Annotated in this window: 46 protein-coding genes (1 of these 46 cut by a window edge); 24 read left to right on the top strand and 22 right to left on the bottom strand. The window is 64.7% G+C overall.

Annotated elements, in window-relative coordinates:
• Positions 1 to 280: 280 nt before the first annotated feature.
• The 6 genes from ACIGKL_RS18120 (at position 281) to ACIGKL_RS18095 (ending at position 9,641) form a co-directional block, all read left to right on the top strand.
• Positions 281 to 847 (top strand): RBBP9/YdeN family alpha/beta hydrolase, encoded by a 567-nt coding sequence (locus ACIGKL_RS18120; RefSeq protein WP_397487850.1) that lies wholly within the window; start codon positions 281 to 283, stop codon positions 845 to 847.
• Positions 848 to 985: 138 nt separating this feature from the next.
• A complete protein-coding gene (locus ACIGKL_RS18115; protein ID WP_397487849.1) occupies positions 986 to 2,965 on the top strand; it encodes a DUF1302 domain-containing protein in 1,980 nt (659 codons plus the stop codon).
• A gap of 38 nt (positions 2,966 to 3,003) precedes the next feature.
• Complete coding sequence (locus ACIGKL_RS18110; protein ID WP_397487848.1) at positions 3,004 to 4,359, top strand: DUF1329 domain-containing protein; 1,356 nt, start codon at positions 3,004 to 3,006, stop codon at positions 4,357 to 4,359.
• Between the two features lie 133 nt (positions 4,360 to 4,492).
• A complete protein-coding gene (locus ACIGKL_RS18105; protein ID WP_397487847.1) occupies positions 4,493 to 5,560 on the top strand; it encodes a WD40/YVTN/BNR-like repeat-containing protein in 1,068 nt (355 codons plus the stop codon).
• Between the two features lie 28 nt (positions 5,561 to 5,588).
• Complete coding sequence (locus tag ACIGKL_RS18100; RefSeq protein WP_397487846.1) at positions 5,589 to 8,069, top strand: RND family transporter; 2,481 nt, start codon at positions 5,589 to 5,591, stop codon at positions 8,067 to 8,069.
• 594 nt (positions 8,070 to 8,663) lie between these two features.
• Positions 8,664 to 9,641: a GntR family transcriptional regulator gene (locus ACIGKL_RS18095; RefSeq protein WP_397487845.1), complete on the top strand. Its 978-nt coding sequence runs from the start codon at positions 8,664 to 8,666 to the stop codon at positions 9,639 to 9,641.
• Positions 9,642 to 9,648: 7 nt separating this feature from the next.
• On the opposite strand, the gene ACIGKL_RS18090 is transcribed toward ACIGKL_RS18095, so the two are convergent.
• Positions 9,649 to 11,184 (bottom strand): UxaA family hydrolase, encoded by a 1,536-nt coding sequence (locus ACIGKL_RS18090; protein ID WP_397487844.1) that lies wholly within the window; start codon positions 11,182 to 11,184, stop codon positions 9,649 to 9,651.
• 227 nt (positions 11,185 to 11,411) lie between these two features.
• Between ACIGKL_RS18090 and ACIGKL_RS18085 the strand changes: the two genes are divergently transcribed.
• From ACIGKL_RS18085 to ACIGKL_RS18060, 6 genes are all read left to right on the top strand, one after another.
• Positions 11,412 to 11,915 (top strand): TRAP transporter small permease, encoded by a 504-nt coding sequence (locus ACIGKL_RS18085; RefSeq protein ID WP_397487843.1) that lies wholly within the window; start codon positions 11,412 to 11,414, stop codon positions 11,913 to 11,915.
• Positions 11,916 to 11,982: 67 nt separating this feature from the next.
• Positions 11,983 to 13,260 (top strand): TRAP transporter large permease subunit, encoded by a 1,278-nt coding sequence (locus ACIGKL_RS18080; protein ID WP_026041926.1) that lies wholly within the window; start codon positions 11,983 to 11,985, stop codon positions 13,258 to 13,260.
• A 103-nt stretch (positions 13,261 to 13,363) separates the two neighbouring features.
• Complete coding sequence (locus ACIGKL_RS18075; RefSeq protein ID WP_397487842.1) at positions 13,364 to 14,386, top strand: TRAP transporter substrate-binding protein; 1,023 nt, start codon at positions 13,364 to 13,366, stop codon at positions 14,384 to 14,386.
• A 66-nt stretch (positions 14,387 to 14,452) separates the two neighbouring features.
• Positions 14,453 to 15,370: an NAD(P)-dependent oxidoreductase gene (locus tag ACIGKL_RS18070; protein ID WP_397487841.1), complete on the top strand. Its 918-nt coding sequence runs from the start codon at positions 14,453 to 14,455 to the stop codon at positions 15,368 to 15,370.
• Positions 15,367 to 16,215, top strand: a complete 849-nt coding sequence (locus ACIGKL_RS18065; RefSeq protein ID WP_397487840.1) for a fumarylacetoacetate hydrolase family protein — start codon at positions 15,367 to 15,369, stop codon at positions 16,213 to 16,215. The genes ACIGKL_RS18070 and ACIGKL_RS18065 overlap by 4 nt, the downstream gene beginning before the upstream one ends.
• Before the next feature lie 50 nt (positions 16,216 to 16,265).
• On the top strand, positions 16,266 to 17,471 hold the full coding sequence (locus tag ACIGKL_RS18060) for an alpha-hydroxy acid oxidase (RefSeq protein WP_397487839.1): 1,206 nt from the start codon (positions 16,266 to 16,268) through the stop codon (positions 17,469 to 17,471).
• Positions 17,472 to 17,844: 373 nt separating this feature from the next.
• Here the strand turns inward: ACIGKL_RS18060 and ACIGKL_RS18055 are convergent, their stop codons facing one another.
• The 5 genes from ACIGKL_RS18055 to ACIGKL_RS18035 all read right to left on the bottom strand — a co-directional run bounded on the left by ACIGKL_RS18055 (position 17,845) and on the right by ACIGKL_RS18035 (position 23,048).
• Entirely contained in the window at positions 17,845 to 18,891 is a 1,047-nt protein-coding gene (locus ACIGKL_RS18055) for an Ldh family oxidoreductase (RefSeq protein WP_397487838.1), read from the bottom strand.
• Complete coding sequence (locus ACIGKL_RS18050) at positions 18,888 to 20,423, bottom strand: tripartite tricarboxylate transporter permease (RefSeq protein ID WP_397487837.1); 1,536 nt, start codon at positions 20,421 to 20,423, stop codon at positions 18,888 to 18,890. Before ACIGKL_RS18050 ends, ACIGKL_RS18055 begins: the two co-directional genes overlap by 4 nt.
• Before the next feature lie 10 nt (positions 20,424 to 20,433).
• The gene (locus ACIGKL_RS18045) at positions 20,434 to 20,886 is read right to left on the bottom strand and encodes a tripartite tricarboxylate transporter TctB family protein (protein WP_013713421.1); all 453 of its coding nucleotides are present in this window, start codon (positions 20,884 to 20,886) and stop codon (positions 20,434 to 20,436) included.
• A 66-nt stretch (positions 20,887 to 20,952) separates the two neighbouring features.
• Positions 20,953 to 21,936, bottom strand: coding sequence for a tripartite tricarboxylate transporter substrate binding protein (locus ACIGKL_RS18040; protein WP_013713422.1), 984 nt, complete (start codon positions 21,934 to 21,936; stop codon positions 20,953 to 20,955).
• Between the two features lie 155 nt (positions 21,937 to 22,091).
• Entirely contained in the window at positions 22,092 to 23,048 is a 957-nt protein-coding gene (locus ACIGKL_RS18035) for a LysR family transcriptional regulator (protein ID WP_397487836.1), read from the bottom strand.
• 159 nt (positions 23,049 to 23,207) lie between these two features.
• Between ACIGKL_RS18035 and ACIGKL_RS18030 the strand changes: the two genes are divergently transcribed.
• Positions 23,208 to 24,389 carry a fumarylacetoacetate hydrolase family protein gene (locus tag ACIGKL_RS18030; RefSeq protein ID WP_397487835.1) on the top strand — a complete coding sequence of 394 codons (1,182 nt, stop codon included), beginning with the start codon at positions 23,208 to 23,210 and terminating at the stop codon, positions 24,387 to 24,389.
• Between the two features lie 170 nt (positions 24,390 to 24,559).
• On the opposite strand, the gene ACIGKL_RS18025 is transcribed toward ACIGKL_RS18030, so the two are convergent.
• A complete protein-coding gene (locus ACIGKL_RS18025) occupies positions 24,560 to 25,492 on the bottom strand; it encodes a LysR substrate-binding domain-containing protein (protein ID WP_397487834.1) in 933 nt (310 codons plus the stop codon).
• A gap of 162 nt (positions 25,493 to 25,654) precedes the next feature.
• Between ACIGKL_RS18025 and ACIGKL_RS18020 the strand changes: the two genes are divergently transcribed.
• A complete protein-coding gene (locus tag ACIGKL_RS18020) occupies positions 25,655 to 26,794 on the top strand; it encodes an iron-containing alcohol dehydrogenase (RefSeq protein WP_397487833.1) in 1,140 nt (379 codons plus the stop codon).
• A gap of 188 nt (positions 26,795 to 26,982) precedes the next feature.
• On the opposite strand, the gene ACIGKL_RS18015 is transcribed toward ACIGKL_RS18020, so the two are convergent.
• Positions 26,983 to 27,927, bottom strand: a complete 945-nt coding sequence (locus ACIGKL_RS18015; protein WP_209450909.1) for a LysR family transcriptional regulator — start codon at positions 27,925 to 27,927, stop codon at positions 26,983 to 26,985.
• 136 nt (positions 27,928 to 28,063) lie between these two features.
• Between ACIGKL_RS18015 and araD1 the strand changes: the two genes are divergently transcribed.
• From araD1 to ACIGKL_RS18000, 3 genes are all read left to right on the top strand, one after another.
• Entirely contained in the window at positions 28,064 to 29,065 is a 1,002-nt protein-coding gene (gene araD1 / locus ACIGKL_RS18010) for an AraD1 family protein (RefSeq protein ID WP_397487832.1), read from the top strand.
• Between the two features lie 217 nt (positions 29,066 to 29,282).
• On the top strand, positions 29,283 to 30,866 hold the full coding sequence (locus tag ACIGKL_RS18005; protein ID WP_397487831.1) for an aldehyde dehydrogenase (NADP(+)): 1,584 nt from the start codon (positions 29,283 to 29,285) through the stop codon (positions 30,864 to 30,866).
• A 113-nt stretch (positions 30,867 to 30,979) separates the two neighbouring features.
• Positions 30,980 to 32,248 (top strand): OprD family porin, encoded by a 1,269-nt coding sequence (locus ACIGKL_RS18000; protein WP_397487830.1) that lies wholly within the window; start codon positions 30,980 to 30,982, stop codon positions 32,246 to 32,248.
• 144 nt (positions 32,249 to 32,392) lie between these two features.
• Here the strand turns inward: ACIGKL_RS18000 and ACIGKL_RS17995 are convergent, their stop codons facing one another.
• On the bottom strand, positions 32,393 to 33,187 hold the full coding sequence (locus ACIGKL_RS17995) for a c-type cytochrome (protein ID WP_397487829.1): 795 nt from the start codon (positions 33,185 to 33,187) through the stop codon (positions 32,393 to 32,395).
• A 110-nt stretch (positions 33,188 to 33,297) separates the two neighbouring features.
• Between ACIGKL_RS17995 and ACIGKL_RS17990 the strand changes: the two genes are divergently transcribed.
• From ACIGKL_RS17990 to ACIGKL_RS17980, 3 genes are all read left to right on the top strand, one after another.
• Entirely contained in the window at positions 33,298 to 34,185 is an 888-nt protein-coding gene (locus ACIGKL_RS17990; protein WP_021441968.1) for an AEC family transporter, read from the top strand.
• 576 nt (positions 34,186 to 34,761) lie between these two features.
• A complete protein-coding gene (locus ACIGKL_RS17985; protein ID WP_397487828.1) occupies positions 34,762 to 35,967 on the top strand; it encodes an acetyl-CoA C-acetyltransferase in 1,206 nt (401 codons plus the stop codon).
• A 16-nt stretch (positions 35,968 to 35,983) separates the two neighbouring features.
• The gene (locus ACIGKL_RS17980) at positions 35,984 to 38,128 is read left to right on the top strand and encodes a 3-hydroxyacyl-CoA dehydrogenase NAD-binding domain-containing protein (protein WP_397487827.1); all 2,145 of its coding nucleotides are present in this window, start codon (positions 35,984 to 35,986) and stop codon (positions 38,126 to 38,128) included.
• A 228-nt stretch (positions 38,129 to 38,356) separates the two neighbouring features.
• On the opposite strand, the gene ACIGKL_RS17975 is transcribed toward ACIGKL_RS17980, so the two are convergent.
• From ACIGKL_RS17975 to ACIGKL_RS17965, 3 genes are all read right to left on the bottom strand, one after another.
• Entirely contained in the window at positions 38,357 to 38,623 is a 267-nt protein-coding gene (locus tag ACIGKL_RS17975; protein ID WP_397487826.1) for a PepSY domain-containing protein, read from the bottom strand.
• A 73-nt stretch (positions 38,624 to 38,696) separates the two neighbouring features.
• On the bottom strand, positions 38,697 to 38,888 hold the full coding sequence (gene ptrC, locus ACIGKL_RS17970; protein ID WP_397487825.1) for a type III secretion system co-regulatory protein PtrC: 192 nt from the start codon (positions 38,886 to 38,888) through the stop codon (positions 38,697 to 38,699).
• 357 nt (positions 38,889 to 39,245) lie between these two features.
• Positions 39,246 to 39,905 carry a hypothetical protein gene (locus ACIGKL_RS17965; protein WP_397487824.1) on the bottom strand — a complete coding sequence of 220 codons (660 nt, stop codon included), beginning with the start codon at positions 39,903 to 39,905 and terminating at the stop codon, positions 39,246 to 39,248.
• A 607-nt stretch (positions 39,906 to 40,512) separates the two neighbouring features.
• Between ACIGKL_RS17965 and ACIGKL_RS17960 the strand changes: the two genes are divergently transcribed.
• Entirely contained in the window at positions 40,513 to 41,238 is a 726-nt protein-coding gene (locus ACIGKL_RS17960; protein WP_397487823.1) for an amidotransferase, read from the top strand.
• A gap of 70 nt (positions 41,239 to 41,308) precedes the next feature.
• Here the strand turns inward: ACIGKL_RS17960 and ACIGKL_RS17955 are convergent, their stop codons facing one another.
• Entirely contained in the window at positions 41,309 to 42,649 is a 1,341-nt protein-coding gene (locus ACIGKL_RS17955) for an NCS2 family permease (protein WP_397487822.1), read from the bottom strand.
• A gap of 594 nt (positions 42,650 to 43,243) precedes the next feature.
• On the opposite strand from ACIGKL_RS17955, the gene ACIGKL_RS17950 reads away from it, so the two are divergent.
• The gene (locus tag ACIGKL_RS17950) at positions 43,244 to 44,011 is read left to right on the top strand and encodes a GntR family transcriptional regulator (RefSeq protein ID WP_397487821.1); all 768 of its coding nucleotides are present in this window, start codon (positions 43,244 to 43,246) and stop codon (positions 44,009 to 44,011) included.
• 190 nt (positions 44,012 to 44,201) lie between these two features.
• Here ACIGKL_RS17950 and guaD read toward each other — a convergent pair whose 3' ends face one another.
• The 5 genes from guaD to ACIGKL_RS17925 all read right to left on the bottom strand — a co-directional run bounded on the left by guaD (position 44,202) and on the right by ACIGKL_RS17925 (position 51,372).
• Positions 44,202 to 45,503 (bottom strand): guanine deaminase, encoded by a 1,302-nt coding sequence (gene guaD / locus ACIGKL_RS17945; protein WP_397487820.1) that lies wholly within the window; start codon positions 45,501 to 45,503, stop codon positions 44,202 to 44,204.
• A gap of 184 nt (positions 45,504 to 45,687) precedes the next feature.
• Positions 45,688 to 46,518 carry a xanthine dehydrogenase accessory protein XdhC gene (xdhC, locus tag ACIGKL_RS17940; protein WP_397487819.1) on the bottom strand — a complete coding sequence of 277 codons (831 nt, stop codon included), beginning with the start codon at positions 46,516 to 46,518 and terminating at the stop codon, positions 45,688 to 45,690.
• A 238-nt stretch (positions 46,519 to 46,756) separates the two neighbouring features.
• A complete protein-coding gene (xdhB, locus tag ACIGKL_RS17935) occupies positions 46,757 to 49,153 on the bottom strand; it encodes a xanthine dehydrogenase molybdopterin binding subunit (RefSeq protein ID WP_397487818.1) in 2,397 nt (798 codons plus the stop codon).
• Positions 49,154 to 49,215: 62 nt separating this feature from the next.
• Positions 49,216 to 50,655: a xanthine dehydrogenase small subunit gene (xdhA, locus tag ACIGKL_RS17930; RefSeq protein ID WP_397487817.1), complete on the bottom strand. Its 1,440-nt coding sequence runs from the start codon at positions 50,653 to 50,655 to the stop codon at positions 49,216 to 49,218.
• A gap of 282 nt (positions 50,656 to 50,937) precedes the next feature.
• Positions 50,938 to 51,372: a MarR family winged helix-turn-helix transcriptional regulator gene (locus tag ACIGKL_RS17925; RefSeq protein WP_397487816.1), complete on the bottom strand. Its 435-nt coding sequence runs from the start codon at positions 51,370 to 51,372 to the stop codon at positions 50,938 to 50,940.
• An 83-nt stretch (positions 51,373 to 51,455) separates the two neighbouring features.
• On the opposite strand from ACIGKL_RS17925, the gene ACIGKL_RS17920 reads away from it, so the two are divergent.
• Together ACIGKL_RS17920 and ACIGKL_RS17915 are read left to right on the top strand one after the other, a co-directional pair.
• A complete protein-coding gene (locus ACIGKL_RS17920; RefSeq protein WP_397487815.1) occupies positions 51,456 to 52,613 on the top strand; it encodes a PLP-dependent aminotransferase family protein in 1,158 nt (385 codons plus the stop codon).
• A 107-nt stretch (positions 52,614 to 52,720) separates the two neighbouring features.
• On the top strand, positions 52,721 to 53,323 hold the full coding sequence (locus ACIGKL_RS17915) for a glutathione S-transferase family protein (RefSeq protein WP_397487814.1): 603 nt from the start codon (positions 52,721 to 52,723) through the stop codon (positions 53,321 to 53,323).
• Here ACIGKL_RS17915 and ACIGKL_RS17910 read toward each other — a convergent pair whose 3' ends face one another.
• The 4 genes from ACIGKL_RS17910 to ACIGKL_RS17895 all read right to left on the bottom strand — a co-directional run.
• Positions 53,324 to 53,893 (bottom strand): helix-turn-helix domain-containing protein, encoded by a 570-nt coding sequence (locus ACIGKL_RS17910; RefSeq protein ID WP_397487884.1) that lies wholly within the window; start codon positions 53,891 to 53,893, stop codon positions 53,324 to 53,326.
• An 84-nt stretch (positions 53,894 to 53,977) separates the two neighbouring features.
• Positions 53,978 to 54,619 (bottom strand): response regulator, encoded by a 642-nt coding sequence (locus ACIGKL_RS17905; protein WP_397487813.1) that lies wholly within the window; start codon positions 54,617 to 54,619, stop codon positions 53,978 to 53,980.
• Positions 54,616 to 57,669 (bottom strand): two-component regulator propeller domain-containing protein, encoded by a 3,054-nt coding sequence (locus ACIGKL_RS17900; RefSeq protein ID WP_397487812.1) that lies wholly within the window; start codon positions 57,667 to 57,669, stop codon positions 54,616 to 54,618. The genes ACIGKL_RS17905 and ACIGKL_RS17900 overlap by 4 nt, the downstream gene beginning before the upstream one ends.
• On the bottom strand, positions 57,656 to 57,671 hold the end of the coding sequence (locus tag ACIGKL_RS17895; RefSeq protein ID WP_397487811.1) for an alpha/beta fold hydrolase. The gene runs 755 nt beyond the window's last position; 16 of the gene's 771 nt are visible here — the last part of the coding sequence; the start codon falls outside the window, past its right edge; the stop codon is at positions 57,656 to 57,658. Before ACIGKL_RS17895 ends, ACIGKL_RS17900 begins: the two co-directional genes overlap by 14 nt.

Here is a 57,671-nt window from a genome sequence, read left to right as displayed (position 1 = left end):
CCGGCGATCTGAAACCCCTTCGTGAGGCTGGCGCGCGCCCGGTCAAGCTGCGCGGCGCCGTTGCCGGCCTGGGCGCGTCGCCGCTGGCCCGAGTACGGCCGCCGGGAAACGGCTTTTCGGGAGGCTGTGCGGCGTCATTCGGAGGGGCATTTCGCCCCTGTCATCAAATGAGAAATGGCTGACGCCAAATGTGAAGCGGGGTAGGTGGGGGCTCTTTACTGTTATCTCCAACGACTCTCCGGCTACCTGTAAAGCCGGAGCCAACTGCAAAGGTGTCGATGTGGACAAGCTGCAAACCCATGCCACGGTGCTGATCGTTCCCGGTCTGCGCGAACACGTGCCGCAACACTGGCAAACCCTGCTGCAAGCCAAGCTGAGCAAGGTGCGTTCGGTGCCCCCGCTGCAGGCTGACAAGCTCAGCTGCGCGGCCCGGGTCGAGGCCATCCAGCGCGAGCTGGAGCAGATCGACGGGCCGGTGATCCTGGTCGCCCACAGCGCCGGCGTGCTGATGGTGGCGCACTGGGCGGCCCGCTACAGCCGGCCGATCCAGGGCGCCCTGCTGGCCACCCCGCCGGACCTGCAGGCCAGCTGGCCGCAGGGCTATCCGACGCCGGACAGCCTGCGCGCCCATGGCTGGGACCCGCTGCCGAATGGTCGCCTGCCCTTTCCCAGCATCGTCGCGGCGAGCAGCAACGACTACCTGGCCAGCCTGGAAGCCGCCTGCCACCTGGCCGAAGGCTGGGGCAGCCAGCTGGTCAATCTCGGCGCGGTCGGCCACCTCAACCCGGCTTCGGGCTACGGCGAGTGGCCGCGGGCCGAGGAATTCATTCGCGAACTGGATTGTTGAGGCGCGCGGCTCTTGGGAGCCGCGTCGCCCAACGCTGCGAACAGCCGCCGGCTGAGCCGCAGCATGAGAACTCGCACCCTTGCTATACCGGATGTGAGCCGTTGTTAGAGCCACAAACACAACAAGCGGAGACAACGCATGTACAACAATAAGAATCACGCTACTCGGCCCTTGCGGCGCAGCCTGCTGGCCACGGCGATCCTCGCCGCTTCCATGCCGGCCGCCCATGCCGTCGAAGTCGACCTGGGCAGCGAGGACTGGGCCGTACGCTTCGACAACACGGTCAAGTACAACTACGGCGTACGCACCGAGAGTGCCGATAAGCGCATGCTGGCCACGCCGAACAACAACGACGGCGACTACAACTTCCGCAAGGCCGGCACCAATATCACCAACCGCGTCGACCTGCTCACCGAGCTCGACGTGGTCTACCAGAACCGCATGGGTTTCCGCGTCAGCGCCGCGTCCTGGTACGACAAGGCCTACGACAACACCGGCTCCAACTCCAACCCCTTCGTCAACGGCAACGACGCGGCCAGCGGCATGACCACCCAGCACCCGCTGGTCGGCCCCTTTGCCAGCGCCGACGGCCTGGGCAACGGCAATCCGCACCTGAGCCGCTACGCCAAGCGCTACTACAGCGGCCCGTCCGGCGAGATCCTCGACGCCTTCGTGTTCTACAGCACCGAGGTCGGCGAGGAGTCGCTGCTGAGCCTCAAGGCCGGCCAGCACAACGTGTTCTGGGGCGAGACCATTCTCAACCCGGTGCACTCGCTGAGCTACGGCCAGTCCGGCCTGGACCTGGCCAAGCTCGCCGCCTCGCCGGGCACCGAGGCCAAGGAGCTGTTCATGCCGCGCAACCAGCTCTCCACCAGCTTCACCCTGAATTCCGAGTGGACCTTCGGCGCCCAGTACTTCTTCGACTGGGACGCCGCCCGCCTGCCCGAGGCCGGCACCTACTACGGCACCTCCGACCTGCTCGGCGAGGGTGCGCAGTCCTTCCTGCTCGGCCACACCGCCACCCCGCCGGGCTTCCTCGGCCAGGACGCGCTGACCAACGTGCGCCGCGGCGACGACAACACGCCGAACGACAGCGGCGACTGGGGCCTGATGGCCAAGTGGGCGCCGGAGTGGCTCGACGGTACCCTGGGTTTCTACTACCGCCGCACCTCCGACATCCTGCCGCAGGCGGTGCTGGATGCGCGCTCGTTGTCGCTGACCCAGGGTAGCTGCGTGGTGGCGCCGGGCGGCGTGGTCAGCGTGCAGGGCACCGGCGTCTGCCGCCTGGTCGATTCCCTGGCCGGCACCAGCTACAACCTGTCCTACGGCGACGACATCGACATCTACGGCCTGAGCCTGTCCAAGGAGTTCGCCGGGGTCAGCGTCGGCAGCGACCTGAACATCCGCAAGAACATGCCGCTGTCCAGCATCCCGGCCATCGTCAGCGCCACCGGCCCGGGCGGGCTGGCCGCCGGTCTGGGGGCGCTGCCGCCGCGCAGCGCCGGTTCCGGCGTGGTCACCGACCTGCCGGGCGAGGGCGACAGCATGGCCGCCACCGGCGACACCCTGCACTGGACCCTCAACGGCCTGCTGGCCATCGCCGAGACGCCGCTGTTCGACTCCGCGACGCTGCTGGGCGAGCTGTACTACAGCAACCTGCTGTCGCTCGATAGCAAGAACGAGGCGCTGTACAAGGGCAAGGACACCTATCGCGGCATCGACAAGCCGACCCGCGACAACTGGGGCCTGGCGGTCAACTTCACGCCGACCTGGTACCAGGTGTTCCCGGGCGTGGATCTCAGCGCGCCGATGTCGATCAACGTCGGCCTCGACGGCGTCTCGCCGGTGGTCGCCGGCGGCGCCGAGGACACCGGCAACTACGCGGTGGGCGTGAGCGCGGCCATCTACAACCAGTACTACGTCGACCTCAAGTACGTCGATTCCTTCGGCGATTCGGCCAAGTGCGAGGACGGCGCGACCGATGGCGCGACCCCCAACGCCCTGGACGGTACCGAGCGTTACACCTGCTACGCCGGCGGCTATGCCTCCTTCTCCGGCGGTGGGGCCACCGGCGAAGACCGGGGTGCGCTCTATCTGACTTTCAAGACCACCTTCTGATCTATGAATTGCCCAGCTTACGAGCAGGAGTACACCCAATGAAATTCGTGAAAACCCTACTGGCTGCCTCCCTGGCACTGGTCGTTGCGCAGGCCCAGGCCGCGGTATCCGCCGACGAGGCCGCCAAGCTCGGCCAGAGCCTGACCCTGGTCGGTGCCGAAAAGGCCGGCAACGCCGACGGCTCCATCCCGGCTTTCGAGGGCGGCCTGAGCACCGCCCCGGCAGGCTTCAAGAATGGCGACACCGTGCGCCCCGATCCCTTCGCCGGCGAACAGCCGCTGCTGGTGATCGACGGCAAGAACGCCGATCAGTACAAGGACCAGCTGACCGCCGTGACCTACGAACTGGCCAAGCGCTACCCGAGCTTCCGCGCCGAGGTCTACCCCAGCCACCGTACCGCGACCATGCCCCAGGCGCTGCTGGACAACACGCTGAAGAACGCTACCGGGGCCAAGTCGCTGGAAGGCGGCAACGCCATCGAGAACGTGCTGCCGGGCATTCCCTTCCCGATTCCGCAGTCCGGCGCCGAGGCCATGTGGAACCACCTGCTGCGCTTCCAGGGCGCCGGTTACACCACCAAGTACGACTCCTGGAACGTCGATGCCGCCGGCGTCGCCACCCTGGCTACCACCGGCACCGCGTTCAACGCCTTCCCCATCTATGAAGACGCGAACAAGGTGATCGACGCCAAGGACACCTACTTCCAGACCAAGCTGTACTACAGCGGCCCGGCCCGCCGCGCCGGCGAGTCGCTGATGCTCAAGGACGCCGCCAACCCGCTGGAGCAACCGCGCCGCGCCTGGCAGTACCTGCCGGGCGTACGCCGGGTCAAGCTGGCACCGAACCTGGCCTACGACACGCCGAACCCGGGTACCGCCGGCTCCGGCACCTACGACGACATCTATGTGTTCAACGGTGCGCTGGATCGCTACGACTGGAAGCTGGTCGGCAAGCAGGAAATGTTCGTGCCCTACAACACCTACAAGCTCACCTATATCAAGGACCCCAAGCAGCTGACCACGCCCAATCACCTGGCGCCGGAGTTCGTGCGCTGGGAGAAGCATCGCGTGTGGGTGGTCGAGGGCACGCTGAAGGCCGGCGCTCGCCACATCTATGCCAAACGCCGCTTCTACCTCGACGAGGACAGCTGGAACGCCCTGGCCTCCGACCAGTACGACGCCGGCGGTCAGCTGTACCGCGGCTCCTTCAGCTTCCTGACCCAGAGCTACGACGTCGCTACGCCCAACACCGCGCCCCACGTCATCTATGACCTGGTCGGCGGCAGCTACAACATCAACGGCGTGGTCGGCCCGTACGGCGGCATCAAGTACATCGAGCCCCTGTCCAAGGCCCAGTGGTCGCCCGAGGCGCTGGCCGGCGCCGGTATCCGCTGAGGGTCGCCGACCGGGCAGTGCCCGGCCGGCGCTGAGCGCCCGCGGTCGGCGACGACTGCGGGCTGGTTTTTCCGGCCCTGCTAGCCGCTGCGGTGCAGCCAGGCGGGGCCTTCTTTCTCACGAGGAACGCGCTATGCGTGCAATCCGACGCTACCTGCAGTTGGCGCTGGGCGCCTGGCTGGCGCTGCAGAGCAGTGCCTGGGCCAGCGACTACGTCGACGTGCTGGACCTGCCGGCCAAGCCCAGTGCGCTGGCCGTGCACAGCCCGCTGCTGGACGTCGCCCGCGCCGGCGACCGACTGGTGACGGTCGGCCAGCGTGGCCACATTCTCTATTCCGACGACGACGGCCAGCACTGGCAGCAGGCCCAGGTGCCGGTCAGCGTCGATCTCAATGCCGTGCATTTCGCCAGCCCGAGCCTGGGCTGGGCGGCGGGCAACGACGGCGTGATCCTGCACAGCGCCGACGGCGGCCTGACCTGGCGCAAGCAGCTCGATGGCCGGCAGATCGGTGCCCTGGTGCACGACCACTACAGCACCCTGGCCGCCGCCGAGCCCGAGAACGAAGAGTGGGCTGCACTGGCGGCCGAAGGCGAGCGTCTGATCGAGCAGGGGGCCGACAAGCCCTTTCTCGACCTCTGGTTCGCCGACGCCCGCAACGGCTTCGCCGTGGGCGTGTTCAACCTGATTCTCGCCACCCGCGACGGCGGCCAGACCTGGCTGCCGCTGCAGGATCGCAGCGACAACCCCATGGGCCTGCATCTGACCGCCCTGGGCTACACCGGCGATGCGCTGTACCTGGTCGGCGAGCAGGGCCTGCTGCGCCGCTGGGACGCCGCCGGCCAGCGCTTCGTCGCCCTGGACAGCCCCTACGAGGGCACCTACTTCGGCGTCATCGGCAAGCCCGGCGAGGTGCTGGTCTATGGCCTGCGCGGCCACGTGTTCCGCAGTCGCGACGCTGGCCAGAACTGGCGCGAGCTCGACAGCGGACTGCAGGTCAGCATCACCGCCGCCGCCCGCGACCGCGCCGGGCGCTACCAGCTGTTCACCCAGGCCGGGCACCGTCTGCAGGTCGAGGAGGGCCGCGAGCTGCGCCTGATCCCGCAGCAGAGCCAGTCGCCGGTGGCCGGCGCCGCGCTGTCCGCCCAGCACGATCTGGTGCTGGTGGGCAGCCGCGGCGTACGCAGCCTGTCCGGCGAATAACCCCCCACATCCGAGCGAGTACCCTGTCATGGGCAATATCAAGCAAGACACCATGCCGGTGATCCGCGATGTTCGCGATTTCGACACGAACACTGGCAACCTGCTGGAACGCATGGTGTTCAACCATCGCGTGCCGTTCATCCTGCTCATGGCGCTGGTCACCCTGGTGCTGGGCTACATGGCGGTGACCCGCCTGGAGCTGCGGCCCAGCTTCGAGAAGATGATTCCGCAGAGCCAGCCCTACATCCAGAACTTCCTGGAGAACCGCGCCTCGCTGCGCGGCCTGGGCAACTCGGTGCGGGTGGTGGTGGAGAACAGCGAAGGCGACATCTTCGACCCCGAATACCTGGAGACGCTCAAGCAGGTCGGCGACAAGCTGTTCCTCACCCCGGGCGTCGACCGCGCCTGGATGAAATCGCTGTGGAGCCCGGCGGTGCGCTGGACCGAGGTCACCGAGGAAGGCTTCCAGGGCGGCCCGGTGATGCCCGACAACTACGCCGGCAAGCCCGAGGACATCGAGCAGCTGCGGCAGAACATTGTCCGCGCCGGCATAGTCGGCAGCCTGGTGGCCAACGACTTCAAGTCGAGCATGATCGTGGTGCCGCTGCTCGACCGCGACACCGCCACCGGCCAGGGCATCGACTACCACCAGTTCTCCAAGGTGCTCGAGGAGCAGCTGCGCGACCAGATCGAGTTCGCCGGCGACAGCGCCGCGCGCCAGGCCGGCGAGGAGGGCAGCGGCAAGTACAAGGTCCGCGTGATCGGCTTCGCCAAGCTGGTGGGCGACCTGATCGACGGCCTGATCCAGGTGATGCTGTTCTTCGCCCTGGCGGTGGCCAGCGCGCTGCTCATCATCCTGCTCTACACCCGCTGCATCCGCAGCACCCTGCTGGTGATCCTGTCCTCGCTGGTGGCGGTGGTCTGGCTGCTGGGCATCATCGCCTGGCTGGGCTATGCCATCGACCCCTACACCGTGCTGGTGCCCTTCCTGGTGTTCGCCATCGGCGTGTCGCATGCCTCGCAGAAGATGAACGGCATCATGCAGGACATCGCCCGCGGCACCCACAAGCTGGTGGCGGCGCGCTACACCTTCCGCCGCCTGTTCGTCGCCGGGGTCGCCGCGCTGCTCTCCGATGCGGTGGGCTTCGCCGTGCTGATGCTGATCGACATCCCGGTGATCCAAGACCTGGCGATCACCGCCAGCATCGGCGTGGCCGTGCTGATCTTCAGCGCGCTGCTGCTGATGCCGGTGGCACTGTCCTACGTCGGCGTCGGCGAGAAGGCCGCCGCGCGGGCCCTGCGCATCGATACCCGCGCCTCCCAGCACCGCGGCTTCGGCCGCCTGTGGGACCTGCTCGACCGTTTCACCAGCCGCAAGTGGGCCACCGGCGCGGTGCTGGTAGCGGCCCTGCTGGGCATCGGCGGCTTTATGGTCAGCCAGCAACTGAAGATCGGCGACCTCGACAGCGGCGCCCCGGAGCTGCACCAGGACTCGCGCTACAACCGCGACAACGCCTACATCACCAGCCACTACGCGCTGTCCAGCGACCTGTTCGCGGTGATGATCAAGACCGCGCCGGAAGGCTGCCTGAACTACCAGACCCTGGTCCTGGCCGACCGCCTGGCCTGGGAGCTGCAGCAGCACCCGTCGGTGCAGACCACGGTGTCGCTGGTCAATGCGGTGCGCCAGATCACCGCCGGCAGCTTCGAGGGCAACCCCAAGCTGGCCAGCGTCCAGCGCAACCAGGACATGCTCAACTACGCGGCGCAGCAGGCCTCGGTCAACGCCCCGGAGCTGTTCAACACCGACTGCTCGCTGATGCCGGTGATCGCCTTCCTCAAGGATCACAAGGCCGAGACCCTGGACGAGGTGGTGGCCATCGCCGACCAGTTCGCCCGCGACAACAGCACGCCCGAGCGCCAGTTCCTGCTCGCCGCGGGCAGCGCCGGCATCGAGGCGGCGACCAACATCGTGGTGCGCGAGGCCAACCGCACCATGCTGCTGTACGTCTACCTGGCGGTGGCGCTGTTCTGCCTGTTCACCTTCCGCAGCTGGCGCGCGACCCTGGTGGCGCTGCTGCCGCTGATGCTCACCTCGATCCTCTGCGAGGCGCTGATGGTGGCCATGGGCATAGGGGTGAAAGTGGCGACCCTGCCGGTGATCGCCCTCGGCGTGGGCATCGGCGTGGACTACGCGCTGTACCTGCTCAGCGTGCAGCTGCATTACCAGCGCCAGGGCATGTCGCTGGCCGATGCCTACCAGAACGCCGTGGCCTTCACCGGCCGGGTGGTGGGGCTGGTCGGCATCACCCTGGCTGCCGGGGTGATTACCTGGGCCTGGTCGCCGATCAAGTTCCAGGCCGACATGGGCATCCTGCTGGCCTTCATGTTCCTGTGGAACATGCTGGGCGCGTTGATTCTGATCCCGGCGCTGTCGCACTTTTTGCTCTCGGGCAAGGGCGTGGCGCAGCCCGTCGCGCAGCCCGAGCCCAGCGCCAGCGGAGCCTAGCGATGGGCGGCGCAGCCTGGTGGCCAGGGCTGCGCCCACGCGGAGTCGCAGGCTAGGCGCGGAGTTGCCCGCGATGCTTGCGGCTGAAGTCGCTCCTGCAGCGGTCGGGGGGCGCATCGACAGTTCGCCTGCACGGAGCTTTTTCGTGGCAGGCGGGGGTGGGCGGCTTGCGCCAATATCTGCAGCCTGGCCCTGGCCGGGGGATCCGCTTACCCCTGCGTCGCTCGCGTCGTTCCTGTCCCGGTACCTGTCGGCGGCTGTCTCAGCGACATGCTGCTTCCTCCTTTTATGCAACCTGCAATGAGAGCGAGGGCAGGGTGGCTGCACGTCGCTGTGGCGGGGGCCGGCTGCCACAGGTTTCTGACATTTCCCAATGGTGCGCAGCTCTTTCGGCGTCGCCGCGGTCGTGCTGTATGGTCGGATGGTATGGCAGCGCTGGCGGGCGGGGTTTACGGTGGCGGGCAGGACATAATAAAGTACTTTGCATGCAAAGTTATCAGGGGTGTTCTGCACAAGGTTATGAGCGCAGCGGTGCGGCTTGCTAAAGTTGCAGGCCGCGCAGGCTTGAGCCAATAACAGTGAAAACAACAACGAATGAAAAAGCATCTGAATGATCAGCTGTACGAAATCATCGCCTCGAGCATCAAGAAGGGCAGGCTGAAGAAGGGCACGCTGCTGCTCGAGGGGCCCCTGGCCGAACTGTTTGGCGTCAGTCGTTCGCCCGTGCGGCAGGCGTTGCTGAGCCTGCATCAGGGTGGCCTGATCTGTACGTTCGAGGGGCGTGGCTATCTGGTCGGCAAGGAGCCGGGCGCAGTGCTCAAGCGCAAGCTCGACAGCAGCGATTTCAAGCTCAGCGAAGGTAGCACGACGACCCCCAGGAAGACGGAAACCTGGAAGTCGGTCTACGACCGTATCGAGCGCGATCTGCTGCATCAATCGCTGTTCGGCAGCTACCGCATCAACGAGCTGGAGTTGTCGCGCCACTACTCGATCAGTCGCACGGTCTCCAGCCAGGTGCTGACGCGCTTGTCGCTGATGGGGCTGGTGGAGCGGGACGAGCGTTCGCGCTGGCAGCTGACCCAGTGGGACGAGGCGCGGCTGGGCGAACTCTACGAGGTGCGTCGCCGTCTCGAACCCTACGTGCTGATGCGCGCCGCCGAGTTTCTCCGGCAGGAGCAACTGGAGGGCTACATTGATCGCCTGCACCAGGCGATGAGCGCCTATCCGAACATGGACAGTCGCCAGTTCGACGATCTGGAAAGCGACCTGCACATCGAAACTCTCGGCTGCTGCCCCAACCGGCAGATGTTGCAGATCCTGCGGCGTACCCACTCGTTGCTGCTGTCGGGTAAGCACATCCTGCTGGACAAGAGCTACTTCCCCGATGAAGAACCCTTCTTCCGTGAGCACCTGAGCATCTTCGAGAATCTGCACGCCGGGCGGGCCGACCTGGCGGCGCGGAGCATGGAGGAGCACCTGGTTACCGCCGAGCGCAAGGTCAAGCAACGCGTGGCGTTCTTCCGCGAGCACAACCGCATCGCGGCCGTGCCCTACCTGGAGTTGCAGGACTGAGGGGCGGTCAGGTGATCGCACCCACCTGCCACGGCACGAACTCGTTGTCACCGTAGTTGTACAGCTCGCTCTTGGACGGCTCGCCCGAGGCGATCTCGATGAGGATGTCGAAGATCTTCTGCCCGGCTTCGGCGATGCTCAGTTCGCCGTCGACGATACCGCCGCAGTTGATGTCCATGTCCTCTTCGAGCTTGCGGAACATCTCGGTGTTGGTGGCCAGCTTGATGCACGGCGCGGGTTTGAAGCCGGATACCGAACCGCGCCCGGTGGTGAAGCAGATCATGTTGGCGCCGGAGGCCACCTGGCCGGTCACCGACACCGGATCGTAGCCGGGGCTGTCCATGAACACGAAGCCGCGCTCGGTGATCGGCTCGCCCCACTCGTACACGCCGTTGAGCGAACTGGTGCCACCCTTGGCCGCCGCGCCGAGGGATTTTTCCAGGATGGTGGTCAGGCCGCCGGCCTTGTTGCCCGGCGAGGGGTTGTTGTTCAGCTCGGCACCGTTGATGCGCGTGTATTCCTCCCACCAGGTCAGGCGGTCGAGCAGCTTCTGGCCGACTTCATGGCTGATCGCACGGGCAATCAGCAAGTGCTCGGCGCCGTAGATTTCTGGCGTTTCGCTGAGGATTGCGGTGCCGCCGTGCTGCGCCAGCAGGTCTGCTGCGTAGCCCAGCGCTGGATTGGCGGTGATACCGGAATAACCGTCGGAGCCGCCGCACTGCATGCCGACCATGATGTGCTCGACACTCTCCGACGTGCGTTCCAGGCGGCCGATGGCGTCAAGCATCTCAGTCACCTGCTCGATGGCGCGGGCGATGCTGGCGCGGGTACCGCCGGCATTCTGGATGTTGAAGACGCGGAAGTTCGGGCCTTCGCTGATGTTGTAGCGCTTCATCAGCGAGCTGATCTGGTTGGTCTCACAACCCAGGCCGATGACCAGCGCACCCGCGATATTCGGGTTGCAGGCGTAGCCCCAGATGCTGCGTTCGAGGAACTTGAAGCCTTCCGATTCGGTATTGATCGCACAGCCGCTGCCATGGGTCAGCGCCACCACGCCGTCGATGTTGTAGCGCTTGAGCAACTCCGAGCCGTTGAAGTGCGCGGCGACTGCGCGCGACACGGTTGCCGAGCAGTTCACCGTGGACAGGATGCCGATGTAATTGCGCGTGCCGACGCGGCCATCCGGGCGGCGGTAGCCCATGAAGCGGCGACGCTGCTCCGGCGGCAGTACCGGGGTGCGAGCGATGGGGGGCGGCAGCGTGCTGTTGGTGTGGCTTTCCGGCATCGACACGTTGTGGGTATGTACGTGGGCGCCGGCGGCGATGGCCTGGCTGGCCAGGCCGATGACCTGACCGTACTTGAGCACGGCTTCGCCGGCGGCGATGGCGCGGCGGGCAATCTTGTGCCCGGCGGGGATGTCGTCCTGGGCCTCCAGGCCAAGGCTCTCGACACGACTGCCGCGAGCCAGGGCGCGGCGTGCGACGGCCACGGAATCTTGATCGCTGAGGATAACCACGGTCGGGCTATTGGTGATGAGTTGCATGGCGCGTTCTCGTTGTTGTTGTGATCGTCTGGCCAAGATACTGACAAAAATGAACATTGCACGCAATAATTTACGGTGTTAGTGTCATTGCCACACAGCTGCTCGGCAGCCACAAAAACAACAATGTGAGGCCTTCCTGATGGACCGTTGCCATCTCTCGGGGCACGTCGGCAATCAGCCGTTTCCCTGTCCGGTTTTCCCCGCCTTCCGTCGCTGGGGCGCGCGTCATGCATAAGCTCATCGAGGGTTACTTCACCCTGCTCAAGGTGCTCGGAATCATCTGCCTGATCACCATGGTGGTGCTGGTATTCGGCAACGTCGTGCTGCGCTACGCCTTTAACGACAGCATCCTGGTGTCCGAGGAAGTCTCGCGCTGGGCCTTCGTCTGGCTGACTTTTCTGGGCGCGGTGATCCTGCTGCGCGACCGTGGCCACATGGGTGTCGACCTGGCCCTGCGAGCCCTGCCGCGTTGGGGTGAGAGAGGCTGCCTGATCCTTTCGCAGCTGCTGATGCTGGCCTGTTCGGGGTTGTTCTTCTGGGGCAGCTGGCAGCAGGTGCAGATCAACTGGAGCATGCCGTCACCGGTCACCGGCTGGTCGATGGGCCTGTTCTACGGCACGGGCGTGTTCTTCGGCTTGTCGGCCTGCGCCATTCACATCTACGAGATCGCGCGGTTGGCCATGGGCGGTGAAATCCATCGTCCGGAAATCGCCACCGAGATTCATCAGTAATACGCCCGCTGGCCTGCACCTGCCACGGGCGGTGCGCTCCACATAACAAGAACGGAGTGATGAGATGATCATCATCGCGATTTTCGTATTTTCCCTGCTGGGCGCCATGGCGATTGGCGTACCGATTTCCTATGCGCTGATCCTCTGTGCACTGGCCATGATGTATCACCTGGACCTGTTCGATGCGCAGATCGTCGCCCAGGGGCTGGTCAACGGAGCGGACAGCTTTCCGCTGATGGCCGTGCCCTTCTTCATGCTGGCCGGCGAGCTGATGAACGCCGGCGGCCTGTCCAAACGCATCGTCAACATGGCTGTGGCGCTGGTCGGGCACATCAAGGGTGGCCTCGGTTACGTGACTATCCTGGCGGCCTGTGTGCTGGCCAGCCTCTCGGGTTCGGCTGCCGCCGATGCGGCTGCGCTGGCCGCGCTGCTGGTGCCGATGATGGTCAAGGTCGGACATGACCGCGCCACTTCGGCCGGCCTGGTAGCCGCTTCGGGGATCATCGCACCGGTGTTGCCGCCGTCCATCGGCCTGATCCTGTTCGGCGTGGCCGCCAACGTCTCGATCACCAAGCTGTTCCTGGCCGGTATCGCGCCGGGTCTGATGATGGGGCTGTCGCTGTGCGTCGCCTGGTACCTGGTCTCGAATCGCGAAACCCTGATCACCCGCCCGCGCGCGCCGCTGAAGGAGATCCTCAAGGCCTTCTATGAAGGCGTATGGGCGCTGCTGCTGCCGGTGATCATTCTGGTCGGGCTGCGTGCCGGCATCTTCACCCCGACCGAGGCCGGCGTGGTGGCGGCTGTGTATGCGCTGTTCGTATCGCTGGCGATCTATCGCGAGCTGACCTGGAAGAGCATGTATCAGGTGCTGCTGTCCTCGGTGCTGACCACCTCGATGGTGATGTTCCTGGTGGCCTCGGCGATGGTCGCGGCCTGGATGATCACGGTCGCCGACCTGCCGAGCTCGGTGGTCGAGGTGCTGGAGCCGCTGATGGACAGCCCGCGCCTGCTGATGCTGCTGATCGTGGCGATCATCGTGGTGATCGGCATGGCCATGGACATGTCGCCGATCATCCTGATCCTGGCGCCGGTGATGATGCCAGTTGCGGTCGAGGCGGGCATCGATCCGGTGTACTTCGGCGTGATCTTCGTCATGACCTGCGCCATCGGCCTCATCACCCCGCCAGTCGGCCTGGTGCTGAACGTGGTGGCCGGCGTTTCCAAGATCGACTTCCTGGCCACGGCGCGCGGCGTGTTGCCGTTCCTGCTGGCAGAGCTGGTGATCATCGGCCTGCTGCTGCTGTTCCCGCAGCTACTGCTGGTCCCTGCGCAGTGGCTGTACTGATCGACAACGTCGCATTCGCCGTGTTCTGACGGCGAATGCGGAGCGGGCTGTTTCGCCCATTTCCCCGCCATTGCTGGCGGTAATAACAACAAGAGGAAACCTTATGAAATTCATCCCCAACGCCCTCGCCGCACTGCTCTGCTCTTCGGCCCTGCTGTTGTCTGCCGCCAGTCAGGCTGCAGAGGAGATCAACCGTCACAACTTCAAGGTCGCCTTTGTCATGGCCAAGGATCACCCGCACGGGCTGGGGGCGAACAAGTTCGCCGAGATCCTCAAGGAAAAGAGCGACGGCAAGATGAAGGTGATGGTGTTTGCCAGCGGCACCCTGGGTGGCGATGCGCAGGTGATTTCCTCGGTGCAGGGCGGTACCGTCGACATGACCCTGGTGACCCCCGGCCTGCTCACGGGCATCGAGAAGAGCTTCGGTCTGTACGGTATGCCGTTCCTCTTCAAGAACTCTGCCGAAGTCGACGCGGTACTCGACAGCCCGGTCGGGCAGAGCCTGCTGACCAAGCTGGAGCCGCATGGCCTGGTCGGCCTGGGCTACTGGGATCACGGTTTCCGCCATGTCACCAACAGCAGGCGTCCGGTGCAGACAGTGGAAGACATCAAGGGCCTGAAGCTGCGCCTGATGCAGATTCCCTCCGCCATCGAGTCGTTCAGGGCCTTGGGCGCCAACGTGGTGCCGCTGCCGTACACCGAGCTGTACACGGCGATGGAAACCCGCACCGTCGACGGCCAGGAAAACCCGCTGGCGGCCATCGAGACCTCGAAGTTCTATGAAGTGCAGAAGTACCTGTCGCTGACCGGCCACTTCTACGACCCGCTGGTCGTAATCTTCAGCAAGCGTACCTGGGACAAGCTCAACGAAACCGAGCGTGAGCTGGTTCGCAGCGCGTCGCTGGAAGCCCAGGCTTACGAGCGCAAGGTATCCCGCGACATGGCGGTGAGCTCCCTTGAAGCACTGGCCAAGCATGGTATGCAGATCAACGAAGTCGCCCCGGCAGAAATCGAGCGCATGCGTGAAGTGGTGCGTCCGACCGTCGAGAAGCTGGTGGCCGAATATGGCCCAGAGCTGATGGCGGAAATGAATGCCGAGATCGCCAAGGTTCGCGAAGCCCAGTAATCCCTCCCCGCAGTTGGCCGTCGCACAAGTGGCGGCCGCTGCATTCGCACGCAAGGTGGAATTCTCATGACAGCTATCACTGTCGGCTTCATCGGCCTGGGGCTGATGGGCCACGCCATGGCCGCCAATATCCAGAAGCAGGGCTTCACCCTCGGGGTGATGGCGCACCGCAACCGCCAGCCGGTCGAGGATCTGGTGAGCAAGGGCGCCCGCGAATACGCCACTGCCGCCGAGCTGACTCGCGCTGTCGACATGGTGTTGCTATGCCTGCCGGGTACGGCGCAGGTCAGCCAGATCCTGGTGGGCGAGACCGGTATTCTTGCCGGCCTGCGTCCGGGACAGATCGTCGTCGACTGCAGCACCGGTGACCCGAATCGCACCGCCGAGCTGGCAGCGCAGGTGGTGGCGCACGGCGGTCATTACCTCGATACGCCAGTCAATCGCACGCCCAAGGATGCCTTGGCCGGGCGCCTCAACGTGCTCGCCGGCGGTGATGCCGAGGTGCTCGACAAGGTGCGTCCGGTGCTCGAATGCTTCTCCGAGACCATCCATCACCTCGGCCCGTTGGGCTCGGGCCACAAGGCCAAGGTAATCCACAACTTCATCTCTCAGGGCAACGCCACCATCCTCGCCGAGGCATTCTGCACGGCGGCGAAGAATGGCATCGACCTGGCCGCATTCGCCGAGATCTGCAGCATGAGCGGCGGCTACAGCCGCACCTTCGAGCGGATCATCCCCTACGTCCTGCACGGTGACGACTCCGGGCAGCAGTTCGCCCTGGCCAACTGTGAGAAGGACATGCGCTATTACACCGAGCTGACCAAGCTGACGCCTACCACCGGCATTGTCTCCGATGCGGTGTACCAGACTTTCATGCTGGCCAAGGTGCTCGGTCATGGCGACAAGTACGTCCCCCGTCTGTTCGACGTGTTGGGCGAAATCAATGGTGTGCGGGTCAGCGCCCGTCAGGAGGACAAGGCATGAAACTGCTGCGCTACGGCCCACCGGGCCAGGAAAAACCGGCACTGGTTGCCGCCGATGGCAGCCTGCGCGACCTGTCGGTGCATGTGCCCGATATCAGTCCGTGGGTGCTCGATCCCAAGGCGCTCGACGAACTGCGCGCGCTCGATCCAGCCAGCCTGCCGAAGGTCGAGGACGGCGTGCGCATCGGTACGCCTATCGCCAATATCGGCAAGCTGATCTGCGTCGGGCTGAACTACGCCGACCACGCCAAGGAATCCAACCTGCCGGTGCCCAGTGAGCCGGTGCTGTTCATGAAGGCTACCAGCGCCATCTGTGGCCCCAACGACACCGTGATCATTCCGCGTGGCTCGGAAAAGACCGACTGGGAAGTGGAGCTGGGCATCGTCATCGGGCGCAAGGCGCAGTACGTCGAGCGTGAGCAGGCGCTGGAGCATGTCGCCGGCTACTGCATCGTCAACGACGTGTCCGAGCGTGCCTATCAGCTCGAAAGGGGCGGCACATGGGACAAGGGCAAAAGCTGCGACACCTTCGCGCCCATCGGCCCCTGGTTGGTGACGCCTGACGAAATCGCCGACCTGCGCAATCTCGATATGCACCTGAGTGTGAACGGCGAGACCCGGCAGAACGGCAACACCCGCACGATGATCTTCTCCATCGACGAGATCGTCAGCTACATCAGCCAGTTCATGACGCTCAACCCGGGTGACGTGATCTGCACCGGCACGCCTCCGGGCGTGGGCGCGGGCATGCAGCCGCCGCAGTTCCTCAAGCCCGGCGACCGCATGTGCTTGAGCATCAGTGGCCTGGGTGAGCAGCGCCAGAACGTGGTGGCCTGGCAGCGTTGAACATTGGGCGGCATCTGTCGCCCTGTACCTGAACGAGATGAGGTTTGAATATGAAACGACGCCTGTATCCAGGGCGCGATTTTCGCCGTGCGCAGAGTATTGACGAGTTGCGCGAGATGGCTCGTCGCCGGTTGCCGAACTTTTCCTTCGAGTATGTCGAGGGCGGCGCCGACGATGAGGTGACGCTCAGGCGTAACCGCAGCGTATTCGAGGGCATCACCCTGCAGCCGCGCACACTGGTCGATGTTGGCCAGCGCGATCTGGGGTGTCATTTCTTCGAGCGTCCATCAAGCATGCCTTGTTTGATCGGCCCGACTGGTTTCAACGGCCTGCTGACCGATCGTGGTGATTGGCACCTGGCCCAGGCGGCCACCCGTGCCGGTATTCCCTTCGTGCTGAGCAATGCTTCCACCGTCGCCATCGAAGAGATCGCTGCCATCGACGGGGTGCGTGCCTGGATGCAAATTTACCTGTACCGCACCCGTCAGCACGTTGCCGATCTGGTGGCGCGATGCAAAGCGCTGGAACTGGAGGCCATAGTGGTCACCACCGACAGTGCGATCCTCGGCAATCGTGAGTGGGACCGGCGCAATTACAGCCGGCCGCTTAAGCTCGACCTGCGCAATACCTTGGACGTTGCGGCCCATCCTGGCTGGGTCTGGGATGTGCTGGTACCCCATGGCGTGCCGCGCTTCAAGAACCTGGGCAATCTGTTGAAGCCAGGGCAGGACTCGGTGAAAGGCGCGGCCAGTGCCATCGGCCAGGAGCTGGACGCCACCCTGAGCTGGCAGGACATCGCCTGGTTGCGCGACCTGTGGCCCGGAAAGCTCATTATCAAGGGTCTGATGCATCCGGACGATGCGCCCCAGGCACTCAAGTACGGCGTCGATGGCGTGGTGCTGTCCAATCACGGCGGTCGCCAGCTCGATGGCGCAGTGTCGGCCATGGAGGTGCTGCCCGGTATCGTACGGCAGCTCAAGGGGCGCGTTAGCGTGTTCCTAGATGGTGGTTTCCGTCGTGGCACGGACATTCTCAAGGCCCGTCTGTTGGGCGCCGATGGGGTGTTCCTGGGGCGTGCGGGTCTGTATGGCCTGGCCGCGGGCAAAGGCCCGGGGGCCAGCCACGCGATCGAGATCCTGCGTAGCGAGATGGATCGTTCCCTGGGGCTGTTGGGCTGCAGCAGCCTGGAGGAGCTGACACCCGATCTGATCCACGATCCCGTCTGGCGCGGCTTGGCCGAAGCCATTCGTCGCTAGTTTTCCAACTGCCTCGCACCCACCCACGAATCTGCAGGTGCGAGGCAGTTTTTTATGACCTGCCATCCTTGGTAGCCACCCTTTCGGGGGCGTCGCACACTACGTTGAAAATGGCTCCCGGCTTTTTTATTCCACTGACCTTCATGTTTTCGTAGCCCGGATGCAATCCGGGGCAAACCATCGCCCGACAAGCCACTCCCGGAGTGCATCCGGCTACGCATTAGGTGTCGATGCGCCGATCAAGCTTGCGTAGGAACGGTCGGACGGAGAACCGAATTCGCGGATAAATCCGCTGCTACAGGGGGCACAAGTCCATAAAAAACGCCGCGACCCGGCAAGGGCATCGCGGCGTTTGTTTAACCGATCAGAGCAATCAGAGCGGCCAATCGCTGCCGGCCTCGCTGGCTGCACCGCGCAGCGCTGCCAGCACATCGTCCGGCAACTCCAGCCCTTGCTCGAAGGCTTTGGCGCGGCGCGCGATGCCGGTGTGGCCCGGCATGCGCACCGGGTTTTGTGCCACCCGCGGACGACTTTCAAGGCATGCACCGACGAAGTGATCCATCTCTGCTTTCAGTTCATCGACGCCACCGAAGAACGCTGGGTCGAAGGTCAGCACGGTCACCGCAGCGCCCCATTGCTTGACCCCGTCCTTGCGCCCGAAACCGCCCAAACCGGCAGTCAGCGCCTCGACCATGGTGCCGAGGGCGAAGCCCTTGTGGCCGAACTCCAGGCTGCCCAGTGGCAAGATCGCGCCCGGCGGCGTGCTGAAGTAGGCCGCTGTGTCGCGGGTCGGCTGGCCGTCCTGGCCGATCAGCGCGGCATGCTCGAGCTGCCCGCCGGCCTGGTGGGTCTTGTTCACCAGGCCATTGGTGATGGTCGACATGCTGACGTCGATGAGAATCGGCTTCTCGCCGGTGGGAATGCCGATGCCCAAGGGGTTGGGCGTGTACACCGGGTCGAGGCCGCCATGCGGTGCCACCGAGGCCACGGCCGGGTCGGAAGTGAGTACCAGCGGAATCAGGTTCTGCTCGGTGTAGCGCTGCAGGTAGGCCGCCAGGCAGGCGATATGGTGCGAGCGACGGATGGTCGCCACACCGATACCGAAGGTGCGGGCGGCTTGGGCGGTGAAGTCCAGTGCTTGCTCGACGCAGTAGGGGCCGAGCAGGTAGTCAGCGTCGTAGAGCCGCGCTGCCGGCGTCTGGCGCATGATCTGCAGGCTGTCGGCGTTACCTTTGGCCTGGCCGCTGCGCAAATCCTTGAGGTAGCCCTGGGCCAGTTTCACACCGTGGGTGTGATGACCGAGCAGGTCACCTTCGACCAGTACACGGCTGACCACGCTAGCGACCTCGGGGCTGACGTCAGCGCCGAGAAAGAGTTGCTGGATGAAATGTTCCAGTTGTTCAGGGGCGATGCGGCTCATTCGATAGCTTCCTTGGACGAGGGCAGGGCACGTGGGTAGCGCATGCGCCAGTACTTGGCGAGCAACGGGAACAGGGCCACCAGCAGTACGAGCGAGGCCAGGCCGATGCTGATCGGGCGCTCGACGAAGGCCAGCAGATTGCCGTTGGCCTTGATCATCGAGGTCATGAAATTGCTTTCCAGAATATTGCCCAGCACCAGACCCAGGATCGCCGGGGCGATGGGGAAGTCGGCGCTGGCGATCAGGTAGGCGACCACGCCGCAGATCAACATGATCCACACGTCGGTGATGCTGTTGTTGATGGCGAAGGCGCCGACGATGCAGAAGCACAGGATGATCGGCATCAGCACGCGGGTTGGCGTGACGGCAAAGACGTGGGCGCTGCGAATCGCCAGGTAGCCAATGGGGATCAGGATCAGGTTGGCTACGAAGAAGGCGGTGAACAGACCGTAGGCCATGGCGCTGTTGTCCATGAAGATGGTCGGGCCGGGGTTCATGCCCTTCATGTACAGCACGCCAATCACGATGGCGGTGATCGAGTCGCCGGGAATGCCGAACACCAGAGCCGGTACCCAGGCACCCGCTACCGCAGCGTTGTTCGCCGAGCCGGCGTCGACCAGACCCTCGATATGACCTTTGCCATAGGCTTCGGGCGTCTTCGAGCGTTTCTTGCTGACGGCGTAGCAGATCCAGGCGGCGATGTCCGCGCCGGCACCCGGCAGTGCGCCGATGAAGGCGCCCAGGCTGCTGCCGCGGAGCACGTTCTTCCAGTAGCGCTTGAGGTGCATCGGCACCAGGCCGAAGACGCTGCCGCTCTGGGGGGCGATGTCCTGGGCCGAGCCGTTGTCATTGGCCTTGTCCCACGGTTGAGCGTAGAGCTTCATGACCTCGTACATGGCGAAGAAGCCGATCATCACCGGAATGAAGTTGATCCCGGCCATCAGGTCCGGCACGTCGAAGGTGAAGCGCGGCGCACCGGTGACCAGGTCCAGGCCGACGGTGGCCAGCAGCAATCCAACCAGCAGTGACAGAAATCCCTTGATCGCCGAACCGGTGGAGATGAACACCGCGCTGCCGAGGCCGAGCACGGCCAGCCAGAAGTATTCGAAGGAGCTGAAGTTCAGCGCAAACTCGGCCAGCGAAGGCGCAATCATCACCAGCACCAGGGTGCCGGTCAGACCGCCGATCACCGAGCAGGTGACGTTTACCCCCAATGCTTCGCGGGCACGACCCATGCGCCCGAGCGCGGCTGAGTCGGCGACGTAGGCCGCTGATGCCGGTGTGCCGGGGATGTTCAGGTAGGTGCCGGGGATGTCGCCGGCGAAGATCGCCATGGCCGCAGTGGTGATGATCGCGGCGATGGCGGCAGTGGGCTCCATGGCGAAGGTGATGGGCACCAGCAACGCAACGGCCATGGTGGCCGAAAGGCCTGGAATGGCGCCGACGAAAACGCCGAACAGCGCTGCAATGATGATCACAAACAGCGTCTGAAAATTGAAAACGAGCAAGATGCCGTCGAGTAGTTCGTTCATGCGTGTTTCCTCAGAAACCCAGAGGGCCGACGGGCAAAGGGACCTTGAGCAGGTGGCCGAAGGACAGGCTGATCACCGCCGTGGCCAGCGCAGCGATGACGATGGCGGGCAGTACGCGAACACCGCGTTGCACAAGCAGCACCAGCATGATCAGCAGCATCATCGTGGCCGCGCCCAGCACGTCGCTGAGGTAGATGTAGGCCACCACCAGGATGCCCGGCAGAATCACAGCGAAGCTGGGCAGGGGCAGGCGGGGTGTGCTTTGGTCCGGCCCACTGGCGCGCAGCTGGCGCAGGGCGCTGATGCTCAGCAGTAGACCGCCTACGGTCATGCCGATGGCAATCAGGGAAGGAAACAGGTCGGCCCCGTACTGCATGCCCGGTACGGCGGGGAACTCACGCGCGAGCAGCCATACGGTGATGCCAAGGGCGATGAAAATGATGCCGAACAGAAGGTCTTTCATGGTGCGTTCTCGAACCGCTGGAACAAAAGCATGCGACGCCCCGGCGGGGCGTCGCATCGGATGAAGTCACTTCTTCATGCCGATCTTTTCGATGATGCCGCCCATGTACGCATTGTTGTCGACCAGGAATTTCTTGAAGTCCTCGCCCTTGTGCCATTCGACACCGAAACCCTGGCGCTTCATGAAGTCCTGGTAGAACTCGCTGTTGTAGGCCTTCTCCAGGGCGTCCTCGAGTTTGGCCACCACGGCCGGGTCCATGCCTTTGGGGCCGGCGACACCGCGCCACTCACCCAGCGAGTAGTCGCTGCCGATGCTCTCCTTGATCGTCGGGATATCCGGGAAGGCCGGGTTGCGCTCGGGGGAGAGAATCGCCAGGCCCTTGGCCTTGCCGGCTTCGATCATCGAGCGGGCTTCGGGTACCGAGGACGGGACGAGTTCGATGCTGCCAGCGGCCAGTTCGACCATGGCCGGAGCGGCGCCCTGGCTGGGAATCCAGGTGACCTTGTTGGGCTCGATGCCGCGATCCATCAGCAGGCCGGCGAAGGCCACATGCCAGATGCCGCCCAGGCCGGTACCGGAAGCCTTGAAGGTACCCTTCGGCTTGTCGGCGATGTCCTTCAGGAGCTCTTCGACGTTGCTGTACGGCGCATCGGCGCTGACCTGTACGCCCGGGTAGTCGTAGTTGGTCATGGCCAGGGGCGTGAAGTCCTCGTGGGTGATCTTGGTCAGCCCCTGCCAGTGCATCATGTTCAGTTCACCGGTCACGAAGCCCAGGGTGTAGCCGTCGGGTTTGGCGCTGGCCATCACTGTGTGGCCCACCACGCTGCCACCGCCGGGACGGTTGACCACGTTGATGGTGACGCCCAACTCTTTCTCCAGCGCCGTGGCGATACCGCGTGCGGCAGAGTCGCTGCCGCCACCGGCGGCCCACGGCACGATTAGCTGGATGGGTTTGTTCGGGTATTCGGCCATGGCTGCCACTGGGGCGCCCAGAAGGGAAAAGCCGAGGGCGAGGCTGAGCGGGCGCAGCAGAGTGCTTAGCTTGATCATGAAAGGTCACCTATTGAAGTTATTTTGAGTGAGGTGCAGCTAGGTTCCGCTTGAACGAGTCGGCCAGGCAGATGGCACGGCGTGGAATCAAAGCCAGGCCGAAACTAGGCAACTCTGGGGGAGGTGTCTAATGAGGCTTTCTCATCGAATCATAACTAGGGGTTATTCGCTGATGATTCGTCGCGAATGGCTGCCCGCAACGCCTCTATGAAGTCGCGGACTGCAGAGGATATGGGCTCGTCCTTGCGCAGCAGCACACCGTAGGCGAGCGGCGGCGGGGCCAGGTTTGTCTGTACCTGTTTCAGGCTGCCGTCGAGCAGGTTCTGCCGCACCACGGCTTCCGGCAGCAGGGCCAGGGTGTCGCTGTTGCACAGCAGTTTCAGCGTGGTTTGCACGGAGGTGGTTTCGATGCTGTTCGCTGGCGGGTTGACCTCGGCGTCGCTGAACGACTGCTCCAGCGATTGGCGCAGCGGGGTGTTGAGCGGGTAGAGGACCCAGGGCCATTCGGTCAGTTGCGCCGGGCTGACGCGTTGCCGCGCGCAGAGCGGGTGTTCGGGGCGGGCGATGAGCATGAAGGGTTCTTCGGCCAGCGCGGTGAAATCGAAGCGCTGGCGCTGCGGATGATCGGTGAAGCGCCCGACCACCAGGTCCAGCTGCTTGTGCTCCAGCAACTTGAGCAGATGGTCACTGGTGTCCTCCAGCAGTTCGATGGTCAGCAGCGGGCGCCTGCCTTTCAGGCGCAACAGGGTTTCAGGCAGGGCGTGGGCAGTGGCGGCGAAGATGGCGCCCACCTTGAGGTAGCCATGGCCGCCCTGGCGCAGGCTTTCCAGACGATAGCTGAAGGTCTGGCAATCATTCAGGGCGCGCTGTGCATAGGCGATCACTTCCGCGCCCAGCTCGGTTGCCGGCAGTTCGCGGTTGAGACGTTCGAACAGGGTGAAGCCGAACTGGTTCTCGATGTCGCGCAGCATCTTGCTCACCGCAGGCTGGCTCAGCCCCAGCTGCTGGGCGCTACTGTGCATGTTGCCGGTGCGGGCCAGGCTGTCGATCAAGGCCAGGTGGCGATAGCGCAGCCAGTTGTGAAGCGTCGGGAGATTGCCGGTTTGGCTCATGACAGATGTGCTCAGGAAGACTCGATAACCGGATCATATCGCGTACTGAGTAATAGTCATTGGTGGTTATCGCGATTGGGGAGATAAGGTCGGCCGGCCTGACTGCACCACTGGGTGTCCCTGCAGGCATCCCCTTCGCATAACAAGACGGACACTGCCATGTCACATGCTCTCAGCCTTTCGCCCAGTAACACCTTGCCATCCGACGGCCTGCGCGGAACCCTCGTCGGCCGGGCCTGGCTGCCCGGAGAGCACGCGGGGCCTGCGCCTATCCTGCTACGTGAAGATGGCGTCTACGATCTTTCCACTCTCGCGCCGACTCTCAGCGGGCTGTTCGAGCGCGAGCAGTTGTTGGCCAGCCTGGCGAGCGTTGGCGGCAGCCCGTTGTGCAGCGTCGAGGCATTGCTGTGCAACAGCGGCGCTGATTTCAATCCACAGCTGCCCAGCCTGCTGGCGCCGGCCGATCTGCAAGTGCTCAAGGCTGCCGGCGTCACCTTCGCGTCCAGCATGGTCGAGCGTGTGATCGAGGAGCGCGCCGGTGGCGACGCCAGCCTGGCCGAAGGTGTGCGAGCCAAGGTCAGGCAGGTACTGGGCGACGATTTCGCCAGCATCAAGCCGGGCTCGGAGAAGGCCCAGCAGGTCAAGGTGCTATTGCAGGAGCAGGGCCTGTGGTCGCAGTACCTGGAAGTCGGCATCGGCCCGGATGCCGAGATTTTCACCAAGGCCCCGGTACTGGCTGCCGTTGGCAGCGGGGCGGAGATCGGCATTCATCCCGGCTCGGTGTGGAACAATCCGGAGCCGGAGGTCGTGCTGGCCGTCAACAGCCGGGGCGAGGTGCTGGGCGCGACCCTCGGTAACGACGTCAACCTGCGCGACTTCGAAGGCCGCAGCGCACTGCTGCTGAGCAAGGCCAAGGACAACAATGCCTCCTGCGCCATCGGTCCGTTCATCCGCCTGTTCGACGACACGTTCGACATCGACGATGTCCGCAATACCGTGGTGCGTCTGCGCGTCGAAGGTGATGACGGTTATGTGTTGCAGGGCAGCAGTTCGATGGACAAGATCAGCCGCGATCCGCTGGATCTGGTGGAGCAGGCGCTCAACCGCAATCACCAGTACCCGGATGGCTTCCTGTTGTTCCTCGGCACCCTGTTCGCCCCAACTGAAGACCGTGATGCCCCTGGCGCCGGTTTCACCCACAAGCTCGCTGATCGCGTGATCATCAGCAGCGAGCAGTTGGGCACCCTGCACAACCGCGTCAACCACAGCGACAAGGCTCCGGTATGGCAGTTCGGCCTCAACGCCTTGATGACCAATCTGGCTGCACGCGGCCTGCTCTAGGCGCCTGCCTGCGGGGGTGAGGTTCTCTGTGGGAGGGGCTTTAGCCGCGACAGGGCGCAAAAAGCTCGCGGCTAAAGCCCCTCCTACGAGTGCCACCACGCCATTCGTCGTTGGAATGGTGGACAAAAAGAGCGTTAGCTACGCGCCCCGATCCGCCCCGCAACCAACTGTCAGGGCGTGTCCTGCGCTGAGGTGAGCTGTGCCATGAACAGGCGACTGATCGAGGACAGACTCACGCCGCGCCGGGTGATCAGCTGATACGGCTCGCTGCGGCTCTTCAGTTGCAGCGGCAGGATGCAGGTCATGCCGAAACCGGTGCAGAAGCGCGCCACGTCTGTAGACAGCAGGGCGACCAGTTCCGGGTTCTTCTGCAGCAGCGACAGGGTGGTGAAGGCCGACGTGGTTTCCAGCAGGTGCAACGGGAAGCGTAGCCCCGCCTGCTGGAATTCCCGCTCCAGTGAAAGGCGCATCGGCATGTTGGCCGAGTAGACCACCCAGCGGCTGTCAGCCAGGTCGGCCAGTTCCAGTTGCGCGCGGCCGGCCAGCGGATGATCACGGTTGGCGACCACGGCTAGGGTTTCGTCACGCACGTCGATGCAGTCGTATTGCTCCGGCTGGCGGCTGATGCTGGTGCGACAGATCGCCAAATCCAGACGGCCCTGGTCGAGCAGGCTGAGCAATCGCGCACTGGTGTCTTCGACGATTTCCACCGACAGATCCGGGTGCGCTTCCAGCAGCCGGGTCAGCGCATCCGTCATAAATGGCACTGCGCCCATGATCACGCCGACCGACAGCCGTCCGCCGTGGCCCTGGAGAATCCCCAGCATTTCCTCGCGCAGATGGGTCAGGTCGGTCTGGATCAGCTTGGCATAGCGAATTGCGCAATGCCCCAGCTCGTTGGCCTCCAGGCCGCGGTTGGTGCGTACGAAAAGCGGCGCGCCCAGCGTGGTCTCTATTTCCTGCAGGGCCTTGGTTGCTCCGGGTTGGCTGATCGAGACCAGTTCCGCGGCCTTGATCAACGAGCCCTGCTCGCCAAGGGCGATCAGCAGACGCAGTTGGCGGAAGCGCAGGCGGGAAAAAATGGAGGACACCGATGGCAGCATATATAGCTTTCCCTTATAGCAGTATCAGCGCCTCTCATTAGTCAGGAGCGCTTCTATCTCATAGTTTGCCTGGGCGGCAAGGCTATCTGTGAGAATGTCCGAGTGATCTTACTCGACGTTTTCCGCTGCCTGCTATTACAAAAAACAAAGCAGAGGCTTCCCATGGCACTTATCAACTACCTTACCCAAGTCCAGTTCGGCTATGACGCCCTCGGCCAGTTGGCTGCCGAGTGTCAGCGCATTGGTATCACTCGGCCCTTTATCGTCACCGATACCGGGGTGCGTGCTGCAGGTATCGTCGACAAGGTGCTGGCGCAACTGGCCGAGCCCGCCGTTGCCGAGGTATTCGACCAGACGCCGCCGAATCCGAATGAAGGTGTGGTGCGTGCTGCGGCTGCGCGTTATCGCGATGGCGGCTTCGACGGCATCATCGCGGTAGGTGGCGGTTCTTCCATCGACCTGGCCAAGGGTGTTGCCGTATGTGGCACCCATGAAGGCCCGCTGAAGCAGTTTGCCGTCATCGAAGGTGGGCTGACCCGCATCACCGCCGCCACCGCGCCGGTGATCGCCATCCCCACCACCGCCGGCACCGGCAGCGAAGTCGGTCGTGGCGCCATCCTGATTCTCGATGATGGGCGCAAGGTCGGCGTCATCTCGCCCTACCTGATCCCGCGTTCGGCGATCTGCGATCCCGAACTGACCCTCGGCTTGCCGGCGCAACTGACCGCTGCCACGGGCATGGATGCCATCGCCCACTGCCTGGAAACCTTCATGGCGCCGGCGTTCAACCCACCCGCCGACGGCATCGCCCTGGATGGCCTGTGGCGCGCCTGGCGGCACATCGAGCGTGCAACCCGTACCCCCGGAGATCGCGAGGCGCGGCTGAACATGATGAGCGCCTCGATGCAGGGCGCCCTGGCGTTCCAGAAGGGCCTGGGTTGCGTGCACAGCCTCAGTCACGCACTTGGCGGCATCAACCCAAGGTTGCACCACGGCACCCTCAACGCGGTATTCCTGCCTGCGGTTATTGCCTTCAACGCGCAGTCCGACTCGGTGCGCGACGAGCAGAAGCTGCAACGCATCGCTCAGGCTATGGGGTTGGGTAGCGCGGAGGAAATCATCCCGGCGATCCGTGAGATGAACCGTCGTCTCGGCATGCCTTCGGGCCTGGCGGAAATGGGCGTGGACGAGTCGCTGTTCCCGGCAATCATCGAAGGTGCGCTGGTCGACCATAGCCACAAGACCAACCCGCGGGTGGCGAGTGCCGAGGACTACGCCGAGTTGCTGCGTCAGTCGTTGTAAGTGCGCTGATGGCGTGGCCGAGGCTGTGGCATTGGTGGCGCAATGCTAGAGAGGCGTCGGCCTTCCGCCAGCTGCCATGACCTTCGCGGACAAGTCCGCTCCAGCAGTAAACGCAGGTGCAGCGGCTTGCATCGTGGGAGCGGACTTGTCCGCGAATGCTCTCCTGATGCGGCTGTGGGCAGTGCCTTTCAGGCATCTTCCAACAGCGTGTCCAGCTCGTTGCGCAGGAGCTCCAGCAATTGTGCTGCCAAAGGCGACAGGTTGGTGCCGCTGCGATGGATGATCGAGCACGGTTCGTTACGCGACTGCAGCGATAGTGGCAAGCGGCGCAGCAGACCGAAGCCTTCGCTGGAGCAGGCGATGGAGTGGGGCATCACCGCCACCAGCTGCGGGTCTTCCTGCAGCAGGCTGAGCATGGTGAAGGTCGAGGAAGTTTCCAGCGGGTTGCGTGGAAACTCCAGGCCGGCTTCGCCGAATTCACGCTCCAGCACCGTGCGCATCGGTGTGCCGGTCGGGTAGACCACCCAGCTGTAGGCGCTCAGGTCGGCCAACTGCAGCCCCGGGTTGTTCTGCTGCGGATGCTGCGGGGCTGCGACCAGCGCCAGGCGCTCGGCATGCAGGCTCAGACACTCGTAGGCGTCCGGATGCTGGCTGCCACTGGTGCGGGCGATGGCCAGATCCAGGCGGCCTTCATCGAGCAGCTTGAGCAGTCGCGGGCTGATGTCCTCGACGATCTGCACGGAAATATCCGGCTGCGCCTGGCGCAGGCGGGTGAGGGCGCGCAGGACCAGCGGCACCGAGCCGGCGATGGTGCCCACTGCCAGGTGACCACCATGGCCCTGGAGGATGCCCTGCATCTCGTCGTGCAGGTGTGCCAGGTCGTTGTGGATAAGGCGCGCGTAGCGGATCACGCAGCGGCCCATGTCATTGGCCTGCAGGCCTTGGGCCGTGCGTATGAACAGGGGCGTGCCGAAGGTGGTTTCGATCTCGTGCAGTGCCTTGGTAGCACCCGGCTGGCTGATGGCGATGCGCTCGGCTGCACGGTGCAGGGTGCCCAACTCGTCGAGGGCGATCAGCAGGCGCAACTGGCGAATACGCAGGCGCGAAACGATGTAGTTGAGTGGCTGCAACATAGGGGGATGACGAAAAGTTATCACCTAATCAGAAGCTTTCATTAGGCAGCACTGCGGGCAATTTTTAAAGTGCTAGCCAAGCAACGCCGCTGCGTCGGCGCAAGAACAACCGGACAAGAACAACAGGAGTAGCGCAATGCGGTTGATTCAGTTTGAGAACGAACAGGGCCAGCGCCAGGTTGGCGTCGTCGGTGACGCGCGCATCAGCGTGGTCAAGGGCGTTGCCACTACCCGTGAGCTGGCGTTGCAGGCGATCCGCAACGGCCATGGCCTGATCGCCGAGATCGAGCGCCTGGGTGTCGAGCAGGGCCCGCTCTACGCCGAACTGATCGAGCAGAAGCGTCTGCTGGCTCCGCTGGATCACAGCGATCCGGCTCACTGCCTGATCTCCGGTACCGGTCTGACCCATCTGGGTAGCGCCTCCACGCGCGACAAGATGCACCAGCAGGTGGAAGCACAGCAGGCCGAAGGCAAGCTCACCGACACCATGCAGATGTTCCAGTGGGGTATGGCCGGCGGTCGCCCGGCTGCAGGCAACGAAGGCGCACAGCCGGAGTGGTTCTACAAGGGGGACGGCAGCATCGTGGTTCGCCCCGGTGAGGACTTCCCGGTACCCGACTTCGCCGAGGACTTCGGTGAAGAGCCGGAGCTGACCGGCCTCTACGTGGTTGGCGACGATGGCCAGCCGTATCGCATCGGCTTCGCGCTGGGCAACGAGTTTTCCGACCACGTGGTCGAGCGCAAGAACTATCTCTACCTGGCCCACTCGAAGCTGCGTTTCTGCTCCTTCGGTCCGGAGATGCTGATCGGTGAGCTGCCGCGCCACCTGTCCGGCATCAGCCGTATCCGGCGTGGCGACCAGGTGTTGTGGGAGAAGGAGTTCCTCTCCGGCGAGGACAACATGTGCCACAGCTTGGAGAACCTCGAGTACCACCACTTCAAGTACCGCCAGTTCCTGCGTCCCGGCGATGTGCATGTGCACTTCTTCGGCACCGCGACCCTGTCGTTCGCTGACGGTATCAAGGCGCAACCTGGGGATACTTTCGAGGTCAGCCTCGATGCCCTAGGTGAGCCGCTGCGCAACGGTATCAGCGTGCATGCCCCTGCCGTGAAGATCGGTGGTGTACGTCAGCTGTAAGGATCTGCCAGGCCCGGCAGCACTGCTGTCGGGTCGAAATTCCGCTCGGCGGATTCGGATTACGCCCTCACAAGGGGACGAATGCCGAAGTTATCACTTATCATACGTCTGACAACTGCATTGCCAGTTGCCAATCCCTGGCCCAAAAAGCCGGGGCCTCATTCATTTTCATTGTCCCTGGCGGCGATCCCGTCGCCCCACCTGACAGGAGAACGCCATGCTGAGTCTGACTGGCCACAATTACATCGGCGGTGAGCGCCGCGCCGCCGGCACCGTCGTGCACAAGAGCCTCGACGCCAGCAGCGGTGAAGCGCTGCCCTACACCTTCATCCAGGCCACAGCCGAAGAAGTCGACGCTGCTGCCCAGGCTGCCGCCGCCGCTTACCCGATTTACCGCAACCTGTCGGCCGAGCGCCGCGCCGAGTTCCTCGACGCCATCGCTGACGAACTCGATGCCCTCGGTGATGAGTTCGTCGCCCTGGTCACTCGCGAAACCGCGCTGCCTGCCGGCCGCATCCAGGGCGAACGTGGTCGTACAAGTGGCCAGATGCGCCTGTTCGCCAAGGTGCTGCGCCGTGGTGACTTCTACGGCGCGCGTATCGACCGCGCCCTGCCAGATCGCCAGCCGCTGCCGCGTCCGGATCTGCGCCAGTACCAGATCGGCGTAGGCCCGATCGCCGTGTTCGGTGCCAGCAACTTCCCGCTGGCCTTCTCCACCGCTGGTGGCGATACCGCTTCGGCCCTGGCTGCCGGCTGCCCGGTGGTGTTCAAGGCGCACAGCGGCCACATGGCCACCGCTGAGTGCGTGGCTGATGCGATCATCCGCGCCGCCGAGAAAACCGGCATGCCGAAAGGCGTGTTCAACATGATCTTCGGTTCCGGTGTCGGCGAAGCGCTGGTCAAGCACCCGGCCATCCAGGGCGTGGGCTTCACCGGTTCGCTGAAAGGCGGCCGTGCCCTGTGCGACCTGGCCGCTGCCCGTCCGCAGCCGATCCCGGTGTTCGCCGAGATGTCCAGCGTCAACCCGGTGGTCATCCTGCCGGGCGCCCTGCAGGCCCGTGGCGCCACCATCGCCAAGGATCTGGCTGCCTCCGTGGTGCTGGGTTGCGGTCAGTTCTGCACCAACCCGGGCCTGGTCATCGGCATTCGCAGCGCCGAGTTCAGCGACTTCGTCGCCGGCCTGGCCGACGCCATCGGCGCACAACCGGCACAGACCATGCTCAACGCCGGCACCTTGCGCAGCTACACCAGCGGCGTTGCGCAGCTCAAAGGCCATGCAAAAGTCAGCCATCTGGCAGGCAACGAGCAGGCCGGCAACCAGGCGCAACCGCAGTTGTTCAAGGCCGACGTGAGCATGCTGCTCGAAGGCGACCACCTGTTGCAGGAAGAAGTCTTCGGCCCGACCACCATCGTCGTCGAAGTCGCCGACAGCACCGAGCTGACCCGTGCCCTGCAGAGCATGCACGGCCAGTTGACCGCGACCCTGATCGCCGAGCGTGAAGACCTCGCCACCTTCCGCGACTTGCTGCCGCTGCTGGAAGTCAAAGCCGGCCGCATACTGCTCAACGGTTACCCGACCGGTGTGGAAGTCTGCGACTCCATGGTCCATGGCGGCCCGTACCCGGCGACTTCCGACGCTCGCGGTACTTCGGTCGGCACCCTGGCGATCCAACGCTTCCTGCGTCCGGTGTGCTACCAGAACTACCCGGACGAGGTGCTCCCCGAAGCCCTGCAGGACGCCAACCCGCTGGGCATTCAGCGCCTGGTGGACGGCGTTGCCAGTCGCGCGGCACTGAACTAGGCCGTAACGGCCAGCCAAACGATGCTGCGCCAGCCATGGTGCGGCGTTGTCAGTGGCGGCGCCTGCGCGCCGCCGATTCCCCACCTGTCGAAGATAAGAATAAAGAGATGACAATGCTCATGCGCCATACCCCCCTGTTCGTTGCCTGCAGCCTGGCCGCCGGAATCGCCGCGCTACCCGGCGTCACCCACGCCGCCGGTTTCGTCGAAGACACCAAGGTCACCCTCGGCCTGCGCAACTACTACTTCAACCGCAACTTCCTCAACCACACCGGCCCGCAGGTGCAAGGCGACGACCAGGGCCAGGCCGCCGAGTGGACGCAGAGCTTCATCCTCGACGCCCGATCCGGCTTCACCCAGGGCACCGTCGGCTTCGGCCTCGACCTGCTCGGCCTGTACTCGGTCAAGCTCGACGGCGGCAAGGGCACCATCGGCAGCCAGCTGCTGCCGGTCCACGGCACCGGCAACGAGCGCCACGCCCCGGACGACTTCGGCCGCACCGCGGTGGCCGCCAAGGCGAAGCTGTCCAAAACCGAGCTGAAGGTCGGCGAGTGGTTCGCCGTGCTGCCGATCCTCCGCGCCGACGACGGCCGCTCCCTGCCGCAGACCTTCCAGGGCGCCCAGCTGACCTCCAACGAGATCGACGGCCTGACCCTCTACGGTGGCCAGTTCTGGAAGAACAGCCAGCGCAACGACGCCAGCCGCGAAGAGATGACTTTTGGCGGTGTCGAGGGCGACGACTTCAACTTCGCCGGCGGCGAACACCGCTTCAACGCCAACAACACCCTGCTCGGCGTCTGGCACGCGCGCCTGGAAGACGTCTACCAGCAGAGCTACGTGCAGCTGACCCACAGCCAGCCGGTGGGCGACTGGGTGCTGGGCGCCAACCTCGGCTACTTCGACGGCAAGGACGAAGGCGCGGCCAAGGCCGGCAAGCTGGACAACAAGGTCTACCAGGGCGCGTTCACCGCCAGGACCGGCAACAACAGCTTCATGCTCGCCTACCAGCATCTGGACGGCGACAGCAAGTTCCTGCGCATCGACGGCACCAGCGGCGGCACCCTGGTCAACGACGGCTTCACCAACAGCTACGACAACCCCGAAGAGCGTTCCTGGCAGATCCGCCACGACTACAACTTCGCCGGCCTCGGCATCCCCGGCCTGACCCTGATGAACCGCTACGTCAGCGGCTCCAACATCCACGCCGGCGGCCGCACCGACGCCGAGGAGTGGGGCCGCGAGTCCGAGCTGGCCTACACCATCCAGGAAGGCAGCCTGAAGAACCTCAGCGTGCGCTGGCGCAACTCCGACGTGCGTCGCGACGTCGGCATGGACCTGCAGGAGAACCGTCTGATCATCAACTACCCGCTGTCGATCCTGTAACGCCCGACGCGCCAGCGCGTCCGCTTGTCTCCATGTGTGTACGGCACTTTGCGCCCGTCCTTGCGACGGGCTTTTTCCTAATGGGCAGAGGGCTTTCAGCTCTATGCGCCGGCCAGCGACTGAATGCGGCCCGCTGGCGAGGGTTCAGGGCCTGTGCTTGGCCATGTGCTGCAGATAGCCAAGCAACTCGCTCAGCTCCCGCTCGCTCAGCACCGCTTCGCTGAACCCCGGCATCCTTCCCTGCGGCCACTTGCGCAGGCTCTGCGGGTCGCGGATGTACAGGCGCAGGAACGCCTCGCCGAGGTATTCGGTGGGGTTGTGCGGGATATTCAGGTCGGGGCCGAAGGCGGAGTCGCCGGCGCCGTTGAGGCGGTGGCAGGCCAGGCAGTGTTTCTGGAACTGGGCGAAGCCGGCCTGCACCTCGGCGCTGGCCTCGGCGGCCGGCAGCAGGGCGGGGAAGCGTTGCGCCACCGGCGCCAGTTGGCGGATGCGCGATACCTGGAACGGCCATTGCTCCGGGCCGATCTGGCTGGCGGCCGGGTCGCTCCAGACCAGGTAGAAGGGGCCGGCGCTGGGTTTGCCTGTGCCCAGCGGCGGCCAGGGCTGGGCCGGGTCTTCCACCGCCAGCCAGGCCTTGGCGCCCTGGCTGGCGAGCAGGCTGGCGGCCGGCAGCTCGGCGGCGAAACCGTCCAGGGCCACGGCCTGCAGGTGGTCGCCCGGCGCGATGCCATCGAGCAGGGCGCTCAGCGGCACGGCGCGGTAGCGCATGGCGCGCTTGTAGCTGACGTCCTCGGCGATCTCCACGCTCTGCGCCTGCGGGTGGGCGAGCAGTTCGGCGGTGTGCCAGGTGCGCTCGCCGCTGCCGAGCTGGATATGCAGTTCGGCGGCCTGGGCGGTGCCGAGCAAAAAGAGGGCGAGCAGGGGCGCGAGTGCGTTCAAACCTGGGGCTCCGTCATGGGTTGAGGCGTCGTGTCGATGCCACCCTAGCACAATTGCCCGCGCCGCCTCGGTGGTCTAGCATGCGTCCTTTTGATTGGCGGGAGAGCCCCATGCTGGCCGAGTTGTTCGCTGTTCTGGCCCCGGTGCTGATCGCCGCCGGCATCGGTTATGGCTGGGCGCGCAAGGGGCATGCCTACCCGACCGATTTCGTCGCGCGCATGGTGCTCAATATCGGCACGCCCTGCCTGGTGCTGTCGACCCTCAGCCGCGCCGAGCTGGACAGCGCCGCTTTCGCCGAGATGGCCCAGGCCTGCGTGCTGGTGACCCTGGGCATGGGCCTGATCGGCCTGCTGCTGAGCCGTCTGTTCGCCATCGACTGGAAGGTGCTGGTGCCGGCCTACCTGTTCCCCAACTCCGGCAACATGGGCTTGCCGATGGCGCTGTTCGCCTTCGGCGAGCCGGGTTTGGCGCTGGCGGTGGCGTTCTTCCTGGTGCTCTCGGTGGGGCATTTCAGCCTGGGCATGCTGCTGTCGGGCGCCGAGCGCTCGCTCAAGGGCCTGCTGGTCAACCCGATCATGATCAGCCTGGCGCTGGTATTGCCGGTGTTGCTGCTCGACCTGCAGTTGCCGCGCTGGCTGGCCAATACCGTCGACCTGCTCGGCGGCATGACCATCCCGCTGATGCTGATCACCCTCGGCGTGTCGCTGGCCAGCATCCGCGTGCAGCATATCGGCAGCGGCCTGCTGCTGGGGCTGCTGCGCATCCTCTGCGGCGCCGCGCTGGCCTGGGCCATCGGCTGGCTGCTGGCGCTGCCGCCGCTGGTGCATGCGGTGCTGGTGCTGCAGTCGTCGATGCCGGTGGCGGTGTTCAACTACCTGTTCGCCGTGCGCGCCGGACGCTCGCCCGAGCAGGTGGCCAGCCTGGTGCTGTGCTCGACTCTGTTGGCGTTCGCGCTGATTCCGCTGCTGTTGGCGTGGTGGATGCCCGCACTGCGCTGAGCGCGCCACGGCGACAGCGCGCGTGCGGGGTGGTTGACGAGTTCAGCTGACCAGACGGGTCAGGTTGGGAAGGATCAGGACGACCGCCGTGGCGAAGAGAATTACGCCGGCCTGGCGGTATTTCGGCTGTTTGAACATGGCCGCATGCCTTTTGTTGTTATTGGTGTGGCGTCGGATGCCCGCGATAGCGCACTGCGGGCTGCAGCGTCACGCCTTAGCGTGGTCTGACTCACCGCCCCGGCATGACCCGGCGGCGGTTCCCTGCGCCCGTTTCGCGACGGGTGCAGGAATAACTCTAGGGCTGGCGTCACAGATCCTTTAGATGACTTGGTTGCTAGCAGCGAGCTGCTAGGAATTTCGGGCTATGCATGGCCTCTGGCCATGCACCAGCGAGCCCGGAGGCAGACGCCTCGCCTGGGCTTCGCCGGCGCGTGCGGAGTAAACGACCGTTCGTCTGAGCTCAGCGGTCAATGGGCCTGAGCGCTTCGGTCATTGAGCGCTTGGCGCCTGGCGCTATGGTAGGGAGGCTCAATAAGAACAGGCGCTGCCGAGCGCCGCACGACCCTCGAGGACGCCATGACCGAAGCATATATTTTCGACGCGGTGCGCACGCCCCGCGGCAAGGGCAAGAAGGACGGCGCGCTGTACAGCGTCAAGCCCGTCAACCTGATCGCCGGCCTGCTCGGCGCGCTGCAAGCGCGCAACGAGCTGGACACCAGCCAGGTCGACGACATCGTCCTCGGCTGCGTGACCCCGGTGGGCGACCAGGGCGCCGATATCGCCAAGACCGCGGCGATGGTCGCCGACTGGGACGTCAGCGTCGCCGGCGTGCAGCTCAACCGCTTCTGCGCCTCGGGCCTGGAGGCGGTGAACATGGGCGCGATGAAGGTGCGCTCGGGCTTCGAGGACCTGGTGGTGGTCGGCGGCGTGGAGTCGATGTCGCGCATTCCCATGGGCTCGGACGGCGGTGCCTGGGTGATGGACCCGGAAACCAATATCCACACCAATTTCGTGCCGCAGGGCATCGGCGCCGACCTGATCGCCACCCTGGAAGGCTTCAGTCGCGCCGATGTCGACGCCTTCGCCCTGCGCTCGCAGCACAAGGCCGCGCGCGCCAGCAAAGACGGCTCGTTCAACAAGTCGCTGATCCCGGTGACTGACCAGAACGGCATCGTGCTGCTCGACCACGACGAATTTATCCGCGGCGATTCCACCCTCGAAGGCCTGGGCAAGCTCAAGCCGAGCTTCGAGATGATGGGCCAGATGGGCTTCGACGCCACCGCGTTGCGCGTCTACAGCCATGTCGAGCGCATCGAGCACGTGCACACCCCGGGCAACAGTTCCGGCATCGTCGACGGCGCCGCGCTGATGCTGATCGGCTCCGCGGCCAAGGGCAAGGAGCTGGGCCTCAAGCCGCGCGCACGCATCGTCGCCACCGCGGTGACCAGCACCGACCCGACCATCATGCTCACCGGCCCGGCGCCGGCCACGCGCAAGGCCCTGGCCAAGGCCGGGTTGGCCATCGACGACATCGATCTGTTCGAGGTCAACGAGGCCTTCGCTTCGGTGGTGATGAAATTTATGAAGGACATGGGCGTTGCCGAGGACAAGGTCAACGTCAACGGCGGCTCCATCGCCATGGGGCACCCGCTGGGCGCCACCGGCTGCGCCATCCTCGGCACCTTGCTCGACGAGCTGGAGAAGCGCCAGCTGCGCTACGGCCTGGCCACGCTCTGCGTCGGCGGCGGCATGGGCATCGCAACGATCATCGAAAGAGTTTGAGGCGGAGATAAGAAAAATGACTGACGCCATCCGTTACGAAAAGGGCCAGGACAATATCGTCGTCCTGACCATCGATATGCCCGGCCAGAGCGCCAACACCATGAACGCGGTGTACCGCGAGGCCATGGGCCAGACCGTCGCGCGCCTGGAGGCCGAGAAGGACGCCATCGCCGGGGTGATCATCACCTCGGCGAAGAAGACCTTCTTCGCCGGCGGCGACTTGGGCGAGCTGATCAAGGTCACCCAGGCCGACGCCAAGCCGTTCTACGACATGGTCCTGGGCATCAAGGGCCAGCTGCGCCGCCTGGAGACCCTGGGCAAGCCGGTGGTCGCCGCGATCAACGGCGCCGCCCTGGGCGGCGGCTGGGAAATCTGCCTGGCCTGCCACCATCGTATCGCCCTGGACAATTCCAGCGTGCAGCTGGGCCTGCCGGAAGTGACCCTGGGCCTGCTGCCGGGCGGTGGCGGCGTGGTACGCATGGTGCGCCTGCTCGGCCTGGAGAAGGCGCTGCCGTACCTGGCCGAAGGCAAGAAGGTGCGCCCGGATGCGGCGCTCAAGGCCGGCCTGATTCACGATATCGCCACCACCCCGGACGAGATGCTGGCCAAGGCCCGCGCCTGGATTGCCGCCAACCCGAGCGCCAAGCAGCCGTGGGACGTGCAGGGCTACAAGATTCCCGGCGGTACGCCGAGTTCGCCGAATGTCGCGCAGATGCTGGCCATCGCCCCGAGCGTGCTGCGCGACAAGACCAAGGGCTGCTTCCCGGCGCCGGAGAAGATCATGTGCGCCGCCGTCGAGGGTGCGCAGGTCGACTTCGACACCGCGCAGATCATCGAGGCACGCTACTTCACCGAGCTGACCTGCGGCCGGGTGGCGAAGAACATGATCGGCACCTTCTGGTTCCAGCTCAACCAGATCAACGCCGGCAGCTCGCGCCCGCAGGGCATCGCGCAATACGTAACCAAGAAGGTCGGCGTGCTCGGCGCCGGCATGATGGGCGCGGGCATCGCCTATGTGTCGGCGGCCGCCGGCATCGAGGTGGTGCTCAAGGACCTGTCCATCGAGGCGGCGGAGAAGGGCAAGGCCTACTCGGCCAAGCTGCTCGACAAGAAGGTTAGTCGCGGCCAGATGACGGCCGAGAAGCGCGATGCCTTCCTCGCCCGGATCAAACCGACTGCCAGCGACGCTGACCTTGAAGGCTGCGACCTGATCATCGAGGCAGTGTTCGAGGATCGCGGCCTGAAGGCCAAGGTCAACGTCTCCGCCGAGGCCACCGCGCTGCCGGATGCGGTGATCGCCTCCAACACCTCGACCCTGCCGATCACTGGCCTGGCGACTGCAGTTCAGCGTCCGGACAAATTTATCGGCCTGCACTTCTTCAGCCCGGTGGACAAGATGCCGCTGGTGGAGATCATCAAGGGCGCCAAGACCAGCGACGAGACCCTGGCCCGTGGCTTCGACTACGTGCTGCAGATCAAGAAGACCCCGATCGTGGTCGAGGATAGCCGCGGCTTCTTCACCTCGCGGGTGTTCGGCACCTTCACCAACGAGGGCATCGCCATGCTCGGCGAGGGTGTGAGCGCGGCGATGATCGAGGCCGAGGCGCGCAAGGCCGGCATGCCGGTGGGCCCGCTGGCGATCAGCGACGAAGTGTCGCTGAGCCTGATGGAGCATATCCGCCAGCAGACCGTGGCGGACCTGGCCGCCGAGGGCAAGCGCATTCCCGAGCACCCGGCGTTCGCCGTGATCGACCTGATGCTCAAGGAATACAAGCGCCCGGGCAAGGCCGCCGGTGGTGGCTTCTACGAGTACCCGGAAGGCGGCAAGAAGCACCTGTGGCCGCAGCTCAAGGCGCGCTTCGAGAAGGCCGACGCGCAGATCTCCCAGGAGGACGTGCGTGACCGCATCCTATTTATTCAGGCGATCGAGACGGTGCGTTGCGTGGAGGAGGGCGTATTGAAGTCGGTGGCCGACGCCAATATCGGCTCGATCTTCGGCATCGGCTTCGCCGCCTGGACCGGTGGCGCGCTGCAGTTCATCAACCAGTACGGGGTGCAGGACTTCGTCGCCCGCGCCCAGTACCTGGCCGAGCAGTATGGCGAGCGCTTCCTGCCGCCGGCGCTGTTGCTGGAGAAAGCTTCCAGGAGCGAGAGGTTCTGACTGGTAAAAGCGGCCTGCGATTAGCGCTTCTCGGGAGAGTCGACGGGCATTGTAGGGTGCGCCGTGCGCACCGCTTATGGAGGAGTCTCAGCCTCGTAGCGAAATGCTCTCGGTGCGCACGGCGCACCCTGCTCGGGATGCCCTGGTAGGGTGTATGCGCACCGAGGTGTCGCTGCTATGTCTGAATAAGAAACGGCCCGCAAGGGCCGTTTTTATTGGCTGGCCGGATCAATCTTCCAGCTGGTCGCGGGTGACCTGGCCGCTCTTGCCGTCGATGCGGAACTCGTAGAGCCGGCCGTCCTGCTTCAGGCCTTCGCCTTCCCAGTAGCCGTTGTCGTCGGCCTCGATCTTGTGCAGCTCGGTGTAGCCGGCCGCGCGGGCCTTGCTCAGGGCATCTTCGATGCTGATCCAGTCGCTGCCGGGAGGATCCGCCAGGGCGTTGCCGGCCAGCAGCAGGCCGCCGGCGAGCAGGGTGATCAGGTTGCGTGTGGGCATCGTGCGGTTTCCTCTGTCCGTGGAAGCAGGCGCCGGATGGCGCGCGTCCTGAGTCTAGTCCAGGCCGTCTGCATCAGGCAGCCTGGCACCAACCTCGAACCGCTTCGTGGATCGCGAGTATTTCGCTGTGGCGGGTCGGCATGCGCAGGGTCAGCATGCTGCCGTCGTCCAGTTGCAGGGCGGCTTCGCTTTCGAACTGCAGGCGGTGCCCGTCGAATCGGGCATAGGTGACGCCGTAGGCGTCCAGGCTGAGCTGGCTGGGCATGACGGCGGCCTCAGCGAACGCTGGGTTTGTCCGCCGGAGCGGGGCGGGGGGCGCTGCTGCCGTGATAGGCGGTGGCGGCGAACAGGCTGGCGAGGGCGGCGTAACGGCTCATGGCATTGTCCTTCTGGGCAAGTGGGCGGGGGCCCGATGCCGCGATCATCCGGCAGACGCGCGGACGACAGAAGTCAAAGGCATTTATGGTGACTATCGAGCGTGCTGATAAAGCCGCGCACGAAAAACGGAAGTGATAAGTTGTGCGGGAAAGTTATACGAGGGCGGGTGTTATATATAGAAATAAAGTTGTCGCGAGTGGCAACTTTATAAGTAAAGGCGAACATCCCTGTTCGCCCTTTTCGCTCAGCGGGTGGCCAGGGCGTAGTTGCTCTGCATCCAGCTCTGGTGATGTTCTTCGCTGCGGCTCATCGACCACTTGGTCAGGGCCAGCATGGCCAGGGCGCCGCCGACGATCATCAGCGGGTAGGCGGCCATCAGCTCGACCAGCGAATACTTCCAGGCCAGCGGGCGGCCAACGCCGAGCAGGGCGGCATAGAACCAGGACACGCCGGACAGCGCACCGGAGAAGATCGCCAGGTTACGCATGCTCACCGGCAGCTTGAGCAGCGAACCGGTCTTCTGCAGGGCCGGCAGTACCAGGCTGTGCAGCACCACGCCGTTGATGGTCAGCAGCACGACAATGCTGATCTTGGCCTGCAACTTGGGGTTGAGGAAGTACTGCATGCCGGCGCTGGAGGCGTCCAGGGCGATGATGGCGAGGCCGCTGATCCAGAGCACGAGGAGCGAGAGACCCACCACGTTCTTCAGATGTTCCAGATGTTCGCTGCACTGCTTGGCGCCTTCGCCCTTGAGCAGTTGCTTGACCATGGCGATGTCGCTGGTGAGCACCAGCCCGACTGCCACGCAGCAGGCGATCAGGTGAACGTAGACTATCCCTAGACGCATCAGCTCCATGGTTTCCTTTTGCTGCAGTGCCGAAATCAGAAAAGTGTAAAGATCCATGGGGTACCTCGTGTTCTGCAATTAATAAGTAAAAGATGTACGTGCACCTGAACTTGCTAAGTTGGTGCCGACTCGGATTTATTCGATTAATAAATGTCGCTTGTCACGGTTCTGCTAGTTATGAGTTGCAGAAGTTCTCCTGTGTCTGGGCAATAACCAACCACCGACGCAATCTCTTGCGGTCAAGGAATCTTCCAGATTCAGGGGGGAGTGTGGAGTTCGGGGTGGGCCGAATGCCCAAGCCGGGGGAGGGGCCCACGACTGTAGGAACAATGGTAAAGGCCATAGTTCAATTTTTGAGCAGCCGTTCGTCGACTTTGGCCCCCGGCGCTGTGATCTGCTGAGCATTTTTTGACCAGAAAGCCCATTCTGGTTGCGTCTGCCGCTTTCCCGGCGCCGTTGAGTCGACGCGACGGGCGGTATCGAATCCTCGATAGGTGCCGAACGTTCCGTAAAATTTTCTTGACGATGGGCGAAGCGGTTCCGGTCGTCGAGGACGGCGTCGATATCCCGCCCCTTGAGCGGCAACGCTATTTCCTTGGGCAGGTTCATATGTTAAGAAAAACGCACAAATCACCCTCCCTCGGCGTTCACCTCAGGAAACCTCATGTCACTGCGTATTTGCATCCTGGAAACTGACATCCTCCGCCCCGAACTGGTCGACCAGTACCAGGGCTACGGCCGCATGTTCGAGCAGCTGTTCGCCCAGCAGCCGGTTGCCGCGCAGTTCAGTGTCTACAACGTGGTGGAGGGGCATTACCCGCCGGACAGCGAGCAGTTCGACGCCTACCTGGTGACCGGCAGCAAGGCCGACTCCTTCGGCGCCGAGCCCTGGATTCAGGCCCTCAAGACCTACCTGCTGGAGCGCTACCAGCGTGGCGACAAGCTGCTCGGCATCTGCTTCGGTCATCAGCTGCTGGCGCTGCTGCTCGGCGGCAAGGCCGAGCGTGCGGAGCAGGGCTGGGGCGTCGGTGTGCACAGCTACCGTCTGGAGAACCAGCCGGCCTGGATGAGCCCGGCGCTGGACGAGCTGCAACTGCTGATCAGCCATCAGGACCAGGTCACCCGCCTACCGGAGAAGGCCACGCTGCTGGCCACCAGCGACTTCTGCCCGATCGGCGCCTACCACATCGAGGATCAGGTGCTGTGTTTCCAGGGCCACCCCGAGTTCGTCCACGACTACTCCAAGGCGCTGCTCGACCTGCGTCAGCAGCATCTCGGCGAGCAGGTCTACCAGCAGGGGGTGGAGAGCCTGAAGCATCACCAGCAGGGCAGTACTGTGGCCGAATGGATGATGCGCTTCGTCGCCCAGGGCAAGCAGGCCAAGGCCTGAGTCCTCGCCCCGGCAACCTGAAAAACCCCGGCACAAGGCCGGGGCTTCGATCAACGCGAGGCGTTTGCCGTCAGAGGAAGGCGAACTTGGCGATAAAGATCACGCACAGCACGTACAGGCTTACCGACACCTTGTCGCGCTGACCGGTCAGCAGCTTCAGCGTGGCGTAGGTGAGGAAGCCCAGGGCGATGCCGTTGGCGATGGAGAAGGTCAGCGGCATCATCACCACGGTGACGATGGCCGGGATGGTGTCGGTGTGGTCCTTCCAGTCGATATGGGCCATGCCACTCATCATCAGCATCGCCACGTAGATCAACGCGCCGGCGGTGGCGTAGGCGGGGATCATGCCGGCCAGCGGGGCGAAGAACATCGCCGCGAGGAACAGCACGCCCACGGCCACGGCGGTCAAGCCGGTGCGGCCGCCGGCGGCCACGCCCGAGGCGCTCTCCACGTAACTGGTCACCGGCGGGCAGCCGACCACGGCGCCGACCACGCTGGAGGTGGAGTCGGCCTTGAGCGCGCGCGACAGGTTCTGGATCTTGCCGTCCTCGTCCACCAGGTTGGCGCGATGGGCCACACCCATCAGGGTGCCGGCGGTGTCGAACATGTTCACGAAGAGGAAGGCGAGGATCACGCTGATCATGGCCACGTTGAACGCGCCGGCGATGTCCATGGCCAGGAAGGTCGGCGCCAGGCTCGGCGGCATCGACACCAGGCCGCCGTACTCCACCAGACCCAGGGCCCAGCCCAGGGCGGTGACACCGAGCATGCTGAAGAGGATGGCGCCGAACACGTTGCGGTGGCTGAGTACGGCGATCAGCAGGAAGCACACGGCGGCGAGCAGGGCGTTGGGGTTGCCGAACGAGCCCATGGTCAGCAGGGTGGCCGGGCTGTCGACGACTATGCCGGCGGTCTTCAGGCCGATCAGGCCGAGGAACAGGCCGACCCCGGCGCCCATGGCGAAGCGCAGGCTCATGGGGATGCTGTTGAGCAGCCACTCGCGGATCTTCGACAGGCTCATGATCATGAACAGCACGCCGGAGATGAATACTGCGCCGAGGGCGATCTGCCAGCTGTAGCCCATCTCGCCGACCACGGTGTAGGTGAAGAAGGCGTTGAGGCCCATGCCCGGCGCCAGGCCCACCGGCCAGTTGGCGTACAGGCCCATGAGGAAGCAGCCCAGCGCCGCGCCGATGCAGGTGGCGACGAAGGCCGCGCCGTGGTCGACGCCGGCACCGGCCATGATGTTGGGGTTGACGAAGATGATGTAGGCCATGGTGACGAAGGTCGTCAGGCCGGCCAGCAACTCGGTTTTGATGGTGGTGCGGTGCTCGGTCAGCTTGAAGAAACGGTCGAGCAGACCGGTCCTTGCCAGTTGAGACGCCTGTTGTTCTTGTTTGACGCTTTCCACAGCGGGTACTCCTCATCTCTCTTGTTGTGTACCGCCCAGAGCCTTGCGCGAGGACAGCGGCTCTCTGAGGCAGGCGGTGCGTTCGCGGTGCTTCCTGGCTAAGTTGTTGACCGAGCGGTCAAGAAGTCACTCAGGCGCGATTATGCTGTTGTATACAAAAAATGCAATTAATGTTTTTAATGTTGCATAAATCGCACCCTAGGCCGTGTTTGCCACGAGAACGGGCGCAATTGGCGACAATGACTGTCGCCGATTTTTAGAAAACCCATGTAAAACAGTTAGATAGGATTTTGTGTGACGCCGTGCTCGGCATCGCGATCAAGGTCTTCGGGCAGGGGAAGATGCCTGGTTAGCCGGTAATGGCCTGAGAAATGCCGGCTATATAAGGAAAGAATTTGAGCCGGTCCGCCGTTCGTCGTATTCACCCGGTTGAGCCAGAAACGAGGTGGTCATACAGCTCTGGTGCATCGGTTGGTTGAATTGTGTACAATTGGCCTAATTTTTTTCCGATGATTCTTCTTCCGGCGCTTGTCAGCCACCGGGTAGAACACAGTAGAGTCGCAGTGTCGCCGACTCTCATTGACGCGAGCCAGAATGAACGATCAATTGCAGCCCCTCAAGAAGCAGCCGCGCACCGGCAAAAGCAGCCGCAGCGGGACTCAGGACGATGTCGTATACGCCCATATCTTCGATGCCATTCTCGAACAGCGCCTGGCGCCCGGCACCAAGCTGAGCGAAGAGGCGCTGGGCGAGATCTTCGGCGTCAGCCGCACCATCATTCGTCGCGCGCTGTCGCGCCTGGCCCACGAGGGCGTGGTGCTGTTGCGGCCGAATCGCGGTGCGGTGGTCGCCAGCCCCAGTGTCGAGGAAGCGCGGCAGATCTTCTATGCGCGCCGTTTGGTCGAGCGCGCCATCACCGAGCTGGCCGTCGAGCACGCCACGGCCGAGCAACTGGCCGAGCTGCGGCAGATGGTCAAGGACGAGCAGGACAGCTTCTCCCGCGGCGATCGCGGTGCCGGCATCCGCCTGTCCGGCGAGTTCCACCTCAAGCTGGCCGAGGCTGCGCGCAATGCGCCGCTGGTCAGCTTCCAGCGCAGCCTGGTGTCGCAGACCTCGCTGATCATCGCCCAGTACGAAAGCGGCAGCCGCTCGCATTGCTCCTACGACGAGCACAATCAGCTGATCGACGCCATCGAGGCGCGCGACGCGGCCCGCGCGGTGCACCTGATGATGCACCACATGGACCATATCGACAGCAAGCTCAACCTGGACGAGGAAAGCGCCTCGGACGATCTGCACGCGGTGTTCTCGCACCTGCTGCAGACCAAGAAGAAGTCCGGGCGTAGCGCCGCCAACCGCTGATTCGTTGCGTGTAATCAAGAAAGCCCCGCTGCGCGAGCATCGGGGCTTTTTCGTTCGTAGCGAATCCCTGACGTAGGGTGCGCCGTGCGCACCAACTTATCACCGCCGACCTGACCTTGGGGTGTCGCCACCTAGGTCGCGCGCACCAACCATTTCCTCGTGGCCGTGGTGCGCGCGGCGCACCCTACGGTTAGCGCTGATGCACCGATACACCGGCGGCGAAGGTTTCCTTCACGGCGCGATCATCGCCGAGCATGGTCAGGGCGAACAGACGTTCCTCCAGGCTCTTGGCCTGCTGCATGCGGTAGCTGATCAGCGGCGTGGCGTTGTAGTCCAGCACCAGGAAGTCGGCGTCCTTGCCGGGCAGGAAGTTGCCCAGTTTGTCGTCCAGGTACAGCGCATTGGCGCCGCCCAGGGTGGCCAGGTACAGCGACTTGAACGGGTCGAGCTTGTTGCCCTGCAGCTGCATCACCTTGTACGCCTCGTTCAGCGATTGCAGCTGGCTGAAGCTGGTGCCGGCGCCGACGTCGGTACCCAGGCCGACGCGCACGCCATGCGCTTCCAGCTTGTTCAGGTCGAACAGGCCACTGCCGAGGAACAGGTTGGAGGTGGGGCAGAAGGCCACCGCCGAGCCGGTTTCGGCCAGGCGCTTGCACTCCTCGTCGCACAGGTGCACGCCATGGGCGAACACCGCGCGTGGGCCGATCAGCTTGTGGTGGTCGTAGACGTCCAGGTAGCCCTTGCGCTCGGGGAACAGCGCCTTGACCCACTCGATCTCCTTGCGGTTCTCGGACAGGTGGGTGTGCATATACAGGTTGGGATATTCCTGAAGCAGCTTGCCGGCCAGCTCCAGTTGCTCCGGCGTGCTGGTCGGGGCGAAGCGCGGGGTGACCGCATAGTGCAGGCGGCCCTTGCCGTGCCAACGCTCGATCAGTGCCTTGCTCTCGGCGTAGCCGGATTCGGCAGTGTCGGTCAGGTAGTCCGGGGCGTTGCGATCCATCAGCACCTTGCCGGCGATCATGCGCAGGTTGAGCTTGTCGGCCTGCTCGAAGAAGGCGTCTACCGACTGCGGGTGCACGCTGCCGAACACCAGGGCGGTGGTGGTGCCGTTACGCAGCAGTTCCTTGAGGAAGATCGCCGCCACATCGCTGGCATGGGCCTTGTCGGCGAACTGCCGCTCGGTGGGGAAGGTGTAGGTGTTGAGCCAGTCCAGCAGTTGCTCGCCGTAGGAGGCGATCATGCCGGTCTGCGGGTAGTGGATGTGGGTGTCGATGAAACCGGGGGTGACCAGCGCGTCACGGTAGTGCTGGACCTCGACGCCAGCCAGCTTGGGCAGCAACTCGGCAGCAGCGCCAACCTGGGCGACCTTGCCATTTTCGATCAGCAGTATGCCGTCCTCGAAATACTGGTAGGACTGCTCGACGCCAACCACGGCCGGGTCGGCGAGGCTGTGCAGGATGGCGGCGCGGTAGGCTTTGGTGTTGGTAGTCATCTATTACGTCTCGATTGGGCGGGCAGTGCGTAGGGGGCGCTGTGCGCACCACTGGCAATGCGGTGTTATTGGTGCGCGCGGCGCACCCTACTGGGCGCGGCGCGAATTCGTCGTGCGCACGGCCTAGGCGGCCCCGCGACACCCTAGGATCTCGGCCCGTAGGGTGCGCCGTGCGCACCGAGAGTCAGGACCGGCGCGAGGCCGGCAGCAGCTTGGCGACGCTGGATTCGCCCTTCTTCACGTCCTGACCAAAGCTTGCGTTGTAGGTGGCGATCACCTCGCCGGCGATGGACACGGCAATCTCCACCGGCAGCTTGCCTTTCACCTCGGCTAGGCCCATGGGGCAGCGCATGCGCGCCATCAGGGATTCCTCGAAGCCGCGTTCGCGCAGGCGATGCTCGAACTTGACGCGCTTGGTCTTCGAGCCGATCAGGCCGTAGTAGGCGAAGTCGCCGCGTTTGAGGATCGCCGCGGTCAGCTCCAGATCGAGCTGGTGATTGTGGGTCATGACGATGTAGTAACTGCCGGGCGGCATGTTCTCCACCTCGTCGACTACTTCGTCATTGACGATCTTCTCCACGCCGGCGGGGATATGCTCGGGAAATTCGTTCTCCCGCGAGTCGATCCAGCGCACCTTGCACGGCAGACTGGCGAGTAGCGGCACCAGCGCGCGACCGACATGGCCGGCGCCGAACACGGCGATCTGCGCCTGTGGTTGACCCATGGGTTCGAACAGCAGCACGGTGGCGCCGCCGCAGCACTGGCCCAGGCTGGCGCCGAGGGAGAAGCGCTCCAGGCGGGTGTCCTGGCTGCGGCTGGCGAGCATCTCGCGGGCCATTTCCATGGCCTTGTATTCCAGATGGCCGCCGCCGATGGTCTCGAAGATGCGCTCGGCGGTGACCACCATCTTCGAGCCGGCATTACGCGGCGTCGAGCCGCGTTCCTCGATGATGGTCACCAGCACGCAGGCTTCACCTTTTTGCTGCAGCTCGGCGAGGGCACTGATCCAGCTCATTTGCTCAGCCTCCAGGAAGGCGTGGTCTGTCCCGGGCGCGGCAGGCGCCAGTTGCTCGGCGAAGGGTCGAGAATCGGCACCGGAGCCGGGCGAGCGGGGCGGTTATTCGGTTCGGTGTGTTTTGTCATTGTTGTACACCTGTTTCGTCGAAAGACGGTTCTCATATCTGTGGGAGGCGCTTTAGCGGCGATAGTCGCGGCTAAAGCCCCTCCCACGGCAGCCTGAGGCTGTATCGGCGTCAGGCCGGCTCGACCTCGGCAGCGCTGGCAGCCTTGGCCGCGGCCTTCAGCTTGCGCATCTGCTCCACACCCCAGAGTACGCGCTCAGGCGTGGCCGGGGCGTCGATCTGCGGTTGCACCTTGTAGTCGGCCAGGCTGGCCACGGCGTCCTTGAGGGCGCACCAGGCGGCGATGCCGAGCATGAACGGCGGCTCGCCGACGGCCTTGGAGTGGAACACGGTGTCTTCCGGGTTCTTGCGGTTTTCCACCAGCTTCACGCGCAGGTCGATGGGCATGTCGGCAATGGCCGGGATCTTGTAGCTGGCCGGGCCGTTGGTCATCAGCTTGCCCTTGGCGTTCCACACCAACTCTTCCATGGTCAGCCAGCCCATGCCCTGGACGAAGGCGCCCTCGACCTGGCCGATGTCGATGGCCGGGTTCAGCGAGTCGCCGACGTCATGCAGGATGTCGCCGCGCAGCATGCGGTATTCGCCGGTCAGGGTGTCGACCAGCACTTCCACGCAGGCCACGCCGTAGGCGTAGTAGTAGAAGGGGCGGCCGGCTGCCTTGTCGCGATCGTAGTAAATCTTCGGGGTGCGGTAGAAGCCGGTCGACGACAGCGAGACCTGGCCGAAGTAGGCCTTCTGGATCATCTCTTCGAACGACAGGAAGTGCTCGCGCACGCGCACCTGGCCGTTGCGGAATTCGACGTCTTCCGGGGTGACCTTGTACTCGCGCACCAGGAAGTCGACCAGGCGCTGCTTGATGGTCTCGGCCGCGTTCTTCGCCGCCATGCCGTTGAGGTCGGCGCCGCTGCTTGCTGCGGTCGGCGAGGTGTTGGGCACCTTGTCGGTGTTGGTGGCGGTGATCTGGATGCGCTCGATATCGACCTGGAACACCTCGGCCACCACCTGCGCGACCTTGGTGTTGAGGCCCTGGCCCATCTCGGTGCCGCCGTGGTTCAGGTGGATCGAACCGTCGGTGTAGATATGGATCAGCGCGCCGGCCTGGTTGAGGAAGGTGGCGGTGAAGCTAATGCCGAATTTCACCGGGGTCATGGCCAGGCCTTTCTTCAATACCGGGCTCTTGGCGTTGAAGGCGCGGATTTCTTCACGGCGCTTGGCGTACTCGCAGCTCTGCTCCAGCTCGGCGGTCATTTCGTGAATGACGTTGTGCTCGACGGTCTGGTGGTAGTGGGTGACGTTACGCTCGGTCTTGCCGTAGTAGTTGAGCTTGCGCACTTCCAGCGGGTCCTTGCCCAGGCTGCGGGCGACGGCGTCCATCACTTCCTCGATGGCGACCATGCCCTGCGGGCCGCCGAAGCCGCGGTAGGCGGTGTTCGACGCGGTGTTGGTCTTGCAGCGATGACCGTTGATGGTGGCGTTGCCGAGGAAGTAGGCGTTGTCCGAGTGGAACATGGCGCGGTCGACGATGGAGCCGGACAAATCCGGCGAGTAGCCGCAATTACCAGCCAGGTCCATCTCGATGCCGTGCAGCAGGCCATCTTCATCGAAGCCGACGTCGTACTCGACATAGAAGGGGTGACGCTTGCCGGTCATGCTCATGTCTTCCATGCGCGGCAGGCGCATCTTGGTCGGCCGGCCGGTGAGATGGGCGATGACTGCGCACAGGCACGCCGGGCCGGCGGCCTGGGTTTCCTTGCCGCCGAAACCGCCGCCCATGCGACGCATGTCGATGACGATCTTGTTCATCGGCACGCCGAGCACTTCGGCCACCAGCTTCTGCACCTCGGTGGGGTTCTGCGTCGAGGTGTAGACCAGCATGCCGCCGTCTTCAGTGGGCATTACCGAGGAAATCTGGGTTTCCAGGTAGAAGTGCTCCTGGCCGCCGATATGCAGGGTGCCCTGCAGGCGACGCGGGGCGCTGGCCAGCTTGCTGGCCGAGTCGCCGATGCGATGGGTGTGGCTGGCGAGCACGAAATGCTTCTTGCGGTAGGCCTCGACCACGTCGAGCACCGGCTCCAGGTCTTCGTATTCGACGATCGCGGCCATCGCTGCCTTGCGCGCGGTTTCCAGACTGTCGGCGGCTACCGCCAGCACGACCTGGCCAACGTACTCAACCTTGCCGTCGGCCAGCAGCGGGTCGCCGGCGACCACCGGGCCGATATCCAGCTGGCCGGGTACGTCGTCCTTGGTGATGGCGATGGCTACGCCCGGAAACTCGTAGCATGGGCGGGTGTCGATGCGCAGGATGCGCGCATGGGCGCGATCCGACTGGCGCGCGTAGACGTGCAATTGGTTGGGGAATTCCAGGCGGTCGTCGACATAGACCGCTTCGCCGGACACGTGCTTGTCCGCGCTCTCGTGCTTGACGCTGCGGCCGACGCCGCTGGTCATGCCGGCGCGGAACAGGGCGGCCAGCTCTTCCTGGGATTTGTGTTCGATATGACTGGACATCTTCGCCTCCAAAACTTCGCATGCCGCCGGGCGCGCCGGCGGCGTATCAATTCACTGCGCCATCAGGCGTAAGCGGTAACCCGGGTTTCGACCTCGGGCGACTGCTGCTCCAGGAAGAACTTGCGCAGCAGGTTCTGGGCAGTGAGCAGGCGGTATTCCTTGCTGGCGCGGAAATCCGACAGCGGGGTGAAGTCCTCACCCAGCGCGTCGCAGGCACGTTCGATCACGCCCGGATACCAGGCCGAGCCGACCAGAGCCGCTTCACAGGCGCTGGCGCGTTTGGGGATGGCGGCCATGCCGCCGAAGGCAATGCGCGCTTCGCTGACCACGCCGTCGACGATCGTCAGGTTGAAGGCGGCGCAGACGGCGGAAATGTCGTCGTCCAGGCGCTTGGACACCTTGTAGGCGCGGAACGCCTGGTTGGCCTGGGCGCGCGGGACGATGATCTTCTCGATGAATTCGGCTTCCTGGCGCGCGGTCACCTTGTAGTCGAGGAAGTAGTCCTGCAGCGGCAGGATGCGCCGGGTGTTGCCCTGGCGCAGGGCGATCTGCGCGCCGAGGGCGATCAGCAGCGGCGGGGCGTCGCCGATGGGCGAAGCGTTGCCGATATTGCCGCCCAGGGTGCCCTGGTTGCGGATCTGCAGCGAGGCGAAGCGGTGCAGCAGCTCGCCGAAGTCCGGGTACTCGCGCGACAGCGCTTCGTAGCAGTCGGACAGGGCCGCGGCCGCGCCGATCTCGATGGCGCTGTCGGTCACTTCGATGCGCTTCATGTCTTCGATATGGCCGACGTAGATCATCACCGGCAGCTCGCGGTGGAACTGGGTGACTTCCAGGGCCAGGTCGGTGCCGCCGGCGAGCAGGCGTGCCTCCGGGTTGGCGGTGTAGAGGTCGGCCAGGTCGGCGACGGTCAGCGGCACCAGGCAGCGCTTGTCGCCGCTGTTGAGCTCGGCCGTCTCGCGCGGGGCGATGGCCTGGAGCCGGGCCACGGTGTTGCTTTCGAAGGCATCGAACTGATCCGGCTGCTTCTGGCAGCAGGCCTGCTCGGCGGCGTCGATGATCGGGCGGTAGCCGGTGCAGCGGCACAGGTTGCCGGCCAGGGCCTCCAACGTAGCGCCCTTGTCATAGCCGCTGGAATTTTTTTGCAGGGCGAACAGCGACATGATGAAACCGGGGGTGCAGAAGCCACACTGCGAGCCATGGCAGTCGACCATCGCCTGCTGCACGCTGTGCAGCTTGCCCTGATGCTTGAGGTCTTCGACGGTGATCAGTTGCTTGCCGTGCAGGCTGGAGACGAAGGTCAGGCAGGAGTTGAGGGTGCGATAACGAACGCGGTCGCCCTCGAGCTCGCCCACCACCACGGTGCAGGCACCGCAGTCGCCGGAGGCGCAGCCTTCCTTGGTTCCGGTCTTGCCGACGTGTTCACGCAGGTAGTTGAGCACGGTGACGTTGGGGTCCAGGGCATGCTCGGTGCGCAGCTCCCGGTTGAGTAAAAACTGGATCAAGGACGACCTCCAGGCACTTTATTGTTATGACTCGGTTGGCTGGCCAGGTGATGCACGCACTGCAAGGCCCTGGCGCGGGCTGCCATGGGGCCAATCTAGAGTTTTCTGACTTTTGGGTCAACAAATATTTGACCCTTTGGTCAGCCGATTGTCATGCAATTCGGTTATGAGCCGGGCGCGGGTCGAGAGGCCTGTTTTCAGGCTAGCGGTTTTTGTGCCAGCGGTGTGCCTGGATCGCCAGGAGGGGCGCCCGTCGGTCTGCCAGAGCGCCCGCGTGCGGGGTCAGCGGCGCAGGGTCAGCGCCTGGTTGACCTTGAGCCAGCCCTGCACGGCCTCTTCGCCGACTTCGGCGAACACCCGCTGCAGCAGGCGCGCCTGTTCGCGGCGCAGGGCCTGCTCCAGTTTGGCGCCTTCGGCGGTGAAGCCGAGCAGGCGCTTGCGCTTGTCGTCCGCCGCCGCCTCGCTGTGCACCAGGTGCATCTCCATCAACTGGCGCAGCGGCGTGTTCAGCGCCTGCTTGCTCACCCCGAGATAGCCCAGCAGCTCCTTCATGCTCAGCCCAGGGTACTTGGCGATGAAGAACAGAATGCGGTGGTGCACGCGCGACAGGCCGCGCTTGGCCAGCATCTCGTCGGGCTTGGCGGTGAAGGCCTGGTAGCCGAAGAAGAAGGCTTCCATGGCGGCCTGCTGGACGGCTGGGTTTTTTAGGTCAGGCATATTGACGTATCCCCGAGCGGCGGCGTAGTTTCGGTCAAGCAGTTTGACTTAAATTTCCAGCCTTTTGCACCCCAGGACACCCCATGGCCTTCTCCGAACGCATCGCCCGCCTGAAAAGCTCCCTGATCCGTGAAATCCTCGCCGCGGCGCAGCGTCCGGAGGTGATGTCATTCGCCGGCGGGCTGCCCGCCGAGCCCATGCTGCCCAAGGTGGACTGGGCCGAGATGCCGGCGAGCATGGGCCAGTACGGCATGAGCGAGGGCGAGCCGGCCCTGCGCGAAGCCATCGCCGCCGAGGCGCGAGCCCTGGGTGTGCCCTGCGAGGCCAGCCAGGTGCTGATCGTCAGCGGCTCGCAGCAGACCCTGGATCTGGCCTCCAAGCTGTTCATCGATCCGGGCACCGAGGTGCTGCTCGAAGCGCCGACCTACCTCGCGGCGCTGCAGGCCTTCCAGTTGTTCGGCGCCGATTGCATCAGTGTGCCGCAGGAGGCCGACGGCCCCGAGCTGGCGGCGCTGCGCCAGCGTCTGGAGCGCCACAAGCCGGCTTTCGCCTACCTGATCCCGACTTTCCAGAACCCGTCCGGCACCCGCTACAGCGAAGCCAAGCGCGAAGCGGTAGCGGCGCTGCTCGACGAGTTCGGTGTGACCTTGATCGAGGACGAGCCGTACCGCGAGCTGGTGTTCGATGAAGGCCAAGCCACGCCCATCGTCAGCCGCCTGCAGAAGGCCAGCTGGATCTACACCGGCACCGTATCCAAGACCCTGCTGCCGGGCCTGCGCGTCGGCTACCTGATCGCCACCAAGGATCTGTACCCGCACCTGCTGCGCCTGAAGCAGTCGGCCGACCTGCACACCAACCGCATCGGCCAGTGGCAGGCGCTGCAGTGGCTGGGCAGCGAGCAGTACCGTGGCCACCTGGCCGAGCTGCGCGATTTCTACCGCATCCGCCGCGACGCCATGCAGGCCGCGCTGCTGGAGCACTTCGGCGAGCTGGCCGAGTGGCAGATTCCGCAGGGTGGCCTGTTCTTCTGGTTGACCCTCAAGCAGCCGCTGGATACCCGCACGCTGCTCGACGCGGCGCTGGCGCAGAACGTCGCCTTTATGCCGGGTGAGCCGTTCTTTATCGATCCGGACGCCAACCCAGGCCATCTGCGACTGAATTTCAGCCACGTGGCGCCGGAGCGCCTGGGCGAAGGGTTGCGCCGGTTGGCAGCGGTGATTCAAGAGGCACAGGCGAAGTAGAGGCTTGTAGCGTAGGAGCCAGCTTGCTGGCGATGCTCTGGTTGAGGCGGATCGCCGGCAAGCCGGCTCCTACCAGGAAATGAAGGAAATACGGGGAGGGCAACGCGATGTTCAAGGTCTACGGCGACTACCGCTCGGGCAACTGCTACAAGGTCAAGCTGATGCTGCATCTGTTGGGCAAGGAGTACCAGTGGATTCCCATCGATATCCTCAAGGGCGAGACACAGAGCGAAGCCTTCTTGGCCAAGAACCCCAACGGCAAGATCCCGGTGCTGGAGCTGGACGACGGCACCTGCCTGTGGGAATCCAACGCCATCCTCAACTACCTCGCCGAGGGCAGCGAGTTCCTGCCCAGCGAGCCGCGCCTGCGCACCCAGGTGCTGCAGTGGCAGTTCTTCGAACAGTACAGCCACGAGCCCTACGTTGCGGTGGCGCGTTTCATCCAGCTCTACCAGGGCCTGCCCGAGGAGCGCCGCGAGGAGCACGCGCGCTGCCTGAAGCTCGGCTACAAGGCCCTGAAAGTGATGGAGAAACAGCTCGAACGTACGCCCTATCTGGTCGGTGAGCATTACTCCATCGCCGATATCGCCCTGTATGCCTACACCCATGTGGCCGACGAGGGCGGCTTCAGCCTCGAAGCCTTCCCGGCGGTTCGCGCCTGGCTCGAACGCGTCGCCAGTCATCCGCGTCACGTGACCATGCTGGGCTGATCAACCCTCGGTGGCAGCCTGCGCCTTCGCGGCGCAGCGCTGCCGCCACATCAAGGGGCTCAGCCCGGTCTCGCGGCGAAAAGTGCGACTGAAATGCGACTGGTCGCAGAAACCGTGGGCCTGGGCGATCTGCGTCAATGGCTGGTCGGTGGCCAGCATCATCTCTCTGGCTGCTTCGATGCGCTTGCGTGCCACGTAGGCCAGTGGCGTGATGCCGAAGGTCTGTTTGAACACATGGGAAAAATGGCTGCTGCTCAGTTTGAGCTGAGCGGCCAGGTCGCAGGTGCGAATGGCAGCGGCCAGGTTGTCGCTGATGTACTGATCCAGGCGTCGCGTCTGCCAGCGTGTCAGACCGTTTGTGCAATGACGAATGCCACACTGCGAGCAGGCGTTGACCTGGCGTAGCAGCGTCATGGCCTGCTCGACATGCAAGTAGGCGCTCTGCGTGTCTTCTAGCAGCAGCGTTTCGGCCTCGGCGAGCAGGGCGGCGATACGTGCGAGTGCCTGCGGGTCGCGTCCGGCCTGGAGCGGGCAGGGCGCAAATGGCTGAAATTCCCCGAGCGAGCCCATCTGCAAGCCTCCTTGTCTGAAGAGCAGAGCATGCGCGGCGTCAGCGGCGGTGCACAGCTCACAAGGAGGGGGCGGCTGACAACACTAAAGTGGTGGGCCGACCTCGAGAATGCCGCGTTGCACGGCGATGGCCACAGCATGGGTGCGGTTGTTGGCACTCAGCTTGTCCATGATCAGGCGCATATGGCCCTTGACCGTGTCCTCGGTGATGCGCAGCTGCAGGGCGATATCGCGATTCGAATAGCCGAGGGCAGCGGCCTGCAGCACTTCCACCTCGCGCGGGCTGAGGCTTTGTTGGCCGATATGCTCGGCTAGTTCGGCGGCGATTTCCGGCGGAATATGGCGTTTGCCGGCGGCCAGGCTGCGGATGGTTTCGATCAGCTCCTTGCGCAGGCCGCTTTTCAGCAGATAGGCCTGGGCACCGGCCTGGATGGCGTGCAGGGCGCGCACATCGCCACGGTAGGTGGTGAGGATGGCGATGCGTGCATCCGGGTATTCGCTACGGATGGCCTGGATGCTCTCGATGCCGTTCATGTGCGGCATCTGCAGATCCATCAGGGTGACGTCCGGGCGCAGGCGGCGAAAGCACTCCAGCGCCTCGCGGCCATCGCCGGCCTCGCCGACCAGGTCGATGTCTTCCTGCGTGGCGATCACGGCGGCGATGCCCTCGCGCAGTAGGGGGTGGTCGTCGGCGACCAGCACGCGGATAGGTTCTTTGCGGGTCATCGGTGGGGACTCCTTGCGAATCTCGCCCAGTCCAGCCAGCGGCGCGGGCGAGCTTGCCGCTCGCGGTAGGCCAGCGGGCCGACCAGGGCCAACTGCACCCGAGTGCCCCGGCCGGGGGCGCTGTGAATACTGAGCATGCCGCCGATCTTGGTGGCGCGTTCGTACATGCCTTTCAGGCCCCAGTGATCGACGGGCGCGGCACCTTGCAGATAGTCGGCGAGAATACCGCAGCCGTCATCGATGACTTGCAGCTCGAACTGCTGCGGGTTGTAGTCCAGCTGTACGCGTATCGTGCTGGCTTGGGCATGACGGAAGGCGTTGGCGACGGCTTCGCGGGCCAGTTGGTACAGCTCGTCGTACACCACCGGGTGCAGCGCGCAAGGCGTGCCGTTGATCTCGATCTGGTAGGCAACGTCCGGGCCATCCAGCAAGCGCCCCAGGTCGTGCAGCGCCTGAGCCAGATCGGCGGGCGGGTGCTGCACGCTGCGCAGATCGCGTACCCGCTCGCGACCCTCGCCGATCACCTGGTCGGCGCGGTCCAACGCCTTTTCCAGCAGGCTGCGGGCGGGCTGCTCGGCAGGTAGGCTGTCTGCCGCGGCCTGCACATGCAGCATCAGCCCCTGCACCCCCTGCAGCAGGGTGTCATGCAGCTCGCGGGCGATGCGTTCGCGCTCCTCGTGGCGTTCTTCCAGGCGGGTGCGCAGGCGCTCCGCCGCGCGCCGCGTGTTGCTGCGGTAGAGCAGATGCAGCGTGCCGAGCAAGCCGGCGCCCAGCGCCAGCACGAATAGCGGGTGGCGGTAGAACACCGGGGCGATGCTGAAACTCAGCTCGGCATCCTCTGTGCTGGGCACGCCATGCTGATTCAGCGCCCGCACGCGCAGGCGGTAATCGCCGGCCGGCAGGCCGGTGTAAGTTGCCTCGCGTTGGCGACCGGCAGCTTGCCAGTCGTGATCGAAGCCATCGAGGCGATAAAGAAAGTGCACCCCCTCCGGGGCGGACAGGCTGAGTGCCCCGTAGCCGACGGTCAGGCGCCGGCTGTTCGCCGGCAGCGCCTGGTGCGCGGTGAGCGAGCGCGTTGCGCCGTCGACCACCAGCGATTCGATGCGCACGCGCGGCGGAGCAGCGTGTTGTGGAGTACGCAGCGGATCCAGGCCGACCACGCCGCTGCGGGTGACGAACCACAACTGGCCCTGGCTGCTGCGCACTGCGGTGGGCAGGGCCAGCACCTGGTGCGGGTCGTTGTTCAGACCGCCCCGCAGGTCGTAAGTGCGGTAGCGAATAGGGTGTTCGGGGTTCGCCAGAGCCCGTTCGACTTCGCTGGCGGGCAGCTGGAAGATGCCGCCCTTGCCCTGCAGCCAGAGATCCTCGCCCGCTTCGACCTGCACCGGGACGATGGCGTAGAGGTTGTCGAACAGGCCGTTGTCCGGCAGCGGCAGGCGCTGAAAGCGCTGCCCGTCGAAGTGCGCCAGGCCACGCTGGCCGCCGACCCAGGCATGACCGGGCTGATGGGCCATGGCGGTCACATGGCCGACATCCAGGCCTTCGGCCGCGCCCCAATGGCGTTCGCCGCCGTCGTCGTGGCTGACGATCAGATTGTCGCGATAGCCGAACCAGCGGCCGCCATCGGGCGCCAGGGCGGCGCTGACCGGCATCTGCTGGGTCGCCTCGGCGCTCGGCGGCGACAGCTTCTGCCAGCGCCCGTCGCGCAGGACGAACAGGCCCTGGCGATTGACCGACAGCCACAGGTCGCCCTGGCGATCCACCAGCATGGCGCGCACCGCGGAGTCCAGGCTGTGCTCCACCGGCAGCTCGGCGACCTTCTGCAGGCTCTTGCCGACACTGCGCCAGACGCCCTGTGGACCGGCCAGCCAGGCGTTGCCCTGGCTGTCGCGGGCGGTGGCGCTGATCGGCGTCTGCAGCGGCAGATGATGCAGGCCGTCACGATCCAGGCGCATCACCGGCAGGTTGCTGCTGCCGGCCCAGAGCGCGCCGGTCTGATCTGCCACCAGGGCCAGATTCTGCGCATTGGCGGGCAAGCCCGCCGGTTGCAGCGGTCGGTCGCGCAGGCGATCCAGACCATCGTGCGTGCCAATCCAGAGGCTGCCTTCGTTGTCCTGATGCAGCGGCGCAACGAGGTCGGAGCTGAGCCCGTCGCGAGCAGCGAAGCGTTCGATGGCGTTGAAACCGCCCAGCGCGTGGCGATCCGGCTGCGCCACATGCAGCAGGCCGTTGCCGGCGGTGCTCAGCCACAGCGTGCCACGTTGGTCGAACAGCAGGGCGTTGACCGGCTCGCCGACCCCGATGCGACTGGCCTGCCCGGTCGAGCTATCCAGCCGCAGTACCGACTCGCCATCGCGTTCGGCCAGCCACAGCGCGCCATCGGGCGCCTGGACGATCTGCCGGGGACGCCTGACTGCGATGCCGCTGTCGCGCAGCGTCCGGGCGCCGGGCTCCAGCGTATAGAGGCGCCGCTCGTCGGCCACCCATAGCCGGCCGTTGCTATCGACCAGCAGGGCGTAGGCGTTCGCGCCGACGAAGCCGGCCTGGCTGGAAAGCTGCTGCCAGCTTTGCCCGTCGAAGCGCAGCAGACCGTCGTTGGCCGCGGCCCAGAGCTGGCCGTCGGCGGTCTGCGCCAGGGCGTAGACCGTGCCGCGGCCCAGGTCGAAGGCGGCCGCGACCTCGCCCTCGGCGTCGATCAGGCGCACGCCGCCGTTGCGCAGGCCCACCCACAGGCCCTGGTCGCTGGCCAGCAGGCTGGAGACTATGCCCAGTTCCTGATGATCGGCGGCGCGGTAGCGGGTGAAACTCAGGCCGTCGAAGCGATACAGCGAATCATGGGTGCCGAGCCACAGATAGCCGTCGCGGGTCTGCGCCAGGGCGCCGATCTGGCTGGGGCTGTCGTCGTTGAGCGTCCAGCGCCGATGTTCGAAGCGTTGCTGCAGTTCGCCAGCGTCGGCGCGAACGGCGGCGCAGAGCAGCAGGCACAGCAAGGCCAGTGCCGCGAACAGATGAGGAAGGTGCGAGGCGGTTGGCGAGTCAGAAGCGTCCAAGC

This window comes from Pseudomonas sp. NPDC077186, assembly GCF_044543505.1.
Lineage (GTDB): Bacteria > Pseudomonadota > Gammaproteobacteria > Pseudomonadales > Pseudomonadaceae > Aquipseudomonas.
The sequence above is the reverse complement of the archived record's forward strand: the minus strand, read 5'-3'. Positions and strand labels throughout refer to the sequence as shown.

Coding starts and splice junctions, on each gene's coding strand:
- ACIGKL_RS18115 (WP_397487849.1), top strand. CDS start 986: ATGTACAACAATAAGAATCACGCTACTCGGCCCTTGCGGCGCAGCCTG.
- ACIGKL_RS18110 (WP_397487848.1), top strand. CDS start 3,004: ATGAAATTCGTGAAAACCCTACTGGCTGCCTCCCTGGCACTGGTCGTT.
- ACIGKL_RS18105 (WP_397487847.1), top strand. CDS start 4,493: ATGCGTGCAATCCGACGCTACCTGCAGTTGGCGCTGGGCGCCTGGCTG.
- ACIGKL_RS18100 (WP_397487846.1), top strand. CDS start 5,589: ATGGGCAATATCAAGCAAGACACCATGCCGGTGATCCGCGATGTTCGC.
- ACIGKL_RS18095 (WP_397487845.1), top strand. CDS start 8,664: ATGAAAAAGCATCTGAATGATCAGCTGTACGAAATCATCGCCTCGAGC.
- ACIGKL_RS18090 (WP_397487844.1), bottom strand. CDS start 11,184: ATGCAACTCATCACCAATAGCCCGACCGTGGTTATCCTCAGCGATCAA.
- ACIGKL_RS18085 (WP_397487843.1), top strand. CDS start 11,412: ATGCATAAGCTCATCGAGGGTTACTTCACCCTGCTCAAGGTGCTCGGA.
- ACIGKL_RS18075 (WP_397487842.1), top strand. CDS start 13,364: ATGAAATTCATCCCCAACGCCCTCGCCGCACTGCTCTGCTCTTCGGCC.
- ACIGKL_RS18070 (WP_397487841.1), top strand. CDS start 14,453: ATGACAGCTATCACTGTCGGCTTCATCGGCCTGGGGCTGATGGGCCAC.
- ACIGKL_RS18065 (WP_397487840.1), top strand. CDS start 15,367: ATGAAACTGCTGCGCTACGGCCCACCGGGCCAGGAAAAACCGGCACTG.
- ACIGKL_RS18060 (WP_397487839.1), top strand. CDS start 16,266: ATGAAACGACGCCTGTATCCAGGGCGCGATTTTCGCCGTGCGCAGAGT.
- ACIGKL_RS18055 (WP_397487838.1), bottom strand. CDS start 18,891: ATGAGCCGCATCGCCCCTGAACAACTGGAACATTTCATCCAGCAACTC.
- ACIGKL_RS18050 (WP_397487837.1), bottom strand. CDS start 20,423: ATGAACGAACTACTCGACGGCATCTTGCTCGTTTTCAATTTTCAGACG.
- ACIGKL_RS18045 (WP_013713421.1), bottom strand. CDS start 20,886: ATGAAAGACCTTCTGTTCGGCATCATTTTCATCGCCCTTGGCATCACC.
- ACIGKL_RS18040 (WP_013713422.1), bottom strand. CDS start 21,936: ATGATCAAGCTAAGCACTCTGCTGCGCCCGCTCAGCCTCGCCCTCGGC.
- ACIGKL_RS18035 (WP_397487836.1), bottom strand. CDS start 23,048: ATGAGCCAAACCGGCAATCTCCCGACGCTTCACAACTGGCTGCGCTAT.
- ACIGKL_RS18030 (WP_397487835.1), top strand. CDS start 23,208: ATGTCACATGCTCTCAGCCTTTCGCCCAGTAACACCTTGCCATCCGAC.
- ACIGKL_RS18025 (WP_397487834.1), bottom strand. CDS start 25,492: ATGCTGCCATCGGTGTCCTCCATTTTTTCCCGCCTGCGCTTCCGCCAA.
- ACIGKL_RS18020 (WP_397487833.1), top strand. CDS start 25,655: ATGGCACTTATCAACTACCTTACCCAAGTCCAGTTCGGCTATGACGCC.
- ACIGKL_RS18015 (WP_209450909.1), bottom strand. CDS start 27,927: ATGTTGCAGCCACTCAACTACATCGTTTCGCGCCTGCGTATTCGCCAG.
- araD1 (WP_397487832.1), top strand. CDS start 28,064: ATGCGGTTGATTCAGTTTGAGAACGAACAGGGCCAGCGCCAGGTTGGC.
- ACIGKL_RS18005 (WP_397487831.1), top strand. CDS start 29,283: ATGCTGAGTCTGACTGGCCACAATTACATCGGCGGTGAGCGCCGCGCC.
- ACIGKL_RS18000 (WP_397487830.1), top strand. CDS start 30,980: ATGCTCATGCGCCATACCCCCCTGTTCGTTGCCTGCAGCCTGGCCGCC.
- ACIGKL_RS17990 (WP_021441968.1), top strand. CDS start 33,298: ATGCTGGCCGAGTTGTTCGCTGTTCTGGCCCCGGTGCTGATCGCCGCC.
- ACIGKL_RS17985 (WP_397487828.1), top strand. CDS start 34,762: ATGACCGAAGCATATATTTTCGACGCGGTGCGCACGCCCCGCGGCAAG.
- ACIGKL_RS17980 (WP_397487827.1), top strand. CDS start 35,984: ATGACTGACGCCATCCGTTACGAAAAGGGCCAGGACAATATCGTCGTC.
- ACIGKL_RS17975 (WP_397487826.1), bottom strand. CDS start 38,623: ATGCCCACACGCAACCTGATCACCCTGCTCGCCGGCGGCCTGCTGCTG.
- ptrC (WP_397487825.1), bottom strand. CDS start 38,888: ATGCCCAGCCAGCTCAGCCTGGACGCCTACGGCGTCACCTATGCCCGA.
- ACIGKL_RS17965 (WP_397487824.1), bottom strand. CDS start 39,905: ATGGATCTTTACACTTTTCTGATTTCGGCACTGCAGCAAAAGGAAACC.
- ACIGKL_RS17960 (WP_397487823.1), top strand. CDS start 40,513: ATGTCACTGCGTATTTGCATCCTGGAAACTGACATCCTCCGCCCCGAA.
- ACIGKL_RS17950 (WP_397487821.1), top strand. CDS start 43,244: ATGAACGATCAATTGCAGCCCCTCAAGAAGCAGCCGCGCACCGGCAAA.
- guaD (WP_397487820.1), bottom strand. CDS start 45,503: ATGACTACCAACACCAAAGCCTACCGCGCCGCCATCCTGCACAGCCTC.
- xdhC (WP_397487819.1), bottom strand. CDS start 46,518: ATGAGCTGGATCAGTGCCCTCGCCGAGCTGCAGCAAAAAGGTGAAGCC.
- xdhB (WP_397487818.1), bottom strand. CDS start 49,153: ATGTCCAGTCATATCGAACACAAATCCCAGGAAGAGCTGGCCGCCCTG.
- ACIGKL_RS17925 (WP_397487816.1), bottom strand. CDS start 51,372: ATGCCTGACCTAAAAAACCCAGCCGTCCAGCAGGCCGCCATGGAAGCC.
- ACIGKL_RS17920 (WP_397487815.1), top strand. CDS start 51,456: ATGGCCTTCTCCGAACGCATCGCCCGCCTGAAAAGCTCCCTGATCCGT.
- ACIGKL_RS17915 (WP_397487814.1), top strand. CDS start 52,721: ATGTTCAAGGTCTACGGCGACTACCGCTCGGGCAACTGCTACAAGGTC.
- ACIGKL_RS17910 (WP_397487884.1), bottom strand. CDS start 53,893: ATGGGCTCGCTCGGGGAATTTCAGCCATTTGCGCCCTGCCCGCTCCAG.
- ACIGKL_RS17905 (WP_397487813.1), bottom strand. CDS start 54,619: ATGACCCGCAAAGAACCTATCCGCGTGCTGGTCGCCGACGACCACCCC.